Origin of the sequence: Snodgrassella gandavensis (genome assembly GCF_914768025.1) — a bacterium.
Taxonomy (GTDB): domain Bacteria; phylum Pseudomonadota; class Gammaproteobacteria; order Burkholderiales; family Neisseriaceae; genus Snodgrassella; species Snodgrassella gandavensis.
On the sequence record NZ_CAJZCE010000016.1, the window covers coordinates 1 to 47,669 of the forward strand.

Below are 47,669 nucleotides of genomic sequence, written 5' to 3' on the forward strand. Positions count from 1 at the left end.
GGCAAACTTGGGTAGAGACAAAAGGACTGGCTAAAGAAAAGCAGCTAGAGAATTTATTTTACTCATCAGACAGTCATTGTGTTAGAACGAATGCCGATGAGTAGGTAGTGTTTGTCAGATTAAATTTGAGCTAGTACAAACAAACTTCTCTGAACTTCATAAGGCAAAGCTATTACTTGAGTAAGCCATTTAAGTTTATTCAATTTTTTCATCCTATACCCTTTAAAACTCAAATATATTTATAAGTAAGATTAGTTTAAAGTATTAATTTCTTTTTTACTACAAATTTTTATTGGCACAAATTTTTAAAATAGAATTATTTATTAATCAAAAAAATAAAAAAGCCCTGTATTAAACCTGACTTTTAGTTTAACTATACATTCTAGGAAAATACTCGCTGATTCTGTCATTATCGAATAATCTATCTTTTGTAAAATCAACCGTATCAGATACAGCTATTGCTGTCCGCAGTTCTTTTGGAAAATCTTCGATAGACGCATAAATTGTAGGTATTAAATATCTAAAATAATCCCCCATTTTGGTTTCACCATCATAACCAACTACAAAATCATGACCTGGCCTACAACCTTCAACTGCGTAATAGACAAACACACCTTTTTTGGCAGGTAAACCCTCATCAGTAATGACATTTTCACGTTTAGACTCTTCAAATACTTCTCTCTCAATTTCTTTTCTATTTTTATATGCCTTATAGGTAAGACCAGAATATAAATCCAATATAGTTTCGCCATGTTTTTTATATGAATACTGACTAAATTTATCTAGACCTTCGGAAATGTGTTCCATAAAGGGTTCTAATAATAATATTGAACTATAATTTGATAATAGAGCCTTAGGTAAATCCCCCCAGCAGTTATTTACCATTATCGCAATTTTTCCAAATTTATCCATTGCAGGCCAGTTAAATATTGTTCCAAATTCTGGTTGCCAATTTGCATTTAAATCTTCATAACTCATCTAAAGTTTTTCTCCGGCCATGTTTGTTTACAATTTAGACTAGTACTAACTAATCTATTTTCACCATACGTTTTTTTTACCATATACATTTCTTGGTCTCAATGCATTTGTGAATAAACTCTTTCAAATGAACATTCAATATTTTTAGCCTTATTTTTAATTAATGAATTGATCAAATTAAATATTTAAATAAAAACCTCCTTGATTATTCAATCATAAAAAGATATTTTTAAATCAAAACACCATAATACAATTGTTGTCATCGCCCTACCAAAATTTAGTTTATCTCCTAACTTTATTTCATCACTATCATTTGGGTAATTCATTTGGCACCTTGTTATATTCACTTAACAATATCCAGAAAACTAATAATTGAATATTTGAACTAATATCCAATTATGCTTAACCCAACCTTTTTTACTAGTATTTCAATTTCTCTTTTTAATAAAATTTTGTTTTTTGGAATCAAAAATTGGTGTGTTAAATCATATCCAGTAGTAGTAATACAACCTAATAAGGGGTAAATCAATGTACATAGTTTTTTTTCTTTAAGAATATTATTTATTATGTACATATAATGGTTGAATGATGCAATCTTTCTAGGTTTTTCATCTATTATAGCTATTACAGTTCCTTTTGATAATTTAAACAGCATTTTATATATAAACACAAATTTTCTTTTTATTTTATTAAATAAAATTTTCTTTTCTATATCATTTTTAATGTCAGCATAAGAGACTAAATATGCATTAATGTATTCTTCTTCATTCAGAATGTGGTCAAAAATAGAAATACTAAAAATAAAATAATCTTTTATCAAAAAATCAAAATTTTGAAAATCAATTTTTATTAATTTATCAATTGCATTTTTCATTCTCTTAAATATTTCCTTTCGGGAATAAGTATACAAATACTAACATCTTTTTTATTATATAACCGCCTATAACTTCCAGCGTGTCCCTCACCTTTAGTCTTAATTGACGAACTCCTCCCCTAAAATAGCACAGCCTTAAAATAGAAAATTCTCTTATTAATTCACAATAGGATTTATACATAAAAAATGACTGAACATCAAATCGTATCTATTTCAAAAGAAGCTTAAGCCGGCATCCCTGTCAAAGAACTTTGCCGTGAATACGGCATGGGTAATTCAACTTTTTATAAATGGCGAGAAAAATATGATGGTATACAAACCTCGGATATCAAACATTTAAAGAAACTGGAAATTAACAAGCGTTAGCTCAAACAGATATTTGCAGAGTTGAGAGATTTAAAATTTTAGCATCCTGAAGAAATCATAAAAAAACGCTAGCGCCCACCAAGACACGTAACATTTGTGTTCTATTTCCACAATCAAATCATCCTATTACTATTGCAATAAGCTATTCTAATGTTGGTTAAAGCCACTATACTTACTCTTACCAACCTAAATTACAAAAGATTCAATGTGAGAAATAACTTTAATCGTGAGGTGTTAAACATTAATCTTGCAGTCAGCTTACCGGCTGGTAGAATTTCTTGGTATCTAGATAAACTGGCCAAATATCATCGTTATCCACTAAAAATACGGGTGGATAACGAGTTAGAAGTTACCGGAAATACGCCCATCAACTGAGCAAAATCACATGGTATAACTATAGATTACATCAACCTCGGCAACCCATATCAAAATGGCTATATTGAATGAACAACTAATTGTACTTAGCGTACAGAGGGTATTGGATTTATATCTTTTTAATAATCTGGCACAAGCAAGAAAAGCAACCGAAGAATGGCTAATGCTTTATAACACAAAAAGACCTTATAAGGCATCAAATGACATGACACCGATTGAATATAAAACACCAAAATAGACAGCGTAATTTTTTATGTCTGTTCTGTACTAACAATAATGTATTAACAGGCGAAATCTCCCCTCCTGTTCTGGGTCAATAAAATTTCCACATATACTAGCAGACTCCCACCTGCATAATCATAAATGTTTATTTCATCCATCAGCCCGATTGAATCACTCTGAGATACCACCCTGTCTTTGCATCGTATGCACCAAATCAGAATACAACTAATTTATTTGAATAAATATATCTTATACAGTTTTTATCATTGTCATCTGATTAAAAATATTTACTATTAATAGCAACAACCAATTAACCCACTTTTTTTAAAAATTGGGTTAATTTATTCATTTGTAAAATACATATTTTTATCAGTATATATTAAAATCTATATCAGCACTGATACTTGCTATGAATTTCAATACATCGGGTTTTAACCGCATTACAGGATATTCATCATTTTCTAAACGAATAACTACATCAAAAAGCATGTCTATATTTAGCTCAGACCTTATTCGATTTAGAATATCTTCTTTATCTTGTATTAAACCAATTATTTTTTTTAATTGGATATTAATATCGTCTGATTTTTCATAGCCAGTGTCTATAGACCACATTGTTTCTACTGCCGGCCAATTTTTTCCTGCAGGAACAATCCCCTTGATTATTGTACTATTTGGAAGAACATTTAAAAGATCTGTTATAGCACTCGGTTGAAAATGTTCACCATAAATGTCAAAAGCAACTTTCACGGATGTCGTTTCCATATTTAAATACCTTTATAAAATATAACCTGTAGGGATGCCACTTTCTTTACTTTCTTGTTTTCTAAGAATCCACAACTATCCAGTTTTTTATCAATATATATATCATAATGCTTAATCTGTACTCTATCATCTAAAAAAATCTATTCTATTTCATGAGTATAATGACCTCTTTGCTTCAGATATTTATTGGCAATTTTTTCAATATTTAAGGTTATTCTTTCCATTGTCCGGATCATCAGTATCTGGCAGATTGGGAACTTCCCCTATATTTGCATTGTCTATTTCAGCATCTTTAGTCTTGAATTTCTCACTATTCAATATACTATTATCATATTAAGCTAATTTTTGACTAAAAGATTTTTTCAGCTAATACCGATAGGTATAATAAACAAAAGAAAGCAACGGAATCTTCTTCAATCTTCAGTTTTGTCGAGCCACATTACATATTTCCTAGTCCCTTTTTCAATTAGTATAATTTAAAATATTTACTGGATTAAAATTATTCATCTTCATCGAGTTTTCCAAAGACACTTTCTACTTTTTCCCAATATTTTTTATAATAAATCTCATATTTTTCTTTATCATACAATCTTTTATATACATATTCACGCCCATAAATAGCATAAGTAATACCTTCTCCTACTTCTCCATCTATTTCCCATTGTTTAAGGATAAACAATTGAATTTTTTCATCCTCTGATAATTGATTTAACTTTTTAACTAATACTGTTTCCTTTAATCTGGAGATAAGCATGTAACGGTTTATATCTTCATTGCTTAACATATTACAAGATAACTCCCCCCAAAAAGAGTCATCATTCAAAACCTGACGAGCATAACGAGCCAGGCAATAACGATGTGGCCTTTTCCAATCAATTGGTACTTTTAATTTACTAATACACTCATGTGCTTTAGATATCCAAGATTTTTTATCCGTATTAAAAACATTAAAAGAAGTATAAAATTCAAATGTATCCAACCTATAAATAATGATAAATACACCATAATCATCCATACATGCAACATTAGCTGTAAAGTAATCATTTTTAGCCAAACATTCTGGTATTATCATATCATTCATACTTTACTCTATTAATTTAATTATAAAAATAAATGCAAGAAGATGAATTTAATTATACTCACTTTTTAAATGATCTGGGACTGGTTTCTTACTCCCAATTTTTCTCCATGACATTGCCCATATTTCATCCGTTTCTGAATCATAATCACATTCATGATCTTGAGCTGCCTGCATTAAACTTCTCAAAGCGTTTAAAATCATATTGTATCTTTTTCTATACTTTCATCCTTTTCCGTTATATTGAACTTGTAACTTATATATTAGCCCTATGTTAAATGTTCTCAACAATGAAGTTAAGGAATTAAATATAGGGCTATTTCCATGTGCGAAAAAAATCTTGACAAGTCGTTAGAGGCTGTGGGTTCAGGTGTAGGAGGCTTTGATTATCCCTGCTTGGTATTAGCGCGTTATATGGGTATAGGCGGTGAGGCTTATAACTAGCCCCTAAAATAGTACAGCCTCGAAGTAGGAAATTCTCTTTATTAACCCACAGAGGATTCAAACATGAAAAAATGACTGAACATCAGATCGTAGCTATTTTAAAAGAAGCTCGAGCCAGTATCCCCGTCAAAGAACTCTGCCATAAATATGGCATAGGGAATTCAATTTTTTATAAATGGCGGGAAAAATACGGTGGTATGGAAACGTCCGATACCAAACGTTTAAAGGAACTGGAGGCTGAAAACCGCAAGCTTAAGCAGATGTTTGTCGAGCTGAGTTTAAAATCTCAGCTTCAGGAGGAAATTATCAAAAAGCGCTAGTGCCTACCAAGGCTCGTAAAACTTGGACTCTGGAACTACAAGAAAGTCATTCTGTTACTACTGCAATGAGCTGCCTAAGCCGCTGCGCTTAATTATTATCAGCCTAAGTTACAGGATGATTTGGTGCCTATTTCGCTACTAAGTACTAGACTGACAGGCATTGAAGTAGTTACATATTAGGCACAACCAGCCTAATAAAGATGTAGGCCTTCTGGAGCGAATTTTTAATCTATCCCCTCCAGCATAACCATGCAACTTTGCTTTAAGGAGAAAAGATTTAAATTGATGTAAATATAGCTCGTTAATATCCATTGTTATTCACCTTCATTTTATTTACGATGTTCAATCACATTTCCTAATCGCAAGTGAAGTCCATATTTATCTAACAAACCTCGAATAAAATCGTCATTTATTTGGATCTTGTTTTTTTTCAAAGATAGATAGGTGCTTGCCAACGTTTTATCATATGAAACTATTTTTTGTTTTATATAAGGGCTTAAATTTATATGTTCTACATAAACAGATTTAGTACCTGTTTGTGCAACAAGTGAAATAAGAGATTCTAATTCAGAAGGATTTTGAAGAAGATGGGGTAATATTGGTCCAAGAAATGCATAAGTTCTAATATTATGACTATTCAGTTTATGTAATGCATCTAATCTGCTCGTTATAGATGGCGCTTTTATCTCTAGTGCTCGGCTTATACGATCCTGAGATGAAGTAATAGTAAAACCTACTTCAACATTTTTTAAACCTTGCAAAACATCTATATCCCTAAGCACTAAAGCTGACTTTGTGAGTATGCTTATCAAACCAGGGTAATTGGTATTTTTTAATATTTCAAGCATATTCCTAGTTAGTTGATATTTTTTTTCAAGAGGTAAATATGGATCTGTTACTGAGCTAAAAAATATTGTTGAGCTCGAATTTTTATCTAAAAATTTTTTTAATTGTTTATCAAATATCTCTACTGAGTTTTTTTTTATATAAACATAATTCCCCCAGTTTTCGACAGGCTCGCCAATGAATCTCCCCATAAAGCTTGCATAGCAATATAAACAGGAAAAACTACAACCAATATAGGGATTTACAACATAATCAGTGTCTGGTAATTTAGATTTTATAATAATATTTTTGCAGTCTATTTCATAATATTTCATAAAGCTATCCTTCTTTATACTTATTTGGTAGGGTTATATTATGAAAATATAACAATGTAATTTTTGATGCTATAATCGCCGCAATAATCAGCGCAAACCAAAATCCTTTCACCCCAAACTCACCATCGAAAGTCAAGAAATAACCACCACATAATCCTATTCCCCATAGGCAACTACCTAGAATAAGAGTTGGTATAAATGTTTTATTAAAACTTCGCAATACGCCACTAACTATTGTATAAATCGCATCAAAAAAATGATAACAAGCAACAAAGCCAATTAATAAGGATGCGACATCACATACAATTTGATCAGTTGTATAAAATGAAGCAATCTGTTTTCTTAGCAAAAAAAGCAATAAACTATATATAAAAGCAATTAAAACCCCTGATTTGATACATGAAAACCCTACTTTTTTTGCTAATTGATTTTCTTTTACCAAATAACTCCCCACAATTACTGAAGAGGCACTACCTATTGACAAAGGGATTAGATAAGAAATGTAAGACACATTCGCAGCGATTTGATGGCTAGCCATTGTAGTCAATCCCAAATTAGCAACCAATAGACCTATAATAGTAAAGGAGCTATAATCTACTAAGAAAGTGAGGCCAATTGGGCCTCCAGTTTTTAATAAAAAAAGTTGTGTCTTAGTTGAAATTTTGAACGAAATTGACAATGGGATTTTCTTTTTAAAAAAGATACAAATAGCTATTATAAGAACTAACCACGACGCACAAACGGTTCCTAATGCGCATCCATTAACTCCCATAGCTGGTATGGAATAGAATCCTAAAACAAAAAGATAAGTAAGTACACCTTTGATCGCAAGTCCGATAAAATTTGTAAACATAATTATTTTAGGCTTATAAATTCCTGAGGCATAGGCAAAAATAATTTTATAAATTAATAACGCAGGAACACCTATAATTAAAATTGTTAAATATTCATTGACTTTAAAAAATGACTGTTCATCTAGATGACTAATGTTAATCAGTGGCTCTGCGTTTAATAATATAAAACAAACAATAATCGAAAGTATTATTGCTAACCAGAATCCTTGCGCAGTTAAATTTTTTACATTTTCAAACCCTCCGTCACTATATTTTTGAGCGTACAGGGGGGGTAATATTAACAAAATTGCAGAAAATCCAATAAAAATAGTAAAAAAAACATTATCCCCAACGCCCACAATAGCAATGTCAAGAGAAGAGAAATGCCCAACAATTATCAAGTCAATAATGGAATAGCTTGTAACAGCCAATTGGCCTATAAATATAGGCCAAGCCTGATTTAATAGTAGCTTTGGTATATTCATCTTATTTTTGTTCATGGAATTAGTGTATGTCATATACTAGAGCCTTTGCTGGACATAAATCATGGCACATTGAGCAACCATCACAATTTTTATCAAAATTATACGGAATACTTTTAAACGAGTTACAAGTAACCATATTTTCACATATATTACATTTAACGCATTTATCCTCTAATAGCGTATAACAATATTGATTCTTAATCAATTTTAGATAATTAAAATGGAATATCATCATCAATATCATCCACTGGCGCCGGTGTGGGTGCTGGCCGTGGTGCCTGACGGCGTGGTGCCGCCGGTGGTGGGCTGGAAGCAGCAGGTGCAGCATCATAACCGCCCTGACTATAGTTGTTGCCACCCTGTGCATAATCAGCACCGCCACCTGTTTGGTCATAGCCGCCACCAGCACTGGTGCCATCATTACGGCTTCCCAACATTTTCATTTCATTGCCGATGATGTCGTAAGCAGTGCGTTCGATACCATCTTTACCGCTGTATTTACGGCTTTGAATACGACCTTCGATATACACCTGACTACCTTTACGCAGATACTGGCTGGCTATTTCACCCAGTTTGCCAAACAGGGTAATGTTGTGCCATTCGGTACGGGTCTGGCGCTCACCATTGCGGTCACGCCATTGTTCATCAGTAGCGATGGAGAAGTTGGTTACTGCATCGCCGCTAGGCATATATCGCGTTTCAGGGTCTCGACCCAAACGGCCAACCAGGATGACTTTATTAACAGACATGGTGGTTTCCTAATAATGAATACAGGTGGTCTTTCCAGACAACCCGTGTTAAAAAGATTATCTTTGTTACAGAATAGTTATTACGCCCATTGCCAGTGCCGCTGCCACGCACTGATAACAGCATTTGAATAAGTAGTACGGCCCAAACTGCCATTATAACGCGCCAGTGCTCTGGCCATATTACCATTCTCTCGATTTCGATAATAACGCAGGATGGTGCAGCCATAACGTAAGTTAGTGCGAATATCGAATAAGTTATGTTCCGGCCGGCCAATCTGTTTCACCCAGAATGGCATTACCTGCATCAGTCCGCGTGCCCCTACTCCAGAAATAGCATATTGGCGAAAACGGCTTTCTACTTCAATCAGCCCCAGTATCACCTGTGTATCCAGACCAGCACGCATCGCTTCATACTGGATGTTGGTGAGCAAACGCTTACGTGCATAATCATCTGAAACATATGGCGCAAGCCGTGTCGACATGGCATTTAACCAGCGGCTGGCTTCTGCCGGCGATGCAAAAATCAGTCGCGGTGGGTTGGCATTATTGACTGCATTGCGCATGATGGAAGTTACATCATCAGCAAGCGTTTCTTCGCGTTGCGCGCCTGCCAGTGCCATACGTGGCATGGCTACACCGAGCATGGCAGCGCTGCCAGTCAGTAATAACTGGCGTCGCGATACAGTTTTACTTCTGCGCTGCATATGAATTAATTCCGGTTATGTACAGCATATAAACTGGTTTGAAAGTTGATTGTATACAATTGTAATCGATTATTTTAAATCAGGTTAGCAAGATTAAAGATTATGCAATCAATTTGTGGTTTAACAGAATGATTTCAGCACAGAATAATAAATGTCAGACAACTGCTTTTAATGCAAAAAAGCCGATGTTTAACATTGGCTTTTTTGCATAGACAATAATACTGGTTTAATTCAGGGCAATAGGCACGAATGCTTCACGTGCCAGTTCTTCCTGTGCCAGATCGGTTACCACTGTTGAAATTTGTACTCCAAACCAGTCCTTAAAATTATCTAAGCTTAAAGTTGGCCATAAGCTTTCATCCTCGCACCAGTCAGCCAGTTCAGCTGCAAAGATATCCTGATAGCGCTGTTCAATTTCAGCCCACAAATCATCAATATCCTCGTAGGCAGAAGTCAAATAGGCATTGGCATCCTGCTGTAAACTCTCTAATGATAACTGTTCCTGATCAATATCGGGCAGGTTTTGTAACCATGCCCAAAATGGTTCAAGTGGAACAAGCAAAAATACACTGCGGTTAACTTCAAACATGATTGCATTCCTGTTGTAATACGACCTGAATTTCAGTTACTGGTTTAAACTCCAGCAATGCCTGCACTCATGCTTAGTACACACTCCAGTAAGGCTGGCTTGCTGAAGTGGCCGTAGCAGGTAGTGTTGTAGTATTCGTATATTTGGCTGCTACTGGTTCAGTTGTTACAGGCATACTGCCACTGGCAGATGCTGAGTTTTTTTCTCCAGTATCAGTAGGTTTATCTGCCGAAGCTGGTTGTGCACTAGTGTTATCACTATTTGGTGCCACCAAGCTGTCGATATCATCATCCTCATCTTCATCGGCAGGAAATAATGTGCCACCCACCTGCCTGTTACGCAGTTTCATATACACATCACGCATATAGGTATAGCGATCTAGCGCAGCATCATTCAGGCTGTCGGTTACATCCAGCAATGCCTCACGTGTAGCAATACCATTTAAGCCGGCAGTGCTCCAGCGCACAGTATTATCTTTGAAGATAGCATTTTCTATCGGAAACGCATCAGTGATGGTGCTACCAATACTGTCGCGTACAGTTGACGGGCCTAAAATCGGATAAATGAAGTAATTGCTGTTTTTCCAGCCCCATGAGGCAAAAGTATCACCAAGTGTATTTTTGTTATTCGGAATCTGGCCGGCATCAGCAATATTCAGCAAACCACCTAAACCAAAAGTGCTATTGATACCAACGCGTACAAAATCTGTACTGGCCTTTTCAATATCCAGCCGCAACAGATTACTGCCGAAGCTAACTACATCACGCAGATTATTGAAGAAGTTATTTACGCCGGTGCGTACGGGTGAAGGTGTGACTTTACGGTAACCACGAGCTACCGGTGTCATGATATAACGATCCAGATGATCGTTAATATTGAACATTACCCGGTTATATCCTTCGTACGGGTCTTTATAGGTCTGTTCTTCGGCCCAGCCTACCTGACTCAGGCATAATAGCAGTGTAGCTGCCAGCAATTTTTTTTTACTCATTGTAATGATTCCTCTACGCCGTAAAGTGCCATCAGGGTAATCAGCCCTGCTGGTACTCCGGCGATGTGCAACATGAATTTTTGTCTACGCGCCAATCGCTTTGCCGCCACTAATAAGGCCACACATGCTGAATCGGCTTCGGTGACACCACTGACATCCACTTTTTCAATGCCGGCATTCTGGATACAGTCACAAAATCGCTTGTAATCGTTTTCCCCTACTGTACTCATGGTTACCTTATCATGAATCATCAGGGTTTTACCCTGCACGGTGGTTTGCATGGTTATTTATCGTTTTTAGCACGTAAATCAGCTACCAGACCATCAATACCTTTCTGGCTGATGGTTTGATTAAACTGGTTACGGTATACGGTAACCAGACTGGCACCTTCAACGGCGACATTGTAAATGCGGTACATGCTACCAGCCTGATACATGGTGTAATCCATGCGTACTGGTTTGCTGTTAGGTGTGGTGATATCTACACGCACAATGATTTCACGCCCATTTTTATTCACTACCGGATTACTGTAAACGTTTGCTTTGGCATTTCTGAATTTCAACATGGTACCGGAGTAAGTACGAATCAACAGGGTTTTAAATTCCTGAGTCAGCGCCTGCTGCTGTGCTGGGGTGGCTGTACGCCATGGTGCACCTACAGCCAGTGCAGTCATGCGCTCAAAGTCAAAATAGGGAATGGCATAGTTTTCAGCCTGACGGCGCACTTGATCGTCATTTTTTCCATTAGCTGCGCTCAAAATATTCAATACCTGAGTGGCATTATCCTTTAGCTGGCTTACTGCCTGCTGTGGCGAAGCAAAAGCCATGCTGATGCTCATAATACCAATGCTTAATATACCCAGTAACGTAGATTTGTTCAGTTTCATTGTATATTCCTTCAATTAAATATATTGTGTGTTTATCTGCTGCTATTTTTTTACTCACTGGCCGAAGCTGCAGTACTGTCTATTTGTTTGTTATTGCCTTTGGCGTTACCCTCAGCAAAGCTGGTCATAAATTTACCGATCAATTGTTCCAGTACCAAAGCAGAACTGGTAATGGTAATGGTGTCACCATCGGCCAGACTATCCGGATCTCCGCCCTGCTCCAGCCCAATGTACTGATCGCCAAGTAGACCAGAAGTCAGAATCTGCGCAGAAGTATCGCTACTAAACTGGTACTGTTTATCAATTTTTAAAGTTACTTTAGCCCAATAAGTTTTGGGATCGAGGACAATTTTGTCAACCCGCCCTACTACCACTCCGGCAGCTTTGACGGGAGCCTGTGCTTTCAGCCCGCCAATATCGCTGAATGAAGCTGATAAAGTATATGTGGGTTGGGAGGAACCAATACCATTACCACCAGCTACGCGAAAAGATAAAAATAGGATTGCCACTATGCCTATTAAAACGAATAGACCAACCAGCATTTCCAGACTGTTTTTTTTCATATCATTACCCTGTTAATCTGTATCTTATTTGGTAAACATTAGAGCTGTCAGCATAAAATCCACTGCCAGAATAGTCAGAGAGCTGGATACTACAGTACGTGTATTGGCACGCAAAATGCCTTCTGAAGTAGGCTTTGCATAAAAGCCCTGATAAACCGCAATCAGAGTGACTACCACGCCAAACACTAGTGATTTAATCAGGCCGTTTACGACATCATAATGAAAATCCAGATTATTCTGCATTTGTCCCCAGAACACACCGCTGTCCATACCAAAATATTTTACGCCAATCAGATAAGCACCATATACGCCAGCCACATTAAATATAGAGGCCAGTAAAGGCATGGAAAACACACCAGCCCAGAAGCGCGGAGCCACCACCCGTGCCACTGGGTCAATAGCCATGACATTCATTGCTTCCAGCTGCTCAGTGGTTTTCATCAAACCAATCTCGCTGGTCATTGCGCCACCCGCACTGCTGGCAAACAGAATTGCCGCAAGTACAGGCCCCAGTTCCCGCAGCATGGCAGCCGCCACCATATAGCCAAGGATATCGGCCGATTTGAATTTGGCCAACTGCGTATAGGCCTGCAAGCCTAGCACCATACCGACAAACAGCCCAGATACAGCAATAATGATGATCGAGAGAACACCGGAAAAGTACATTTGCCGGATCATCAGGCCCGGGCGACGTAAAACAGTGCCACTGCGCAACAGGGCGGCAAACAGGAATAATGTTGCACGCCCCAGATGCTGGACAAAACTCAGGGTTTTTGCACCCAGTTGCTCAATTGCTTTCATCACGCGATGTTTAAATCCTGTTGTAAGGTGGTGGTTACCGGATAGCGGAATGCTACCGGCCCGTCAGCCTGCCCATGAATAAACTGATTTATCCATGGTGAATCCAGTTCACGCATTTCTTGTGGAGAACCGGAAAAAATAATCTCGCCATGTGCCAGAAATACCACATGGCTGGCAATATCCAAAGATTGCTGAATATCGTGTGTCACCATGACACTTGTGGTTTGCAAAGCGTTGTTGATTTTACTTACCAAGCTGGCTATCACGCCAAGTGAAATCGGATCCAGTCCGGTAAATGGTTCATCATATAATAATAGTGCTGGGTCTAGTGCAATGGTGCGTGCCAGTGCCACTCGGCGTGACATGCCGCCGGAAAGCTCGGATGGCATTAAGCTCTCTACTCCGCGTAAACCCACTGCATTCAGCTTCATGGTTACCAGATCATGAATCATACTTTCTGGTAAATCGGTGTGCTCCCGCATCGGAAAAGCCACATTATCGAAAACAGATAAATCCGTAAACAGGGCGCCAAACTGAAACAGTACACCCATGTTGCGGCGGTGGTGATACAACTCTTCACGACTAAATTTGGCAATATCGCGGCCATTAATCAGTACCTGCCCCTGCTGTGCGGTAATCTGGCCGGTAATCAGGCGCAATAATGTGGTTTTACCACTACCGGAACTACCCATAATAGCAGTGAAGCTACCCTGTTCTAGTTTAAAATTAATGTTTTTCAGAATGGAGCGATCGCCATAAGCGAAGCTCACATCTTTCATTTCAATAAACGGCGTCGCCATATTGAGATTTCCCATGCCGTATAGCAATTTAGATTTTATGATGTCTGCCGGTATTTATCAAATACGTGTGAGCACACTAATTAAGCTTCCAGTGCTGGCTCATACCAAGTGCGGTATTAATTGCCGCAAACAGGCTGCTACTGGTGGCTTTACCTGTAGCAGCAAGATCCAGTGCTGTGCCATGATCCACTGAAGTCCGGATAAAAGGCAATCCCAGGGTAATATTCACCCCTTCACCAAAACTTGCATACTTTAATACTGGTAAACCCTGATCATGATACATGGCCAAAACGGCATCAGCCTGCTTGAGCATAAAAGACTGAAACAGGGTATCTGCCGGGAATGGTCCGGTGATTTTCATGCCTTGCTGCTGTAACTGCTGGATTACCGGCATAATAATGTTATTTTCCTCATGCCCCAGATGGCCGTTTTCACCGGCATGTGGATTGAGTCCGGCAACCAGAATACGTGGCTGTGGCAAGCCAAATTTTTGCTGTAAATCGCGATGCAGAATGATTAATACTTCAGTTAAAAGCTCTTTTGTTAAGGTATCTGCTACGTTTCGTAGCGGTAAATGGGTAGTAGCCAAGGCCACTTTCAGACCACCGCCGGCAAGCATCATCACTACCTGTGGTGTTGCACTTTTGGCCGCCAGATATTCGGTGTGGCCGCTAAAATGGATACCACTGTCGTTGATAACTCCTTTATGCACCGGAGCAGTTACCATGGCCGCAAATTCACCCTGTTGAATACCAATATACGCTCTATCTAGCAACTGCAATACATAAGCGGCATTGTGCACATTTAATATTCCGGCTTGCGCTGCTACCTGAATTGGAATGTGACAAACTTCCAGTGTCCCGGGTACAGATTTACCATCAGGCTGATAAAGCCGGATAGTTATATTTTTACCCAGTAGTGCCGCCCGCTTCTGTAATAGCGGCATATCCCCCAATACCACTATGCGTACCGGTAATGCACAGACAGCCAGATCCAAGCAAATGTCGGGGCCGATGCCTGCTGGTTCACCACTGGTAACAGCAATAACTGGCTGGTTATTCATGTGATACATATCAGTATTCTGTCTGCAGTAACTACTGGAGTGTCAATAAAACACCGTTTACAGCCAGAATGCAAAGAACAGTTGCTAATCTGGCTGCTAAATGTGTGGATTAACCTGCATCCAATTCATCAGTCCAGAGGACGGATATTGATATAGGCCTGATCATGTAGCTGTTTGAGGAAATTCTGTAATAAAATCTCGCGTTTTTCCTGTACCAGTACTGCACGCATACCATTACGCTGACGCTCCTGTGGGCTGTCATTACTTCTCACGTCTACCAGACGAATTACATGCCAGCCAAACTGGGTACGTACCGGCAGGGATATCTGTCCAGGCTGCAATGATTTCACGGCTGCTTCAAATGGCGGTACAGTTTCTCCATCAATAATCCAGCCCAGATCACCACCATTTTGCGCACTGCCATCCTGAGAATATTGCCGTGCTAGCTGCTCAAATGAAGCACCAGAACGTGTCTGCTGGGCAATCTGTTCAATCAGTTTACGCGTAATATCGTTATCGTTTTTCAGCAGAATATGTTGCACATGATAGGAATAGGCAGTCACTGGCGGCGGTAATTGCCGACCTTCCTGCTGTGCCCGGGCAATGGCGTCATCAATTTCCGCATCACTTACCTGACTTTTACCCATTACTTCACTCTGTTCAATTTTCTGTGCCAGCAGGTTTTCAGTCATGGTACGGCGTAACTGATCTTCGTTAATACCTTCTTTAGCAATGCGCTGAATCAACTCATTAACACTCATGTGTCGTTGTGCTGCAAATTGTTCAATTGCTTCATTCACATCAGCATTACTCAGACGGATATTGGCACGTTTGGCTGCCTGCACCAGTAAATCTTTACGTATCAACTGCGCCAGTGCCTGCTGCTGCAAATCAGCAGTGCTGATATTTTGATCTTTTGGCAATTGTGAACGCATCTGGGCTGCAACCAGATCCAGTTCCTGCCGTGTAATCACATCATCGTTGACAATAGCGATAATGTTATCAACTGGTTTGATATCCAGTGCCAGTGCTGAAGGTAAGGCAACGGCCAGCATGGTTGCTGTCAGCCAAGTATGTATGCGTTTCATTAATGTTTTACCTCATAAGTATTACTGTAACCGGGGATTTGCGAACTGAGCTGATTGAGTGGCCCGTTACCTACTCCAGTCAGGTCACGCAGCTGTAATTGAAATAATATGGCGGTTTTGCGTTTTTGGTAGTCATCTGTATAACGCGTACCTACCAGACCAGCACTCCAGCAATGACATGGACTCTGGTATTCAAAACCTACTGTCTGATTCAGGGCAGTGCTGTGAGTAATATCGTAGTTTTGTCTGGCAACCAGATAGTAGTTGCGGGTTAATGGCCACTGTACGCCGACATCGATTGCCCGCATTTTGCCATAAACATCATCATATAAATTTTCGTCACGCCCATATTTATAGCGTACGCTTACGGTTTTACCCGGTTTTGGCGTATAACGGATACCAAAATTATAACTTTCAGATGTTTTCAAATCCTGATTGTAATGCCATTTGGATTCAGCCGTAATGTGATTACTCAGGGCAGCACGGCCGAAAGCAACTATATCTGAACGTTTGCGTTCTTTATTTTTTGGGGTGTTGTCATTCAGTTTAACATTATCATCGCTGAAATAAAAACGCTGGCCAATACCGGCAGCAAAACGCTCTATACCACTAGTGCTGTCGTATACGCGTGATTGTAGTGCTGTAGTCAGAAAATTGGCCGCATTGATTCTGTCCTGACCGGAATAGCGGTTTTCACGGAATAGCTGGTCGTAAGTAAAGCTGTTTTCAGCAGTATCAAACAGCGGCATATCATCCTGATTCCGTTTCGGAATGTAGGTATAAAACAGGCGTGGTTCCAGCGTTTGGATAAACCCTTTATGCAAACGCTGGGTTTTCCACAAGCGCTCAAATGTCACACCTGAGTCTACGCTGAGTATTGGCACAGCCCGATCCATACTGCGGCTATCCTGATTATTCTGTTTGCTCATATCATAATGAGTGGCATGAAAACTCAATTTTGGCCGCACATAACCCCAACTGTTGGCGTAGTCAGCCGTAAAGGCCGGCAATAACACCAGACGAGTGCCGTTGGGGTATTTATACAGCCACTCTTTATGCCCAACTTGTCGACCTTCAAAATGGGTTGCCTCTGCATACACATTAACCGTGTAGTGATTGCCAAAATAACGATTCCAGGTAGCAGACAGATGGGGCAAACGTGAATAGGGCTGATCTTTATAACCACTGGTGGAAGCCAGAGTTTGGTATTTCTGTACCATTAAATTGCCATCAAAAGTACCACCCCATAAATCCTGATGGTAATTCAGCCATGCCTGCCGGTTCAGATTAACGCTGCCACTGTCACCATTCCAAAAATCACGGCGGTAATCATCATCTGAAACCTGATGGTAATCAATGCCTCCTGTTAACCCCTTTGCCAGTTGCTGGGTATGAGTAAAATCGATTTCTGCACGATTTTTGTGACTGCTTTTCTGGTCACTAGGTACCCAATCAGCACTGAGCTGCCCCTGATATTTGGGTTGCAGATAGCGAAAATCACCACCCAACTGTATACCACGGCTGCTGATAAAATGTGGACGAATAGTCGCATCATAGTTGGGCGCCAGATTCAGGTAATAAGGGGTCATTAGTTCAAAACCGTCAGAACCGCCCTTGATAGTAGGTGCCAGAAAGCCGCTTTTACGGCTGCCGTTTAACGGGAAATCAATCCACGGTGTGTAAAACAGTGGTACTCCGCCAAACACCAGTGTTGCATTACGGGCAACACCAACATTTTTGTCGTAATCCAGATCAATACTGCTAGAGCGGATATACCAGCTATCGTCACCCGGATTACAGGTATTGAATTTGGCACTTTGCAGACGGTAGCGATTTTTGCCACCCATCTGTATTTCATCACCAACACCTTGTAAACGCCGGTTGTCCTTTTCCATCTCAAAGCGTCCGGCATCACCCAACCCTGTACTTTTAGCCATGTCATAGGTCACATGCTCACCGGTAACACGTCCCTGACCATTATCCAGTGTGAAGTGATCACCTGCTTTAATAATCTGCGTCTGCTGATCATAATCAGCCCAGTCTGAATTCAGGGTAACATCATTACGCTCTATAATGACATTGCCTTCGGCATGTACCTGAACCTGTGACTGCCCGTTGACATCATCAGCCACTACCCGTGTGACATCGGTACCGGGATTGGCTTCGCCACTGTTTTGCACTGGTTTGACAAAATTTTTCGGCCGCTGTGGTGCTGTACAGACATTGCCCTCACCCATAGACAGGGGAGAGGCAGCAAAAGCAAGCCCGGGTAAGGCACAAAAAACCGTTGTTAGTGCCAGAACCAATGGTTTGGGAGAGAATAAGTAGGACAAAGTATCACCTTAACGGCTTTGCCAGTTAAAATAGCGTTTATTTTAACCTGAAAAATGCCATGCAACGAGAATCTGCATTAAAAAAATGGTTTCATACCTGCTATCCACAACAGGATTTTGCTCTAAGCTTCGCTGCCGCCGATGCTGATTTCCGGCGCTATTTTCGTGCTACTTTTAATGATGGCCACACAATAATCTGCATGGATGCCCCTCCGGATAAAATGAGTATTCAGCCTTATATTAAGGTACAGAAGCTTTTTCAGGCCATCAACGTACCGGAAGTTTATCATGCTGATGAGCAACTGGGATTTATGGCTCTGGAAGACTTTGGCAATACTCCCTATCTGGCAGCACTGGAACAGGATAAACGTACTGAAGTACACAAAATATTGTTGCTGGAAGCGATTGATGAACTGATCAAACTGCAAACAGCCAGTCTTCCTGATCAGCTTCCGCTGTATGATGAAACTGTATTAAAGCGCGAAATGCAACTCTTTCCTGAATGGTATGTTCAGAAAGAGCTTGGTCTGTCTTTAACTGAAAAGCAGCAACAACTGTGGCAGCAAAGCGTTACTGCCATTCTACCTGTTATTCTGGCACAACCACAGGTTTATGTGCATCGCGATTACATTGTACGCAATATAATGCTCACTCATGATCGCCCCGGTATTCTGGACTTTCAGGATGCATTGTATGGCCCGATTACTTATGATTTGGTGTCGTTATTACGTGATGCCTTTATCGAATGGGATGAAGAATTTGTCCTTGATATTGTCATTCGTTATTGGGAAAAAGCACGGGCTGTCGGACTGCCGGTACGTACTGATTTTGATCAATTTTATCGTGATTTTGAATGGATGGGCGTGCAGCGCCATCTGAAAGTAGCCGGTATCTTTGCCCGCTTGTATTACCGCGATGGTAAAGACAAATATCGTGGTGAAATTCATCGTTTTCTGAAATACTTGCGTAAGACCAGCCGCCGTTATCATGAATTGCGCCCATTACTACAATTAATTACTGAGCTGATAGGAGCGGAAGAAGTGCAGACAGGTTACACTTTCTGAACTAATCAATCACATCTGAAAAAATATCCAAGCTGCTTTATCTATAAGCAGCTTTTTTAATCTAATCAACAGGATTTTGAAATAACAGTTTAAGTTTTTGCCAAAATCCCATTGTTGTATAGTAATTTAATCTGTTATTCAAATGCCATTCTCTTTGTCGCATTTGTTCCATTAAACTTTGTAATTTAGACATTTCAGCTTTCATTTTTTCATGTTCTATATTTAACAGATTGAACTGTCTTTCTAATGTTAGCTTCTCTGCATGATGTAATTGTTGTTTATTCTCTAATGCAATTAAATTTTGCTGGTGTGAATTTTGCAGATTATCTATTTCATTTTGATAAAATTTTTTAGATACCGGATCAGATCTTATTTTTCCAAACACTTTATTAGCAAACATCTTTTTCAGTGCGTGATAATATTTTTCAACATCTGCCACGGTAAATTTTATTTCGCCACAAAATTCTGTTCCGAGCTTTAATTTTTCAGAGATACTTACTTCAATAATGGGAATATGATTTTTTTCGAATGAATTTACTTTTTTAGAGTGACAATTATTAGTAAAAACAACTTCAATAGCTACACACCCATGCCATTTATCATATAGCTCACAATCATCAGCAAAATAACCAACAAGGTCTGGATAGTACTTTTCTTCATCCTTGTCAAAATGTTTGAAACGCAGGCAGGGCTCAACTAAAAATTTTGAAAAGGTCAAAAGATAGTTATCATTATCAATGGTGAAATTAATTTCAGACATTTCCATCAATATCAGCATCGCTGTAGAATGATAAATAGATTCTCTTGTCTCTTCATCAATTTGCTCAGATTTGTATTTAAAAAAACCATGTTCGGATGCAGTTAATTCCAGGCGGTTAATTTCATCAAACTCAGTAGAATAAAATTTGAGTTCTTTATATTCGTCTGGATTTCGTGCTTTTAATCTGAGAACATCCCAAATATAAAAAATTTTCAGCTGTTCCGCTTGCTTTTCATAGATAAACTGATGATTTTTATCCTTGGCATATGCCCAGACTTTTCTAGCCATCTATTATTCTCCTCCGTGCAATATATATATTGCTAGCTAAATAATCCTGATAAATAAAAACGTGTTTTTTTAAATTATCAAGGCATATATGCGTCAAATCGCGTGGTTTTGCCTAAATACTGAAACGCTGGTGTTTTTTCTGCCAAAACTACACCATTAGCCGGCCGTTTTACCACAACCCGCTTTTGGGCAAACTTTTGTGCGGCCAGCAGTAAAGCCTGATCATTATGCACATCAGCAGTGCCAAGTAATTCATGGAAATAGGCCATTTCCTTTTTTACTGCTGCTGATTTCTGCTTTTGTGGATACATCGGATCCAGATACACCACATCGGGTAATGGTATCTGCGTTTGCTCCGTTGGCAACAAAACGATACTGCCATAATACAGATTAATCCGCTGTGCTATCGGTGCTGTCTGCTCATCTGCCTGTGCACGCTGCAAACCATCTGCCAGTAAGGCATGAACATAGGGGTTGTGTTCAAACACCACAACGTCTAAACCCAATGATGCCATTACGAACGCATCACGGCCTAAACCACCGGTGGCATCCCAGACAAGCGGCTGATTTTTAGCCTGAACCGCGCGTGCCAATAATTCCCCCCCACCAAACAGACGCCGGTGTCGTGCCGTACCCTGTACAAAATCCACACACACTACACCCTTATGTCCCGCTTTAGCCAGAGCAAGACCTCTGTCTTCATATAAAAGATACAATCCTTGTGTAGGTGGCTGTGGCTGATAATGTAGCTTTTCTGTGGCGAATAAATTCTTTAAATGGATGGGCAGATTCGTTAGGTTTGCTATCTGACCAGTCAAAACCAGTGGTTGCATCATCAGGCAATACCCAACCGTTCCATCCGGTAACGCATGGATCGAAAGCTGATACCCAGCAATTTGGCTGCCTGCGTGCGGTTATAGCGAGTTTGTACCAATGCCTGCTGCAAGATGTGTCGTTCTACATCGTCCAGATAATCCTGTATCTGGGTGTGTCCAAACTGAAAATCCTGAAGCAATGCATGGCTATCTGGCGATAAATTACCGCTACTGTCGGTAGATGCAATATGCTGTGCATCCAGCTGATGACTATGAATCTGTAAATCGTCAACTTCTATGACCTGATTCTTGGATAAGGCAATGGCCCGTTCCAGAATATTTTCCAGTTCGCGGAAATTGCCCGGATAGCTGTATTGCAACAGAGCTTTTTCAGCAGCAGCAGTCAATGTCATGGTTTCATCGTGTAAAATTCGCTGCAACAAAACCTGAATCAACTGCGGCAAATCATCGCGTAATTCACGTAAAGGCGGCATAGTAATGGATACTACATTCAGACGGTAAAATAAGTCCTGTCGAAATTGTCCCGACTCAACCAGAGCATTCAAATCTTTATGTGTTGCACAGATAATGCGCACATCAACCTGCTTTTCTTCCATCTCGCCAATCCGGCGTACGGCTCGTTCCTGAATGGCACGCAGCAATTTAACCTGCATTGATAATGGCAAATCGGCCACTTCATCCAGAAATAATGTACCGCCGTCAGCATGCAGGAAAAAACCTGCTCTATCAGTATCAGCACCGGTAAAGCTGCCTTTTTTATAACCAAAAAATTCACTTTCCATCAGCGCTTCTGGTATGGCTCCGCAGTTTACTGCAACAAACGCCTTATCTCTGCGTGCCGACTGCTCATGAATACTACGTGCTGCCTGTTCTTTACCACTGCCGGATTCTCCTGCAATGTATACTGGTACATTACTTTTAGCCAGTTTACCGATAAGTTGCCGCACTTCTGCGATTAACGGTGAATTACCCAGTAAGCGCTCACGTGCAGATGTTTGTGTTTCGCTGACCTTGACGGAAGCTGGTTCATTTTTCAGTTTCTTATCAGACTGTTTTGGTTCTGTTGCCATTTTACTGCTTGACTCAGTTTCGGCAGCATTATTATTAATTTTAATCACAGACTTAACCAGAGTGCGCAGTTGTGCCAGCGTAATTGGTTTTTGCAAATAGTCGAAAGCACCATTTTTCAGTGCCTCTACAGCCTGTGCGGCATTGCCGTAAGCCGTAATCACTGCAATCGGAATATCCAGATTCTGGGCGGTAATATAATCGACAATTTCCAGACCGGAACCATCCGGCATACGCATATCCGTGAGCACCAATGAAAAAGCATGGTTACGTAAAGCTTTTTTGGCTTCAGCCACGCCCGCAGCAGTTTGTACGGATAAACCCATTTTAATCAGGGTTAATTCCATCAAATCACGAATATCAGCTTCATCGTCTATCACTAATACTGGCTTTTTTAAATCTATGTGACTATTCATTAACCATCCTTGGCAATGTCAGTTCAAATCCATTCAACTGGGGGCGATAATTTAACTGGCCATGATTGGCCTGAGCAAGTTCACGCGCTACATACAGCCCCAGTCCCGTCCCGCTGGCTTCCGTTGTAAAAAATGGTTCAAACAGGTGTAATTGGTTTTCTGCACTTACACCAGCACCATTATCTATTACTGTAATCGAAATTTGCTGCTGCGCCTGTTTATTGATAACAACTCGGATAGCCTGTTTATCCTGCAAACTGTGGCGCCAGGCATTATTCATCAGATTCCATATAATCTGTTGTAAATGTACTGAATCACACCAGACAATCAAATGAGCACTGTTGATTTCCAGCTGAATACAATTTACAGCCTGTGGCTTAATCAGCACAAATTCCTGTACAAATGCAGACCAGAAAACACGTAAATCAATTGCCTGCTTATTTTTTTTATCACGCTTATTCAGCATGCTGATGTCTTCGAGCATTTTATCAATACGGCCGATATTATTATCCACAATATGAAATAGTCTTAGCCGTACTGGGTCGTGCTCTTCTTCCTGTAATAATTCATTGGCCTGACGCACCGCTGACATCGGATTACGGATTTCATGCGCCAGATTGGCTGTTAATTGTCCTAGTGAAGCCAGCTTGATTGCCATAGCCTCCTGATCAACTTCCGTACGTGAACGCATTGACAGCATCAATAAAGGGGTATTGGCCTCCTGTAGCAGCCGTGCATGCACCCGCATCGGCCAGCCATTCAGCGTACAGTTCATTTCAAAAATATTTTTCTGCTCCGTATGCCAGTAGTGCATAACCTGACGAAATAGTGCAGTGCGTGTATCAGCCACCAGCATCGGAAAATAATTCTGCGCTTTACGGTTAATTAACCATACCAGACCACTTTCATCCAGTACTACCACACCTTCCTGTACATAATTGAATGCGCGATCAAGCAAGTGGCGGTAACTATCCAGCATTTGTGATTGCTGATATTGCAGATTTTGCGAACGCGCCAGTGAAGTAGCAACATAGGCAGTTAGACAGGCTACGAAATAAACAGCAGCAATTAGCGTGACGGCTATGGTACATACCCGCATACTGATATTTTCAAAACCATCGCGACTGATCTGTAGCCAAGTCATGATAATGATCAGTAAAGTCACATAGCCGGCATAAATCATCGGATAACGGCCACGGCTGAACAGGCAGGCCGAACCCACAAATGGCAACAGCAAAATACCAAAACCACTGCCCACACCACCACCCATGCTCATCAGCCAGGCAATCATGGTGATGTCTACCACAGCGTTAACATTCGGTAACGTATCCGGCTGATTCTGCCAGCGCGGTACCAGCATAGAAAACAATATCAGAGATCCGTATAGTATTGCCCAGCTATAAAGTTCAATTTTATTGAATATCGGCACCGCCGAACCCAGTTCATCCATGTTCTGGGTCAGCACATAAAACGTCATAATAGAAAACAGCAGGCTCATGCGGGCAATATTGAGCAGGGCAGCAAGTCTGTCCAGATATTGCGGCCAGTCATTTATGCGGTTTTTCATACCAGCTTAATTTCCGTTATTTAAATCACCATATACAGCAACAATATCACCAGTAACGCTTAATTCTTTACCTTTATGTCCACGCTTATTGCTGATATCCTGCACGCGTAAAATTTCCTGATAACGTCCGCCGCGTTTACCCTGTGTTTCCAGCGTAAATTCTGCTGTATCCGTCAGCATCAGATAATGCAGATTGTCATCAGCAGGTAAACTCATGATTTGCAGACCACGGCCTTTGGCCATAATTTTTAGTTCATGCAGCGGGAAAGCCAGCAGACGGTTGGCACTGGAAACAGCAATAAGCTGGGTATGACTAGTAGTGGCCAGACAATCGGCCGGTACTGGCAGTGGTGGCAACAAGGTTTCATTGTCATTGACAGTCATGACCACCTTGCCGTTTTTAGTGCGACTAACCAGATCCTTGAATGCAACCACAAAACCATATCCGCCACTGTTGGCAAGCACATAGTGTTGCTGGGGTAAGGCACTAAGCATAGCCACTATTCTCGCTCCCTTATCCAGCTCAACTAGCGAACCGGCTGGTACACCATCACCACGTCCGCCGGGAATACTGGCTGCATCCACGCTGTAGGCACGCCCGTTTGAGTCGAGTAATATAACCGGCCATACCGTACGCCCTTCCACCGCCTGCAACAGACCATCACCTTCCTTGAAAGTGGTCTGGCTTAAATCTAGATTATGCCCTACCCGCGTTTTCAACCAACCTTTCTGGGACAATACCAATGTTACCGGTTCATCAGCAGTAGTCTGGGTAAGTGTGGCTCGCTCAGCGGGCTGAATAAGAGTGCGCCGCTCATCACCAAAAATTTTGGTATCCGCCTCTATTTCCTTGATCACCAGACGTTTCTTGGCTTTTTCGTCCCCTAATAAGGTGGTTAACTGTTCACGTTCCTGTTGCAGTTTGTTCAGTTCAGTTTCCAGCTTAATCCATTCCAGTCTGGCTAGCTGGCGTAAGCGGATTTCCAGAATATCATCTGCCTGTATTTCGCTTAAACCAAACGTAGACATTAGTTCATGTTTTGGTTCATCTGATTCACGGATAACCCGAATAACTTCATCAATGTGCAGAAAAACCGTCTGCCTGCCTTGCAGTATATGAATGCGTTTTTCCACCTGCTGCAATCGGTATTGCAAGCGTCGGGTGACGGTCAGGATACGAAAATCCAGCCATTCGCGCAGAATCTGATATAGATTTTTTTGTGCCGGTTTATTATTCTGTCCCATCATAACCAGATTAACTGGCACATTGCCTTCGAGGCTAGTTTGTGCCAGCAGAGTATTCATAAACTCTTCCGGTTGTAAACGACTGGATTTAGGTTCAAACACCAAACGCACTGGAGCTTGCCCATCAGACTCATCACGTACCCTTTCCAACAGTGATAGCATCAGAGTGCGCGTATTTTGCTGCTCCTGCGTCAGATTTTTTTTACCGGTTTTGGGCTTCGGATTAGTCTGTTCCTCTATCTCTGCCAGAATTTTCTGCGCAGAAGTACCTGGCGGCAGTTCGGTAACTATAGCACGCCAGTGTCCGCGTGCCAGTTTTTCAATTTCGTAACGTGCACGCACCCGGATACTGCCCTTACCCTGTGCATAAATTGTCTGAATATCTTCCGGTGCGGTTATAATCTGTCCACCGCCGGCAAAGTCCGGACCAGGCAAATATTGCATTAACGCTGCTGTATCCAGAGCTGGCTGTTTCAACAATGCCACAGCAGCAGCACTGACTTCTCGCAAATTATGTGAAGGAATTTCAGTTGCCAATCCCACCGCAATACCGGAAGCACCATTGAGCAATATCATTGGTAATCGTGCTGGCAATACTGTGGGTTCAACAAAGGCGCCATCATAATTGGGAATAAAATCCACTGTGCCCATGTCGATTTCTGACAACAATAATTCAGCTATCGGTGTTAATCGTGCTTCGGTATAACGCATGGCCGCAGCACTATCGCCATCGCGGGAACCAAAATTACCAACCCCGTCAATTAAGGGATAGCGCAAGGTAAAATCCTGAGCCATCCGTACCATAGCATCATAAGCAGAAGCGTCACCATGCGGGTGATATTTACCCAGAATCTCACCCACCACACGTGCTGACTTTACCGGCTTAGCCCCATGTACTAATCCCATGTCTTTCATGACATACAGAATGCGCCGCTGCACCGGTTTCTGACCATCAGCCACATCAGGCAACGCCCGTCCTTTGACCACACTCATGGCATAGGCAAGGTAGGCACGTTCGGCATACTGCCCCAATAACAGATAATCGTCACCACGGTCTGATTGTTGGATTACTTCACTCATATCATTCTGACTTCACTAAATTTTTATCTGAAACAGATTATTCAAGCTATCTATTGTAAGGGATTTCCGTCTTATTCCCAAAACTGCCTGATTCTGGTTTGATCACAGGGTAAAGGCTGGCTATTAGCAGCACATAAGCAAATATTAATACGTTAAAACCACCGATAATCTTCATGCCATACAGACTCTGTGCACAGTCTGATTCTGCACTTAAATAGCGGGCACAGTTTTTTAGCCTTTATGAATAATTTTTTATTTTTAACTATTTGTTGCTTAAAAAAACATTTTTTTCATTTTCAGACAATGAAAAAAAGCTGTCCAGAATTTATTCTGGACAGCTCCGATACCTATGGAATATCAATCAGCCTGTCGACGGATAACTGCCGGAATTTCAAAATCATCCAGCACAGACTGATTGGAAAAATCAGCAGCAGCCAGATTCATGCTTCGCGCACTGCGACCGGAACGCACCACACTGCCAATATCGGGATAGGCATCATCTGTACCAGTAGACTGCACAGTTTGCAACACACGCAGACTGCTTGGTTGCTGATGATGTAAAACTTTCTGTTCCTGCAAGCCGGTAGCAATGATGGTTACTCGGATTTCACCCTCTTCCATGCTTGCATCTTCAGATGTACCATATTTCAAGGCTGCGTCCTCATGCGCATATTCATCAATCATGCACATAATTTCCTTGTATTCAGACATTTTCAGGCAGCCCGGCGCAGTAGTAATATTAACCAGAACACCTTGTGCACCATCCAGAGTCACGTCATCCAGCAGCGGACTGGCAATAGCCTGTTCGGTAGCGATACGGGCACGGTCAACACCATGTGCACTGCCGGAACCCATCATTGCCATGCCCATGATGCTCATCACATTTTTCACATCGGCAAAGTCCAGATTGATAATACCCGGATTGGTGATGACTTCCGCAATCCCTGCTACAGCATTGCGCAATACATTGTCTGCCGCGCGGAAAGCTTCACGCATACTAACGTCTTCACCCAGCGCTGACATCAGCTTATCATTTGGAATCACAATCAGGGAATCAACGGTGTTTTTCAGAATTTCAATCCCGTTATTGGCTACCTGAATGCGTTTACCTTCATATTCAAAAGGACGGGTAACCACAGCAACAGTCAAAATGCCCATTTCTTTGGCTAGCTCAGCTACTACTGGCGCTGCTCCCGTACCCGTACCCCCCCCCATACCGGTGGTGATAAACAGCATATTGGCACCACGGATGGCATCCGAGAGTGCTTCACGGTCTTCCATGGCTGCATTACGGCCAATTTCCGGATCCGCGCCTGCCCCGAGGCCACGGGTCAGATTATTACCCAGTTGAATGCGTTTTGAGGCTTTACTGTTTTGTAAAGACTGGGCGTCAGTATTGGCACTAATAAACTCAATACCGGCAACCGCATTTTCAACCATATTATTAATCGCATTACAGCCACCACCGCCGATACCAATTACCTTGATAACTGCAGCACCGACCACTGTCTCCACAACATCATATACCAATTGCATTCATGTCTCCTGACAAAACCTGCGCATAAACGTCATCGACTTTTGTATAACTATCATTATATAGACATTTATATACAATGCGCAAAAATTCTGTCATTTAATATTTGAGTTAAGTTAAAAATTGTTCTTAAACCAGTCCTGTAATTTTCTTAGCCATGACTCTTTTGGTTCAGTAGCAGCAGCTACCGGCATATCCGTTTTATTTTCATCTTCACAGGCTGCCTGCAACAGACCAATTGCCGTGGCATAACGCGGATTGCGAATCCGTTCCGATACACCGCCCATTTCCTGCGGTACACCGATACGTGCGGGCAGATTAAATACATCCTCCGCCAATTCCACCATACCGGGCAATAATGACGCTCCCCCAGTCAGAACCACACCCGAAGTCAGAACGTCTTCCGGGAAACCAGAACGACGCAATTCATTCAGTGTCAGCTCCAGAATTTCCTCTACGCGTGGACCAATCACACTGGCCAGTGTACGACGCGAAATCTGGCGCGGATTGCGATCACCCACACTAGGTACTTCAATCATGTCATCTAGACCATCCATGGTAGCCAGTGCCACACCATGATTGATTTTAATGTATTCGGCGGCACTATGGGGGGTACGCAACGCCTGAGCCAGATCTTTGGTAATTAAATCACCGGCTACAGGAATGACTGCGGTATGCCTGATAGCACCATTAGTATACACTGCAATATCTGTTGTACCACCACCAATGTCAATCACACACACACCAAGATCTTTTTCATCTTCTGTCAACACCGCCTGACCACTGGCCAACGGCTGTAAAATCATTTTGCTGATTTGCAAACCGCAGCGATTGACACATTTCTGAATATTCTGCATGGCGGTTACCGCACCGGTAATAATGTGGATGCGCGTATCCAGACGCACACCACTCATACCAATTGGTTCGCGCACACCCGGCTGATTATCAATGATAAATTCCTGCACTACAGTATGTAATATATCGTGATCTGGCGGAATATTTACAGCCTTAGCAGTTTCAATTGCACGGTCAATATCAGCATGACTGACTTCACCATCCTTGATTTTCACCACACCCTGTGAATTGAAACTGCGAATATGATTGCCTGCAATACCAGTTGTAACACAGTCTACCTGTATATCAGCCATCATCTGCGCTTCTTCCATGGCCTGTTTGATTGCCTGAGCCGTGGTTTCGATATTGGTCACCATACCCGCTTTCAAGCCACGCGATGGCGCCTGCCCCAAACCAACAATATGGACTTCATTGTCTTCCTGCATCTCACCAATAAGGGCGATTACTTTTGACGTGCCTATATCCAGTGCACTGATGTATTTTTTACCTTTAACCATGGTCATCACTTTAAATTCAAATAATCAATCGGTCGATTCGGATCAATCCACTTGTACTTCATGCTGATCCATCGCTGTGGCTGCATCTGTTGCGTTAACGCCAGCAGGGGCTGAAACAGTTCTATTTTTATATCGTAATGCAAAACCATCCGGATAACGCAAATCCACATAGTCAATATTCCTGGCCTGATTTCGCAAAACCTGTTGCCATGCCCAAACAAAATTAGTCAGACGCTGCTCTACTTTTTCCCGTCCCAGCCGCAGGGTAATACCGTTAGTTAACATCAACTGCCAGGCAGAACGGTCACTTAACTGCAATTTTTGAATATGCAGACCGGTCGGTTGCAACAAACTCTCGAATGTTAACAAATGTACAGTCATGTAGCGAGCAGAACCATTGGTTCCGACCAACAAAGGTAGCTGTTCCTGAGCTGTGGCATTAAATATCTGCCCATCCATATCCACCATTTGCTGTGTATTCCAGCGCGCTACCGGTACACGTTCCTTAATATCCAGCTGCACTGTATCCGGCCATATCCGCTTTACCTGAACTTTGGCTACCCATGGTAGTTTGGCCAGCTCCGCCTGCGCAGCACTTACATTCACCGTAAAAATATTACCCCGCAAATACTGACGGCTGATTTTTTCAATTTCAGCTGACTGCAAATACTTCAACGGCTGTACTACCTGAATCTGCCGCACTGGAAAGTAGGGGGAGTGTACCAGCCATGTTCCGCCGGCGGCCAGCAGACAGGACAACACACACATATATAACCAGCGATAGAGCCGTTTTAAGGCTTGCGCATTATCCCACAGTCGCATGACTTAAAATTTCAACACACAAATCTTCAAAACTCAAGCCAATTTCACGTGCTGCTTTGGGCACCAGACTGTGCGCGGTCATGCCAGGCACAGTATTTACTTCCAGAATATAGATAGTGCCATCAACATCACGCAGGAAATCTACCCGTCCCCAGCCACGTCCACCTAGTGCCTTAAAGGCACGGGCTGTTAAATCACGCATATACTGCTCGTCTGGTAAAGTCAGGTCTGCCGGGCACAAATATTCGGTATCATCACGCTGATACTTGGCTTCATAATCATAAAATTCTGTTGCCGGTACAATGCGTATACTCGGTAATACCTGCTCACCAAGAATCCCGCAGGTATACTCACCACCTTCAATTGCCCGTTCTGCCAGAATTTCACCGTGATACTGTTTTAGCTGCTGATAAACTTGTGCCAGTTCACCAGCCTGCCTGATTTTAATCACACCAACACTACTGCCCTCTGCCGCTGGTTTGACAAACAGTGGCAAACCCAGTTCTTCTTCTACTGCTGCAAAATCACTGTCATCCTGTAATACGATAAACGGTACACAAGGCAAACCAACTCCCTGCCAGACCAGACGGCTGCGAAACTTGTCCATGCCCAGAGCACTGGCCGCCACTCCGCAACCAGTATAAGGAATACCCAAAGCTTCCAGCGCACCCTGCACTACCCCATCTTCACCATAAGAACCATGCAGAATATTAAAGGCTCGGGTAAATCCGGCACTAACCAGCTCAGACAAAGGCCGCTCAGATGGATCAAAAGCATGTGCATCAATACCACGACTTTTCAGTGCCGTCAGAATTGCCGCGCCACTTGCCAGTGAAACCTCGCGTTCACTGGAGAAGCCGCCCATCAGTACGGCGACTTTACCAAAATCATTCATTACCGTAATTAATCCTGTTTTTCTTTTTGCGACTACAGTTTAGATAAAAAAATAGGCTGTCAGCACTATACCGCAGCAGCCATACCCGTAAGCATGGCTGGTACTTTATTAATACTGCCGGCACCCATATTGAGCAAAACATCACCATCTTGCAACACATTTAATAAAGTAGGTGCCATTTCGTCCACGTTTGCCACATAAATCGGTTCAACTTTGCCCAACACTCTAATTGCACGCATTAATGCCTTACTGTCTGCCGCCACAATCGGATCTTCACCTGCAGCATACACTTCAGTTAACACCACGCCATCAGCTTTACTTAATACCTGTACAAAATCCTCAAAAAGGTCTCGCGTACGTGTATAGCGATGAGGCTGGAATGCAACCACCAGACGACGTTCAGGATAGGCACCCCGTGCGGCTGCTATGGTTGCAGACATTTCTACCGGATGATGACCATAATCATCAATTAGCAATGCCTTACCCCCTTCCGGCAATGAAATTTCACCGTATTGTTGAAAGCGGCGTCCGACGCCGGCAAAATTTTCCAATCCAAGCTGTATTGCCGGCACAGATACGCCAACTTCCAGCGCCACACCAATCACCGCCAGCGCATTCAGCACATTATGCTGCCCCGGCATATTAACCGTTACACTAAACGGTTCAATGCCTTTTTTGCGGGTGTGCACATCAAAGTGCATCTGCGCACCACAGGCAACAATATTAGTAGCATACAAATCAGCACTGTCATCAAGCCCATAGGTCACAAAAGGTTTCTGAATCTGCGGTAAAATCTGGCGCACATGTTCGCTGTCAATGCACAGAAAGGCCTTGCCATAAAACGGCATCCGATGTACAAAATCCACAAAAGCCTGATGCAGTTTTTCTACATCGTGGTCATAAGTATCCATGTGATCGGTATCGATATTGGTAACTACCGTAAATAGAGGCGTCAGGTAGAGAAATGACGCATCTGATTCATCCGCTTCAGCAACAATATATTCACCCTTACCCAGTTTGGCATTTGTTCCGGCAGCCGTTAACCGGCCACCGATTACAAAAGTCGGATCCAGTCCGGCAGCAGCCAGTACTGAAGCCGTCAAACTGGTGGTCGTGGTTTTCCCATGAGTACCGGCAATCGCAATACCACGGCCAAAACGCATGACTTCTGCCAGCATCATAGCACGCGGAATCACTGGAATTTTCTGTGCCAGTGCAGCCACAACCTCTGGATTGTCCTTTTTAACTGCCGTTGAAGTGACCACCACATCAGCACCAGTAATGTTTTCTGCACTGTGACCAGAGCAGATATGTACACCGACTGCCTGTAAATGCCGAGTTGCTGCATTATCAGCCAGATCAGAGCCGCTGATATGATAACCTTCATTATGCAAAACTTCGGCAATACCACACATACCAGTACCCCCAATACCCACAAAATGGATATGACGGATACGGTCTTTCATATTTTCTTTCATACTGTATAACTTTTCCTGCTAATCCAGACTTCCGGCTGGATACTCGGCCAAACATCATTCAAGCCGATTCAATCATAATTTAATGAATACTGGCCACGGCTGCCGCTGCCACTTTAGCCGCACTATCCGGCTGTGCCAATGCACGCGCCTTAGCCGCCATCTGCAAACATTGTTCACGCGATAAATCTATCAGTACAGTCATTAACGCCTGTGCATTCAGACTGGTCTGCGGCAATAACATAGCAGCACCATCCTTAACCATAAACTGCGCATTAGCTGTTTGATGATCATCTACAGCATGCGGATAAGGCACCAGAATTGCCCCTACTCCGGCGGCAGTTAACTCGGCAATAGTCAAGGCACCGGCACGACAAATCACCAAATCAGCCTCGCGGTAGGCGGAAACCATATCTGTGATAAATTCAACACATTCAGCTTCTACACCACACTCAGCATAATTATGCTGCAATTGTGCCAGTTTATTGCGTCCAGACTGATGTATCAGCCGCGGGCGCTGTGATACCGGCAATAAAGCCACTGCCTGCGGTACAACCTGATTTAAAATATCCGCGCCCAGACTGCCGCCAACCACCAGAATATTCAGCACTCCCTGCCTGCCGGCAAAGCGTTGTTGTGGCGAAGGCAAAGCGGCAATATCAGCCCGCACCGGATTACCAACCAGCCCGTTCTTATGCGCAAAAACCTGCGGAAACGCATACATCACCTGATTGGCAACATGCGACAACACCTTATTGGATAAACCAGCAATGGCATTCTGTTCATGCACCAGCAGTGGCAAACCACATAATTTGGCTGCTATCCCCCCCGGGAAAGTGACAAAACCACCAAAACCAATTACTGCGTCTACACGATGCTTGCGAATAATCTGCCGTGCTGCTGCAATGGTATTTAGCAACGTAAACGGTAATAACAGCTTGCGCTTGAGCCCATTACCACGAATACCTTTTATGGCCAGCGTTTCCAACGGTATGTTGTACTGTGGAACCAAACGTGTTTCCATCGCGCCAGCACTCCCCAGCCAGACAATATGATGTCCCTGCGCCTGCAATGCCTGAGCCACAGCGAGCGCTGGAAAAATATGTCCGCCCGTTCCGCCAGCCATAACCATAAAGGTTTTTGCACTCATCGTTTTCCCGTCAAGCTAAAAGTGTTCTGTGATTATTCAAACTTTAAAACCACGCATTACCCGCCGATTCTCATAATCGACCCGTAACAGCAAACCCACACAAATTAAAATAATCATAACAGCCGAACCACCATAAGACAGTAAAGGCAGAGTTAAACCTTTAGTTGGCAAAAGACCAATATTCACACCAATATTAAAAAAGCTTTGAATACCCAGCCAGATACCAATGCCTTTTGCCACGAAAGAACCATAAAACAGTTCCAGATCACGCGCCTGCTTACCAATGGAAAAGGCACGAATCACCAGCCAAATATAACAGAACATTAATATCAGAATACCCACAAAACCGAACTCTTCCCCGATAACCGCCAGAATAAAATCCGTATGTGCCTCAGGTAAATAAAAACGTTTTTCTAGGCTGGCGCCCAATCCTACACCAAACCAGCCACCACGCCCGATTGCCATTAACGAATGCGTCAACTGATAACCTTTACCCAGCGGATCTGCCCATGGATCAAGAAAGCCGGCAATACGAGCCATACGGTAAGGTTCGAATAACACCAGCAGAATCATGGCCAGCAAACCAAATCCTACTACAGCCATAAACCAGCGAAATGGCAAACCAGCCAGAAACAGCAGACCAACAGCAATAACGGAAACGACCACAAATGAACCGAAATCCGGTTCCAGCATAATCAACCCAAGCCCAAGCCCTATCGGAATACCGGCAAACCAGACCTTTTTGAATTCTTTTAGTATTTCAGCACGTCGAGTAAAAAAACTCGATAAATATAAAATAATGGCCAGTTTGAAAACCTCTGTAGGCTGAATATTGATCATTCCCACGTTAATCCAGCGTCTGGCACCATTAATTTCCCGCCCCATTACCAGTACCACAATCAGCAGCATAATACTGAATAGCAACACCAGTGGTGTCAACTTCTTCCAGGTACGCAAAGGAATTCGAGCCGCTACACAACCAAATAGACCGCCACTCAATAGAAAAACAGCCTGACGAATCAGGTAATAATAGGTACTGCCACCATCATGCTGTGCATAGGCAATTGAAGCCGAGTACACCATAATCAGGCTGAAACTCGCCATCAATACCACCATCCACAGTAGTGACTGGTCAAAAGTATCGCCGCGCCGCAGCAAATTACGATCCAGCAAACGTGATTCAGTAATCATACTGCGCCGTCCTGCAACTGCTGAACACTGGCAATAAATACTTCACTGCGGTGTGCATAGCCCTTAAACATATCATAACTGGCACAGGCAGGGCTCAGCAGTACAATATCCCCCGGGTGCGCCAGCGTAAAGGCTCGCTGAGTGGCCTGAGGCAAATCATCACAATATTCTACTGGATACGTAGCCTCTGCCAGAGCTGCTCCCAGTTGATAGCTATCTACTCCAATCAGCAAAACAGCACGAGCCTTATCACGCAATGCTCCCCGTAAAGGGGTAAAATCCTGTCCTTTGCCCTGCCCGCCGGCAATCAGCACAATCTGTTTATCCAGCCCGTACAATGCAGCACACGTAGCACCGACATTTGTTCCCTTGGAATCATCAATAAATGTTACACCATTGACTTCAGCTACTTTTTCTACCCGATGCGGCAACCCCTTAAATGCACGTACATGCTGGAGCAATTGTGCCCTTGGCAAACCAATAGCCTCACATAAAGCGAATGCAGCCAGCACATTGGCCACATTATGCGTACCCTGCAAAGACAGTGCATCATAGGCCAGCAATGACTCATTATCCGCACATAGCACATCTTTATTTAGCCAGAAATCAGTAGCCTGCTGTAAAGAAAACCATTTTACCGGACGGCCATGTCGCAGCATAGCACGACAGAATACATCATCAGCATTTAATACCTGAATCGCCTGACCTCGAAAAATCCGGTCTTTACTATGGGCATAATCCAGCAAATCATCATAGCGATCCAGATGGTCTTCTGACACATTCAGCACTGTGGCAGCAGTCGCATTCAGACAGGGCGTGGTTTCCAGCTGAAAGCTTGACAATTCCAGCACCCAGACATCGGCTGCTTTACCTGCGCGCTCCAGATAGGCTTCGAGTACCGGCGTACCAATATTGCCAGCCACTACCGTATCCAGCCCACACTGTGCACATAAAAAACCCACCAGACTGGTAGTAGTAGTTTTACCATTTGAACCAGTAATAGCAATAATTTTACTGCCGCACTCTGAAAGCAAATCAGCCAGAATCGCCACATCACCTAGCACTACACCACCAGCACGTTTAAAGGCAACGATGGCAGCATGACGCTGACTGATTCCGGGGCTTAAGGCCAGAATATCAAACTGATGCTGACCAAGCACAGCAGCCAGTTCACCAGTATGTACATCAACCTGATAGCACTCGGAGACTGACTGCCGTGTTTTTTCGTCTGGCTGTGCATCATAAGCGGCCACATCAGCACCCGCCTGTGTCAAAAATGCCAGCATTGAAACACCCGTACGTCCCAACCCTGCAACCAAAACCTTCTTATTACGCCAATCAATCATGGCTTAGTCCTACACTTATTTTTCAATTACACAATCATGGCCAGATACTGTTTAACTTACTACCATTAACGAATTTTCAGAGAAGACAAACCCACCAGTACCAGAATCATAGTAATAATCCAGAAACGTACGACAACCTGTGTTTCTTTCCAGCCTTTCTGTTCAAAATGATGGTGAATTGGCGCCATCAGGAAAATACGCTTGCGCCGCAATTTGTACGACCCTACCTGTAGCATGACAGACAGTGCTTCAACCACAAATAATCCGCCCATAATCACCAATACAATTTCCTGACGCACAATCACCGCAATTGTACCCAGTGCCGCGCCCAGCGCCAGCGCGCCGACATCGCCCATGAATACCTGCGCCGGATAGGCGTTAAACCACAGAAATCCCAGACAGGAACCACAAATTGCAGCACAGAAAATCATCACTTCATTGGCACCGGGCACATGTGGTAACTGCAAATAATGGGCAAATTCAGCATGGCCACTAACATAGGCGAAAATTGACAGCCCTGCTGCCACCAATACTATTGGAAAAGCAGCCAACCCATCCAAACCATCAGTCAGATTGACTGCATTAGAAGTACCGACAATCACAAAATAAGTCAGAACCACAAAGCCAATACCACCAAGCGGATAAGTAATTTCCTTGAAAAACGGCACAATAAAAGCAGTTGTTGAGCTTAAATGCGCGGCATAAAACAGCACCAGACCGGCGATCAACGCCACAGCAGATTGCCATACCATTTTAAATTTGGCCGAAACCCCATGTGGGTCTTTATAAACTACTTTTTTCCAGTCATCATAAAAACCCAGTGCACCAGTACTCAGCATCACCAGCAATAGCACCCAGATATAAGGATTGGCCAAATTGCCCCATAATAAGGTTGTAACAGTAATAGCCAGTAAAATCAGCGTTCCGCCCATCGTCGGCGTACCGGTTTTTATCAGATGAGTTTTAGGACCATCATCGCGTACGGCCTGCCCCACCTTGAGCTGAGTTAATTTACGAATCATCCACGGCCCGAATGCCAGACTTAGACCCATGGACGTGAGTGCCGCCATCACCGCACGAAAAGTAGTGTATTGAAATAAATGTAAACCATTTATCCAGTAATGAAAAAGTTCCGCTAACCACAACAGCATGGTTGTTTTCCCTTGCCACGGCCAGAGCCATGACGGTTAATCAAATAATCACTGCTGCCAGAATGAAAACAACCATTCATGGCAGCCTGAACCGGATAAAACGGCTATTCGAAGTCGCTTAACCCGGCTTGAAGATAGTAATCTACAGCTTATTCTTGCGTTAATGCCTGTACCACATCTTCCATATGCATGAAACGTGAGCCTTTCACCAGAATGGTAGCCGTTTGCTGATCCCATGCACGTAAATCGTCAATCAGCCGGTTTCTGTCCTGATAAAACGCTTCCGCGGTTCCATAGGCTTCTGCCGCATACTGACTATTGTCACCGATAAAAAATGCAGCCTCAATGCCACGTGCCCTCATATAAGCACCGACTTCGGCATGCAAAGCAGGAGCATTACTACCCAGTTCACCGATGGCACCCATGACCATAATTCGTGGTGCCGGAAACACTGCCAGAACATCAATAGCAGCCTTGAATGCATCCGGATTGGCATTATAAGTGTCATCAATCACAAGAGCACCATGGACACTGCGTTTCCGTTGCAACCGACCTTTGGCGTTTTCAAACGCATTCAGTCCACGCAAGACCGTTAAAGGCAAACCGGCTGCCAGCGCCAATGCACCGGCAGCCACAACATTGTGCACCATATGCAATCCCGGCACAGGCACCTGTAAATTAATTACTCCTTGCGGGCTATGCAAATCAAAACAGATACCTAAAGGCTGCAATACAACATTTTCGGCATGCACATCATCCTGCTCAGTACCAAAGCGGATATAACGTTTACCTTGTAAAGCTGCCATGTAAATATCTAACTGGCTATCATCAGTAGGAACAAAGCCAATTCCGTCCGCATTCAACCCCTGATAAATTTCGCTTTTGGCACGGGCAATATCAGCCACATCCGCAAAGCCACAACCAATATGGGCACGCAGGGCATTATTAACCAGCGCATAGTCCGGGCTGGCCAATCCGGTTAAATAACTCAACTCACCGGCATGATTCATACCCATTTCAATCACCGCATAACGATGGTGAGATCGTAGCTGCAACAGCGTTAATGGTAAGCCAATATGATTGTTAAAATTACCAGCAGTAGCCAGAACAGCATCATTGCCGGCATGGTGGCGCAAAATTGCTGCCAGCATTTCCTTCACTGTAGTTTTACCGGCTGAACCGGTAATACCAAAAACCTGCAACGCCGGATTAACCACCATGCGCCAGGCATGTGCCAACTGTCCTAATGCCTTCTTTGTATCTGCCACAACTAGACAATGCGCCTTATTTTGATAGTCAGCCCGGCTGACAATACACAACCGAGCACCCTGAGCCAGTACCTCATCAATAAAATCATGACCATCAAAGCGTTCGCCCTGAATGGCCACAAACACATCACCCGATTGAACCTGACTGCTGTCAATAACCACCCGTGTTACTGGCTGATTATTGACAGGCAGCACCTGTCCAAAAGTTTGATAAATAAAATCCAGATCTAAATTCGGCATGTTCTACCAATAGTTACATAGACATCAGGTGCGTTGACGTAAAGCTGCCTGTGCCACCTCAAAATCAGAAAAATGCTGCTTGTGACCACCAATATCCTGATAGGTTTCATGGCCTTTACCTGCAATCAGCACAATATCGCCAATTGCTGCATGATTCACAGCATAATTAATCGCGCTACTGCGGTCTGGCTCAACCAGTACCGGTGCAGCAATTGCCGGTAAAATATCGGCAATAATTGCCTGCGGATTCTCCGTACGCGGATTATCACTGGTTACCACCACATAATCTGCGCCAGCGGCCGCAGCCGCTCCCATTAATGGCCGCTTCCCCGCATCACGATCGCCGCCACAACCAAAAACACACCATAAATGTGCGCCGGCAGGTTTGATTTCCTGTAACGTAGCCAATGCCTTTTCCAGCGCATCCGGTGTATGGGCATAATCAACGACCACCAGCGGCTGTTTATCCCCCATCAGACAATCCATACGTCCAGTAGCCGGACGGATATGCGGCCACACAGCAAGTACATCATCAAAAGCAAAACCATTGGCACACAATACACCAACGCAGGCAGCCAAATTCTGGGCATTGAAACGCCCCAGCAAATAGGTATGCACTATGCCTTCGCCCCATGGCGTGCGTAAATGTACCTGCATGCCGCTGGCAGAGGCCTGAAACTGATAAATATGAATATCCGCCTGTGCATGAAAGCCATAAGCCAGTATAGTTAAGTGCGAACGAGCACGGCGTAAATCCTGCCACAACTGGTAGCCGAATTCATCATCAATATTGACAATAGCATGTTGCAGACCGTACCAATAAAACAGCGCAGCTTTACAAGCCCCATAGTGCTGCATACTATGATGATAATCCAAGTGGTCACGAGTCAGATTGGTAAACACCGCACTGGTAAAAGGCACACCAACTACACGGCTTTGAGCCAGACCATGGCTGGATACCTCCATAGCCACTGCTGTCGCATTCTCTTGCACAAACCGGCGCAACCATGTCTGATTGGCAACCGCATCCATGGTCGTATTCATGCTCTCATGCAACTGCTGCCAGTAACCATTACCTACAGTACCCATAATGGCGCATTTTTTTCCCAGAATATCAGCAGCCTGTGCCAGCCATTGTGAAACCGAGGTTTTACCATTGGTTCCGGTTACCCCCCAGATGGGCAGCTTTCTACCCGGATAGTCATAGCAGGCAGCAGCCACCAAACCGGCACGCTGACGCAAATCCACTACCGCCTCATTCGCTACCGTCCACTCTGCCTGCCACCTGAACTGACCATCATCATCCCAGAATACGAATGCTGCTCCATTATCGATAGCTGCCTGAATAAAATCCCGGCCATCAGTATATTCACCCTGACAGGCTACAAATACATCGCCCGGTTGTACCTGTCTACTGTCGACCCGCAAGGTACGACCCGCAATCAGTGCACGTGTTTGAGCACTTAAATGATATTCAGGTAAAGGATTTTTCAGGGAAAACATAATACAGCCGTTTCACACATTTTCATCAGATACAAACAGACAGACAATCTGTGCAAGCACAGATTGTCTAAAGATTAACGCCTCTCAGGATGCAAACCAGTCTTCACCGGCCTTGTAGGCGAAACACCCAATACATTCAGCGTACCCGCCATGACATCATGGAATACCGGACCGGAAACCGGACCACCATAATAACCATTAGTAGTAGGATTCTGGATATTGACGGCCACAATAACACGCGGATTATCCGCTGGTGCAAAACCAATAAATGTAGCCATATGCTTGGAATCAGAATAATGCCCGTCTACCAACATTCGTGCCGTACCAGTTTTGGCCGCAACCTCATATCCCTCAATTGCCCCCTGCAAACCAGTACCACCAGGCTGAGTAACAGCAATCATCATATGCCGTACTTCCCGCGCCGTTTTCGGTTGGATAATGCGTTCACCCTGCGGTGCCTTATCCAGCTTGAGGAAGCTAACCGGCAATAACTTTCCATCATTGGTAAAAATAGTATATGCCCGTGCCAGTTGTAGTAAGCTCATCTGAATACCATAACCGAAAGACATAGTAGCCTGCTCAATCGGACGCCAGTTATGCCAGTCCCGTACCACCCCCGGCGTCTCCCCCGGAAAACCGGAATGCATCCGGTGACCAAAACCGATAGAAGTATACAGGTTGTACATTTCTTCCGGAGTAAACATGGCAGAAATTTTACTTGTGCCAACATTAGACGACTTCTGAATGATGCCACGTACATCCAGATAAGGGTAATTATGCGTATCCCGCACCGTAGCCGGCCCGATTTTATACGGCAAAGTATTAAAGCCGCTGCCCGGCCGGATTTTACCGCTATCCAGTCCCTTGGCAATAGTAAACGGCTTCATCGCACTACCCGGTTCAATCATATCGGTAACAGCTCGGTTACGGCGTGCATCACTTTCAACAGCTGCCGGATTATTGGGGTCATAACCCGGTGAATTGACCAACGCAAGAATTTCACCGGTTTTACCATCCAGTACTACCACCGAACCAGCCGAAGCAGTATGAAACTGCATTGCTTTATTCAAAGACTCATAAGCAATAGACTGAATACGCTGATCTATAGACAGCACCATATTGGCACCATTCTTCGGTGGCTGATTGCGGGGCGAATCCAGACTGTCAACAATATTACCTTTATTGTCACGCAGCACAACCTTGGCTCCGTCAACCCCATGCAGAATACTTTCGCGTGACAGTTCCAGCCCCTCCTGTCCTTTACCATCAATATTGGTAAAACCAATGATATGGGAAAAAATCCGTCCCATCGGGTAATGGCGTTTACTTTCATGCTGAAAGGCCAGACCTTTAATATTCAATGCGGCCACTTTTTCTGCAATCTCTGGCGACAACTGACGTTTCAGATAAATAAAGTCTTTATTGCGACTGAGACGGCTTTTAATCGTTGCTACCGGTACATCAATCAGCGCAGACAACTGTTGCAACTGAGCTTCAGCAGGCATCTGTTCCATAGCCGAAGGTACCGCATATAAAGAATCTGCCGGTGCGCTGATAGCCAGTGCCGCACCATTACGGTCAGAAATTGTGCCTCGGGTAGCAACCAGTGGCAGAGTACGGACAAAGCGCTGATCACCCTGCTCTTTCAAAAATTCATGTTTTTCAGTCTGTAGATAAATACCACGTCCGATTAGCATGGCAAAAGCCATAGCCAGAGTACCCAGCACCAACACTATCCGTCCGTTGGTTGTTACAGGCTTGACCTGTTTCACCTCACGGGGCAGCATGCGCGGCTTATAATCGTTTTTAATTAACATAGTAGTTTGTTCCACTGCCGGATATTGCTGCCTGAAAGCAACATTCCATTATTCTCTGCCCATTCATATCATCATTTAACCGGTCGAGGTACGGCCAGCATCTGCGTTTCGGCCAGTGATGGCGAATGCAGATTCTGCCGAGCTGAAGCATCCTGAATCAACTGATGATTCGATAGCCGTGCCTGCGCCAGCTTTAAACGACTGAAATCTTCATTCAGAAGACTTTCCCCTTTTTGCGCCTTATCCAGTGCGATAAAAAACTGGCGCGAACGATCCTGTACCGTTACCACAGCAAATGCTGAAGCCAGTACCAACAAAAGCAAAATAATGTTGATTTTATTCATAATCAACCAACCATAAATCTTTATCTAACAACTGCGCTCTGCCACACGCAATATCGCTGAACGAGCTCGCGGATTGGCTTCAATTTCGGCAGAAGTGGGCTTTTGTGCCTTGCCTATCAGACGCAGTGGAGGCTGCTCACGCTCAGTTTCCTTAACCACAGCCCAGCGCGGTAAAGGTGCCGGACGACTGTGCTGCTGCATAAAATGTTTAACAATCCTGTCTTCAAGTGAATGAAACGAAATCACCGCCAGCCGGCCACCAGCAACCAAACAATTCATCACCTGAGGAAGCACCCCTGTTATTTCTTCCAGTTCACGGTTAATAAAGATGCGAATAGCCTGGAAGGTACGCGTGGCCGGATCCTGCCCGCGCTCACGAGTACGGACGACTTGTGCCACGAGGCGCGCCAACTGGCCGGTTGTGGTAATCGGCATTTCGTCCCGCTGTGCCACAATTGCCCGTGCAATCTGGCGACTAAACCGCTCTTCACCATAATTTTTAATCACCTCATGTATAGCCTGCTCTTCAGCCACCGCCAACCATTGAGCTGCCGACTGTCCGCGTGTGGTATCCATGCGCATATCCAGTGGCGCATCAAAGCGAAAACTGAAACCGCGGCCAGCTTCATCAATCTGGGGGGATGAAATACCCAGATCAAACAGCGCACCATTTATTTGTCTAATACCCAACTGTTCCAGTGAACGGGTCAGTGCAGAAAAACCTTCATGCACTACCTGCACCCGCCTGTCCTGCTGTGCCAGTTGCTGCGCCACAGCTATCGCCTGCGGATCTTTGTCAAAAACAACCAGCCGACCATCATGCCCCAGCTGCGACAAAATCAGACGTGAATGACCACCACGACCAAAAGTTCCGTCAACATACACACCAGCAGACTGCACCTGTAAACCGGCAACTGCTTCATTCAAAAGAACGGTCACATGACCGCCATTACTAGTCTGTTCACTCATAATTGCAGTTGAGTCTTACCCAATTCTGCTGCCAGCATGTCTTCATCCATATCCAATGCGGCATTATTTTGTTCTTCCCACAGTGCCCTACCCCATACCTCGAGGCGATTGGCACGACCCACTACATAAACCTCACGTTCGAAATTCACCAAACGGCGCAAGTGCGCCGGCAACAACACCCTGCCAGCACTATCCAGCTCCATGGTATCGGCGTTATGCAATAGCAAATTCTGATACGCCTGCAATACCCTGTTACCCGCCACCGGCAGCTGCAACAGCTGCGCTTCCACACTGCGCCATGATGACTCAGGATACAGCAATAAATGCGTGCGCTTTTCCAGTGTAGCCACCAGTACCGGAGTGAAATGACGCGCCAGCAAATCGCGAAACTTGGCTGGAATAGCCAATCGCCCTTTACTGTCTATACTTAACTCGTACGCGCCGCCAAACATGATTCAGCTCCAGTTAACTGTACCGGGATTATCCCCCACTTTGCCACACCTTTACACACTTATTCACACTATAAGGCAAATTTGCACGTAGGGTCAATGTAATTCAGGCAAACTTTACCCGCACAGAAAAGCAGCCAAAAGCATAAAAAAATAACTAATTCAATACATTAATTTACAATTCATGCAAACCGGCTTATTTGTACCATTTGAGATACTTTACCCGGGCAGACACAAGCGAAAATCAACGTTTATAATGACTTCTCCTTTACAATTTTCACCATCTATCCCATGGATAATTTACCCCGCCCTGAACAAGCCGCTCTAGCCAGTTCACAGATATTGACTGCACTCATTCAGCAGAAAATCCAGCAACAGGATAACTGGCTGTGTTTCGCCGACTACATGCAAATGGCACTTTATACCCCTGGTTATGGTTATTACACCGGTGGTGCACAAAAATTTGGCAGGGATGGTGACTTTATTACCGCACCGGGACTAACGCCGCTATTCGGACAAACATTAGCACAGCAGTTAAATGCACTACTGCCGCAAACTGCAGGTAACATTTACGAATTTGGTGCCGGTACTGGCCAACTGGCCGCATCTATCCTGCCAGCACTGCACAGCAGCCAGCTTCAGCACTACTACATTATCGAACTGTCAGCAGAACTGGCACAGCGCCAGCGCGAATACATCCACACCCATGCCCCAGCTCAGGCAAACAAAGTTATCCACTTAACCCAGTTACCGGCACAATTTAATGGCATACTGCTGGGCAACGAAGTTCTGGATGCCATGCCAGTACCGGTTTATCAGCGTCAGGGAAATCAGATAACCGAAATGGGCGTCAGTTGGATGAATGGCCGATTAAACTGGCAAACTCGTCCCGTTAGTAATCCGGCTGTACAACAGCAGGTACTAGAGACTTTCCCAGCAACAGCAGCCCCCTATCAATCCGAACTGCATCCACAACAATATGCCTTCGTCGCCACACTGGCGCAAAAACTGCAACGCGGAGCCATGATCTGGATTGATTATGGCTTTGATGCAGCACAGTATTATCATCCGCAGCGCCAGCAGGGTACTTTAATCGGGCATTACCGCCATCACACCATTCATGACCCCTTTTATTATCCCGGCCTGACTGACCTAACCACCCATATCAACTTCACCCGCATTGCCGACGCAGGGATCGATAATCATCTAGACTTGATTGGCTACACCAATCAGGCAACATTCCTGCTCAATCTGGGCATAACCGAATTACTGGCACAAACCGGCAAACCCGAAGATACCCCCTACATTCAGGCAGCCTCAGCCTGCCATACCCTGCTGAACGCGCATGAAATGGGCGAATTATTTAAAGTTATCGCATTTGGCAAAGATATTGATGTTAATTGGCAAGGATTTATGCATGGGGATTTGTGCCATAAACTATAGGAAGATTAATTACAAATAAACTTTACTGACAAGCATATAAAAAATTATTTCTTATTTTCCATAATATTTACCTGTAGCAAATCATCGCATTGTTTACAGCAATTGAAGAAAATACCGTAATCAAGATAAGTAAAACCCAAATAAACACCCTATCATCAGCAACAAATTTCGCGATTACACCATATAGAGATATAAAAAGCTATTCCTCAACCTTGATAGTATAAATTTTTTTAAACTGACTAGCCGGACAATGCATAGTTACATAAGTAGTTCCTGTAAATTCTATACTAATTGTTCCGTTCACTTTAGGCGTTCCTTTTATGGTGAAATCATTATATGAATTATTCCAATCAAAATAGGATGGAGATAGCTCAAGCCCTGAATTTTCAGGTTTAATATGATAGGAATCACTGCGAACTACACCAACATTAATATTTATTTCAGCATAATAAGGTTTACCAAAAGCGGCATTGGGTAAAGATTCAGATAGCACTTCAAATTTTCCGCTACAAAAACACCCAGTAAGTGAAAGAACTAAAAATAAGTTAACGATTAACATTAAATAATATCGTGATTTTTTCATATGGTTTATTGCGATTAATTGAATTTTTATTAAAAATAAGTGTGTCTTAAACACTTTACCATTTATCTTGTTGCCATATATGTTTTATCTAAGGAATTTTACTTACCACCATAGCTGCGAAGGAGTATTCCATAATTTCACCTAAAGTTTTTGAGGTCCACCATTTTTTTACCTTGCCCCATGAAAATAGTTCAAGCTGAACCTTTTCAGTTATTGCTGTTTGTTCTGTTATTTCCAGACCATTGTGTAATTTTAATTTATCTGTCCAAACTATCCAGTGGTTTTTAGTTGTTAAAATACCCTGATTAGTAATCATTTTTGCTGTTATTAATACAACAACATGTGTTTCAGGGCTAATATAAGAATTTAAACGACATAAATCTTGTAAAGTTAAATGTGGCCCCCGGATCTGAGCAATTAAACTTGTATTGATGCTGTATAAAATTTTAGCACCAGAATTTTCAAACCATGTTTTAAAGAAAAAATACACATCACCGACTTGGCTAAACACTTTATGGTTAATTGCCCGAGCTTTTACAACATCTAAAAAAGCCAGATTGAAGCTGCTTATCCCCTTAGCCTGTAACAATAAACGCCATAAAACAACTAGCTACAGACTCAAACATCTGCTTAAAATTGCAACATCCATCGAAGATAAACTAAGGCACCATTACAAAACCTGTCCAAGCACAATACTACATCTCGATACCAAGCATTTACCCTTATTAAAGACAATGGAAAGCAGCAGACCAGAGAGTATTTATTTGTCTTAATTAACGACTTCTTACCCGCACTTGACACAAATATTTATCCGGCTAAATCTCAATTTGACTCAGCGCCGTTTCTATAGACAATGTATTAGCACCGTGTCTTATATCATTGATAGTATTTGCCCTGTTAATGGCCGTGAATATCAAGGGAAATCCGAACATCAATTTATTTAAATGTTTAATAATAATAGATAAATAAAAGATTCACCCAACCCGCCTGCTCACAGACAAACGGCAAAGCAAAAAATTGCCAAGTACTTTAATGACAATACAGCATAATTAGCATCAGCTATCTTTATCCACAATAAAAAGCCTGCAAATATAATTTGCAGGCTTGTCTATACTACAGTACTTTTGGCTTAACCACAGTTGGCCGCAAGAATATTCGGCGGTGCAAACTGCTTCACCTCATCCGCCGCCCATATCCGGCCTTCGCTGCTGCCACTAGAGAAAGTAGCCATTGCCCCTACCAATTGCTGTACCTGTGCGGCTGTATAGTGCATACCATCCGCAGTATGAATCTGATACTGCCGGTATGACGCATCCGCAAACCAGTTATCCAGCCGTACCTGATCA

48 protein-coding genes are annotated in these 47,669 nt (G+C 43.1%); 6 read left to right on the forward strand and 42 right to left on the reverse strand.

Going from position 1 to position 47,669, the window contains the following annotated elements:
• Positions 1-369: 369 nt before the first annotated feature.
• Together MJ764_RS10045 and MJ764_RS10050 are read right to left on the reverse strand one after the other, a co-directional pair.
• Complete coding sequence (locus MJ764_RS10045; RefSeq protein ID WP_239326650.1) at positions 370-978, reverse strand: hypothetical protein; 609 nt, start codon at positions 976-978, stop codon at positions 370-372.
• A 385-nt stretch (positions 979-1,363) separates the two neighbouring features.
• Positions 1,364-1,852 (reverse strand): hypothetical protein, encoded by a 489-nt coding sequence (locus MJ764_RS10050; protein WP_239326652.1) that lies wholly within the window; start codon positions 1,850-1,852, stop codon positions 1,364-1,366.
• 234 nt (positions 1,853-2,086) lie between these two features.
• Between MJ764_RS10050 and MJ764_RS11670 the strand changes: the two genes are divergently transcribed.
• The 3 genes from MJ764_RS11670 to MJ764_RS11675 all read left to right on the forward strand — a co-directional run bounded on the left by MJ764_RS11670 (position 2,087) and on the right by MJ764_RS11675 (position 2,831).
• Positions 2,087-2,218 (forward strand): transposase, encoded by a 132-nt coding sequence (locus MJ764_RS11670; RefSeq protein ID WP_369127171.1) that lies wholly within the window; start codon positions 2,087-2,089, stop codon positions 2,216-2,218.
• Positions 2,219-2,425: 207 nt separating this feature from the next.
• Positions 2,426-2,593, forward strand: a complete 168-nt coding sequence (locus MJ764_RS10055; RefSeq protein WP_239326654.1) for a hypothetical protein — start codon at positions 2,426-2,428, stop codon at positions 2,591-2,593.
• 55 nt (positions 2,594-2,648) lie between these two features.
• Positions 2,649-2,831, forward strand: a complete 183-nt coding sequence (locus MJ764_RS11675; protein WP_239374599.1) for a transposase — start codon at positions 2,649-2,651, stop codon at positions 2,829-2,831.
• 353 nt (positions 2,832-3,184) lie between these two features.
• On the opposite strand, the gene MJ764_RS10060 is transcribed toward MJ764_RS11675, so the two are convergent.
• From MJ764_RS10060 to MJ764_RS10070, 3 genes are all read right to left on the reverse strand, one after another.
• Entirely contained in the window at positions 3,185-3,580 is a 396-nt protein-coding gene (locus MJ764_RS10060) for a DUF4279 domain-containing protein (protein WP_239326655.1), read from the reverse strand.
• 499 nt (positions 3,581-4,079) lie between these two features.
• The gene (locus MJ764_RS10065) at positions 4,080-4,661 is read right to left on the reverse strand and encodes a hypothetical protein (protein WP_239326657.1); all 582 of its coding nucleotides are present in this window, start codon (positions 4,659-4,661) and stop codon (positions 4,080-4,082) included.
• Between the two features lie 48 nt (positions 4,662-4,709).
• Positions 4,710-4,862 (reverse strand): hypothetical protein, encoded by a 153-nt coding sequence (locus MJ764_RS10070; protein ID WP_239326659.1) that lies wholly within the window; start codon positions 4,860-4,862, stop codon positions 4,710-4,712.
• 311 nt (positions 4,863-5,173) lie between these two features.
• Here MJ764_RS10070 and MJ764_RS10075 point away from each other — a divergent pair, with 311 nt between their 5' ends.
• Complete coding sequence (locus tag MJ764_RS10075; protein WP_420853950.1) at positions 5,174-5,422, forward strand: transposase; 249 nt, start codon at positions 5,174-5,176, stop codon at positions 5,420-5,422.
• 329 nt (positions 5,423-5,751) lie between these two features.
• On the opposite strand, the gene MJ764_RS10080 is transcribed toward MJ764_RS10075, so the two are convergent.
• The 14 genes from MJ764_RS10080 to MJ764_RS10145 form a co-directional block, all read right to left on the reverse strand.
• On the reverse strand, positions 5,752-6,582 hold the full coding sequence (locus tag MJ764_RS10080; RefSeq protein WP_024496421.1) for an SPL family radical SAM protein: 831 nt from the start codon (positions 6,580-6,582) through the stop codon (positions 5,752-5,754).
• Positions 6,583-6,586: 4 nt separating this feature from the next.
• Positions 6,587-7,933: an MATE family efflux transporter gene (locus tag MJ764_RS10085; RefSeq protein WP_024496422.1), complete on the reverse strand. Its 1,347-nt coding sequence runs from the start codon at positions 7,931-7,933 to the stop codon at positions 6,587-6,589.
• Positions 7,934-8,115: 182 nt separating this feature from the next.
• Positions 8,116-8,649 (reverse strand): single-stranded DNA-binding protein, encoded by a 534-nt coding sequence (locus MJ764_RS10090; RefSeq protein ID WP_239326661.1) that lies wholly within the window; start codon positions 8,647-8,649, stop codon positions 8,116-8,118.
• A gap of 80 nt (positions 8,650-8,729) precedes the next feature.
• Positions 8,730-9,353, reverse strand: a complete 624-nt coding sequence (locus tag MJ764_RS10095) for a lytic transglycosylase domain-containing protein (RefSeq protein WP_239326663.1) — start codon at positions 9,351-9,353, stop codon at positions 8,730-8,732.
• 226 nt (positions 9,354-9,579) lie between these two features.
• On the reverse strand, positions 9,580-9,942 hold the full coding sequence (locus MJ764_RS10100; protein ID WP_239326665.1) for a VacJ: 363 nt from the start codon (positions 9,940-9,942) through the stop codon (positions 9,580-9,582).
• Positions 9,943-10,015: 73 nt separating this feature from the next.
• Positions 10,016-10,933, reverse strand: coding sequence for an MlaA family lipoprotein (locus tag MJ764_RS10105; RefSeq protein ID WP_420853951.1), 918 nt, complete (start codon positions 10,931-10,933; stop codon positions 10,016-10,018).
• Complete coding sequence (locus tag MJ764_RS10110) at positions 10,930-11,214, reverse strand: STAS domain-containing protein (protein ID WP_100089420.1); 285 nt, start codon at positions 11,212-11,214, stop codon at positions 10,930-10,932. Before MJ764_RS10110 ends, MJ764_RS10105 begins: the two co-directional genes overlap by 4 nt.
• A 2-nt stretch (positions 11,215-11,216) precedes the next feature.
• Complete coding sequence (locus MJ764_RS10115; protein ID WP_420853952.1) at positions 11,217-11,819, reverse strand: MlaC/ttg2D family ABC transporter substrate-binding protein; 603 nt, start codon at positions 11,817-11,819, stop codon at positions 11,217-11,219.
• 50 nt (positions 11,820-11,869) lie between these two features.
• Entirely contained in the window at positions 11,870-12,382 is a 513-nt protein-coding gene (gene mlaD / locus MJ764_RS10120; protein WP_239326667.1) for an outer membrane lipid asymmetry maintenance protein MlaD, read from the reverse strand.
• Between the two features lie 24 nt (positions 12,383-12,406).
• Positions 12,407-13,183, reverse strand: a complete 777-nt coding sequence (mlaE, locus tag MJ764_RS10125) for a lipid asymmetry maintenance ABC transporter permease subunit MlaE (protein ID WP_239326669.1) — start codon at positions 13,181-13,183, stop codon at positions 12,407-12,409.
• Positions 13,183-13,983, reverse strand: a complete 801-nt coding sequence (locus MJ764_RS10130) for an ABC transporter ATP-binding protein (RefSeq protein ID WP_239326721.1) — start codon at positions 13,981-13,983, stop codon at positions 13,183-13,185. The genes mlaE and MJ764_RS10130 overlap by 1 nt, the downstream gene beginning before the upstream one ends.
• A 76-nt stretch (positions 13,984-14,059) precedes the next feature.
• Entirely contained in the window at positions 14,060-15,046 is a 987-nt protein-coding gene (gene pdxA, locus MJ764_RS10135) for a 4-hydroxythreonine-4-phosphate dehydrogenase PdxA (protein ID WP_239326723.1), read from the reverse strand.
• Positions 15,047-15,174: 128 nt separating this feature from the next.
• Positions 15,175-16,134 (reverse strand): peptidylprolyl isomerase, encoded by a 960-nt coding sequence (locus tag MJ764_RS10140; RefSeq protein ID WP_239326671.1) that lies wholly within the window; start codon positions 16,132-16,134, stop codon positions 15,175-15,177.
• Positions 16,134-18,467, reverse strand: coding sequence for an LPS-assembly protein LptD (locus MJ764_RS10145; protein ID WP_239326673.1), 2,334 nt, complete (start codon positions 18,465-18,467; stop codon positions 16,134-16,136). Before MJ764_RS10145 ends, MJ764_RS10140 begins: the two co-directional genes overlap by 1 nt.
• Before the next feature lie 59 nt (positions 18,468-18,526).
• Here MJ764_RS10145 and amgK point away from each other — a divergent pair, with 59 nt between their 5' ends.
• Entirely contained in the window at positions 18,527-19,531 is a 1,005-nt protein-coding gene (amgK, locus tag MJ764_RS10150) for an N-acetylmuramate/N-acetylglucosamine kinase AmgK (protein WP_239326675.1), read from the forward strand.
• Positions 19,532-19,592: 61 nt separating this feature from the next.
• Here amgK and MJ764_RS10155 read toward each other — a convergent pair whose 3' ends face one another.
• The 20 genes from MJ764_RS10155 to mraZ form a co-directional block, all read right to left on the reverse strand.
• Positions 19,593-20,579 carry a hypothetical protein gene (locus tag MJ764_RS10155; protein ID WP_239326677.1) on the reverse strand — a complete coding sequence of 329 codons (987 nt, stop codon included), beginning with the start codon at positions 20,577-20,579 and terminating at the stop codon, positions 19,593-19,595.
• Positions 20,580-20,656: 77 nt separating this feature from the next.
• A complete protein-coding gene (locus MJ764_RS10160; protein ID WP_239326679.1) occupies positions 20,657-21,415 on the reverse strand; it encodes a class I SAM-dependent methyltransferase in 759 nt (252 codons plus the stop codon).
• Positions 21,415-22,899, reverse strand: a complete 1,485-nt coding sequence (locus MJ764_RS10165; protein WP_239326681.1) for a sigma-54-dependent transcriptional regulator — start codon at positions 22,897-22,899, stop codon at positions 21,415-21,417. The genes MJ764_RS10160 and MJ764_RS10165 overlap by 1 nt, the downstream gene beginning before the upstream one ends.
• Positions 22,892-24,466, reverse strand: coding sequence for an ATP-binding protein (locus MJ764_RS10170; RefSeq protein WP_239326683.1), 1,575 nt, complete (start codon positions 24,464-24,466; stop codon positions 22,892-22,894). The genes MJ764_RS10165 and MJ764_RS10170 overlap by 8 nt, the downstream gene beginning before the upstream one ends.
• A 6-nt stretch (positions 24,467-24,472) precedes the next feature.
• Entirely contained in the window at positions 24,473-26,791 is a 2,319-nt protein-coding gene (gene parC / locus MJ764_RS10175) for a DNA topoisomerase IV subunit A (protein ID WP_239326685.1), read from the reverse strand.
• Positions 26,792-27,148: 357 nt separating this feature from the next.
• Positions 27,149-28,327 carry a cell division protein FtsZ gene (gene ftsZ, locus MJ764_RS10180; RefSeq protein WP_239326687.1) on the reverse strand — a complete coding sequence of 393 codons (1,179 nt, stop codon included), beginning with the start codon at positions 28,325-28,327 and terminating at the stop codon, positions 27,149-27,151.
• A gap of 114 nt (positions 28,328-28,441) precedes the next feature.
• Positions 28,442-29,677: a cell division protein FtsA gene (ftsA, locus tag MJ764_RS10185; RefSeq protein WP_239326689.1), complete on the reverse strand. Its 1,236-nt coding sequence runs from the start codon at positions 29,675-29,677 to the stop codon at positions 28,442-28,444.
• Between the two features lie 42 nt (positions 29,678-29,719).
• Entirely contained in the window at positions 29,720-30,499 is a 780-nt protein-coding gene (locus tag MJ764_RS10190; RefSeq protein ID WP_239326691.1) for a cell division protein FtsQ/DivIB, read from the reverse strand.
• Positions 30,483-31,394: a D-alanine--D-alanine ligase gene (locus MJ764_RS10195; RefSeq protein ID WP_239326693.1), complete on the reverse strand. Its 912-nt coding sequence runs from the start codon at positions 31,392-31,394 to the stop codon at positions 30,483-30,485. The genes MJ764_RS10190 and MJ764_RS10195 overlap by 17 nt, the downstream gene beginning before the upstream one ends.
• Before the next feature lie 65 nt (positions 31,395-31,459).
• Entirely contained in the window at positions 31,460-32,860 is a 1,401-nt protein-coding gene (murC, locus tag MJ764_RS10200; protein WP_239326725.1) for a UDP-N-acetylmuramate--L-alanine ligase, read from the reverse strand.
• Positions 32,861-32,951: 91 nt separating this feature from the next.
• On the reverse strand, positions 32,952-34,019 hold the full coding sequence (gene murG / locus MJ764_RS10205) for an undecaprenyldiphospho-muramoylpentapeptide beta-N-acetylglucosaminyltransferase (protein ID WP_239326695.1): 1,068 nt from the start codon (positions 34,017-34,019) through the stop codon (positions 32,952-32,954).
• 36 nt (positions 34,020-34,055) lie between these two features.
• Complete coding sequence (gene ftsW / locus MJ764_RS10210) at positions 34,056-35,210, reverse strand: putative lipid II flippase FtsW (protein WP_239326697.1); 1,155 nt, start codon at positions 35,208-35,210, stop codon at positions 34,056-34,058.
• On the reverse strand, positions 35,207-36,553 hold the full coding sequence (gene murD / locus MJ764_RS10215; protein ID WP_239326727.1) for a UDP-N-acetylmuramoyl-L-alanine--D-glutamate ligase: 1,347 nt from the start codon (positions 36,551-36,553) through the stop codon (positions 35,207-35,209). The genes ftsW and murD overlap by 4 nt, the downstream gene beginning before the upstream one ends.
• Positions 36,554-36,621: 68 nt before the next feature.
• Positions 36,622-37,707, reverse strand: coding sequence for a phospho-N-acetylmuramoyl-pentapeptide-transferase (gene mraY / locus MJ764_RS10220; protein WP_239326699.1), 1,086 nt, complete (start codon positions 37,705-37,707; stop codon positions 36,622-36,624).
• A 149-nt stretch (positions 37,708-37,856) separates the two neighbouring features.
• Complete coding sequence (locus MJ764_RS10225) at positions 37,857-39,215, reverse strand: UDP-N-acetylmuramoyl-tripeptide--D-alanyl-D-alanine ligase (protein ID WP_239326701.1); 1,359 nt, start codon at positions 39,213-39,215, stop codon at positions 37,857-37,859.
• Between the two features lie 24 nt (positions 39,216-39,239).
• Positions 39,240-40,718 carry a UDP-N-acetylmuramoyl-L-alanyl-D-glutamate--2,6-diaminopimelate ligase gene (locus tag MJ764_RS10230; RefSeq protein WP_239326703.1) on the reverse strand — a complete coding sequence of 493 codons (1,479 nt, stop codon included), beginning with the start codon at positions 40,716-40,718 and terminating at the stop codon, positions 39,240-39,242.
• 74 nt (positions 40,719-40,792) lie between these two features.
• The gene (locus tag MJ764_RS10235) at positions 40,793-42,535 is read right to left on the reverse strand and encodes a peptidoglycan D,D-transpeptidase FtsI family protein (RefSeq protein WP_239326705.1); all 1,743 of its coding nucleotides are present in this window, start codon (positions 42,533-42,535) and stop codon (positions 40,793-40,795) included.
• A gap of 71 nt (positions 42,536-42,606) precedes the next feature.
• On the reverse strand, positions 42,607-42,879 hold the full coding sequence (ftsL, locus tag MJ764_RS10240) for a cell division protein FtsL (protein WP_239326707.1): 273 nt from the start codon (positions 42,877-42,879) through the stop codon (positions 42,607-42,609).
• Between the two features lie 24 nt (positions 42,880-42,903).
• Positions 42,904-43,848 carry a 16S rRNA (cytosine(1402)-N(4))-methyltransferase RsmH gene (rsmH, locus tag MJ764_RS10245; protein ID WP_239326709.1) on the reverse strand — a complete coding sequence of 315 codons (945 nt, stop codon included), beginning with the start codon at positions 43,846-43,848 and terminating at the stop codon, positions 42,904-42,906.
• Positions 43,845-44,300 (reverse strand): division/cell wall cluster transcriptional repressor MraZ, encoded by a 456-nt coding sequence (mraZ, locus tag MJ764_RS10250; RefSeq protein ID WP_239326711.1) that lies wholly within the window; start codon positions 44,298-44,300, stop codon positions 43,845-43,847. The genes rsmH and mraZ overlap by 4 nt, the downstream gene beginning before the upstream one ends.
• A 288-nt stretch (positions 44,301-44,588) precedes the next feature.
• Between mraZ and MJ764_RS10255 the strand changes: the two genes are divergently transcribed.
• Positions 44,589-45,740: a class I SAM-dependent methyltransferase gene (locus MJ764_RS10255; protein WP_239326713.1), complete on the forward strand. Its 1,152-nt coding sequence runs from the start codon at positions 44,589-44,591 to the stop codon at positions 45,738-45,740.
• Between the two features lie 199 nt (positions 45,741-45,939).
• On the opposite strand, the gene MJ764_RS10260 is transcribed toward MJ764_RS10255, so the two are convergent.
• The 3 genes from MJ764_RS10260 to MJ764_RS10270 form a co-directional block, all read right to left on the reverse strand.
• Positions 45,940-46,323 (reverse strand): hypothetical protein, encoded by a 384-nt coding sequence (locus MJ764_RS10260; protein ID WP_143421897.1) that lies wholly within the window; start codon positions 46,321-46,323, stop codon positions 45,940-45,942.
• 88 nt (positions 46,324-46,411) lie between these two features.
• Entirely contained in the window at positions 46,412-46,912 is a 501-nt protein-coding gene (locus tag MJ764_RS10265) for a hypothetical protein (RefSeq protein ID WP_239326715.1), read from the reverse strand.
• A gap of 540 nt (positions 46,913-47,452) precedes the next feature.
• Positions 47,453-47,669 (reverse strand): calcium-binding protein (locus MJ764_RS10270; RefSeq protein ID WP_239326717.1); only part of this gene is annotated, 217 nt, incomplete at its 5' end.

Coding starts and splice junctions, on each gene's coding strand:
- parC (WP_239326685.1), bottom strand. CDS start 26,791: ATGAGTGAAGTAATCCAACAATCAGACCGTGGTGACGATTATCTGTTA.
- mlaD (WP_239326667.1), bottom strand. CDS start 12,382: ATGAAAAAAAACAGTCTGGAAATGCTGGTTGGTCTATTCGTTTTAATA.
- MJ764_RS10170 (WP_239326683.1), bottom strand. CDS start 24,466: ATGAAAAACCGCATAAATGACTGGCCGCAATATCTGGACAGACTTGCT.
- MJ764_RS10155 (WP_239326677.1), bottom strand. CDS start 20,579: ATGGCTAGAAAAGTCTGGGCATATGCCAAGGATAAAAATCATCAGTTT.
- MJ764_RS10140 (WP_239326671.1), bottom strand. CDS start 16,134: ATGAAACGCATACATACTTGGCTGACAGCAACCATGCTGGCCGTTGCC.
- MJ764_RS10080 (WP_024496421.1), bottom strand. CDS start 6,582: ATGAAATATTATGAAATAGACTGCAAAAATATTATTATAAAATCTAAA.
- MJ764_RS10165 (WP_239326681.1), bottom strand. CDS start 22,899: ATGAATAGTCACATAGATTTAAAAAAGCCAGTATTAGTGATAGACGAT.
- MJ764_RS10230 (WP_239326703.1), bottom strand. CDS start 40,718: ATGTTTTCCCTGAAAAATCCTTTACCTGAATATCATTTAAGTGCTCAA.
- MJ764_RS10160 (WP_239326679.1), bottom strand. CDS start 21,415: ATGATGCAACCACTGGTTTTGACTGGTCAGATAGCAAACCTAACGAAT.
- pdxA (WP_239326723.1), bottom strand. CDS start 15,046: ATGAATAACCAGCCAGTTATTGCTGTTACCAGTGGTGAACCAGCAGGC.
- ftsZ (WP_239326687.1), bottom strand. CDS start 28,327: ATGCAATTGGTATATGATGTTGTGGAGACAGTGGTCGGTGCTGCAGTT.
- mlaE (WP_239326669.1), bottom strand. CDS start 13,183: ATGAAAGCAATTGAGCAACTGGGTGCAAAAACCCTGAGTTTTGTCCAG.
- MJ764_RS10195 (WP_239326693.1), bottom strand. CDS start 31,394: ATGAATGATTTTGGTAAAGTCGCCGTACTGATGGGCGGCTTCTCCAGT.
- MJ764_RS10065 (WP_239326657.1), bottom strand. CDS start 4,661: ATGAATGATATGATAATACCAGAATGTTTGGCTAAAAATGATTACTTT.
- ftsW (WP_239326697.1), bottom strand. CDS start 35,210: ATGATTACTGAATCACGTTTGCTGGATCGTAATTTGCTGCGGCGCGGC.
- MJ764_RS10260 (WP_143421897.1), bottom strand. CDS start 46,323: ATGAAAAAATCACGATATTATTTAATGTTAATCGTTAACTTATTTTTA.
- MJ764_RS10045 (WP_239326650.1), bottom strand. CDS start 978: ATGAGTTATGAAGATTTAAATGCAAATTGGCAACCAGAATTTGGAACA.
- MJ764_RS10070 (WP_239326659.1), bottom strand. CDS start 4,862: ATGATTTTAAACGCTTTGAGAAGTTTAATGCAGGCAGCTCAAGATCAT.
- MJ764_RS10115 (WP_420853952.1), bottom strand. CDS start 11,819: ATGAAACTGAACAAATCTACGTTACTGGGTATATTAAGCATTGGTATT.
- MJ764_RS10075 (WP_420853950.1), top strand. CDS start 5,174: ATGACTGAACATCAGATCGTAGCTATTTTAAAAGAAGCTCGAGCCAGT.
- MJ764_RS10095 (WP_239326663.1), bottom strand. CDS start 9,353: ATGCAGCGCAGAAGTAAAACTGTATCGCGACGCCAGTTATTACTGACT.
- MJ764_RS11675 (WP_239374599.1), top strand. CDS start 2,649: ATGGCTATATTGAATGAACAACTAATTGTACTTAGCGTACAGAGGGTA.
- mraY (WP_239326699.1), bottom strand. CDS start 37,707: ATGCTGTTGTGGTTAGCGGAACTTTTTCATTACTGGATAAATGGTTTA.
- murC (WP_239326725.1), bottom strand. CDS start 32,860: ATGAAAGACCGTATCCGTCATATCCATTTTGTGGGTATTGGGGGTACT.
- mraZ (WP_239326711.1), bottom strand. CDS start 44,300: ATGTTTGGCGGCGCGTACGAGTTAAGTATAGACAGTAAAGGGCGATTG.
- murG (WP_239326695.1), bottom strand. CDS start 34,019: ATGAGTGCAAAAACCTTTATGGTTATGGCTGGCGGAACGGGCGGACAT.
- MJ764_RS10105 (WP_420853951.1), bottom strand. CDS start 10,933: ATGAGTAAAAAAAAATTGCTGGCAGCTACACTGCTATTATGCCTGAGT.
- MJ764_RS10060 (WP_239326655.1), bottom strand. CDS start 3,580: ATGGAAACGACATCCGTGAAAGTTGCTTTTGACATTTATGGTGAACAT.
- MJ764_RS10235 (WP_239326705.1), bottom strand. CDS start 42,535: ATGTTAATTAAAAACGATTATAAGCCGCGCATGCTGCCCCGTGAGGTG.
- MJ764_RS10050 (WP_239326652.1), bottom strand. CDS start 1,852: ATGAAAAATGCAATTGATAAATTAATAAAAATTGATTTTCAAAATTTT.
- MJ764_RS10255 (WP_239326713.1), top strand. CDS start 44,589: ATGGATAATTTACCCCGCCCTGAACAAGCCGCTCTAGCCAGTTCACAG.
- MJ764_RS10110 (WP_100089420.1), bottom strand. CDS start 11,214: ATGCAAACCACCGTGCAGGGTAAAACCCTGATGATTCATGATAAGGTA.
- MJ764_RS10090 (WP_239326661.1), bottom strand. CDS start 8,649: ATGTCTGTTAATAAAGTCATCCTGGTTGGCCGTTTGGGTCGAGACCCT.
- ftsL (WP_239326707.1), bottom strand. CDS start 42,879: ATGAATAAAATCAACATTATTTTGCTTTTGTTGGTACTGGCTTCAGCA.
- MJ764_RS10130 (WP_239326721.1), bottom strand. CDS start 13,983: ATGGCGACGCCGTTTATTGAAATGAAAGATGTGAGCTTCGCTTATGGC.
- amgK (WP_239326675.1), top strand. CDS start 18,527: ATGCAACGAGAATCTGCATTAAAAAAATGGTTTCATACCTGCTATCCA.
- MJ764_RS10190 (WP_239326691.1), bottom strand. CDS start 30,499: ATGCGACTGTGGGATAATGCGCAAGCCTTAAAACGGCTCTATCGCTGG.
- ftsA (WP_239326689.1), bottom strand. CDS start 29,677: ATGGTTAAAGGTAAAAAATACATCAGTGCACTGGATATAGGCACGTCA.
- rsmH (WP_239326709.1), bottom strand. CDS start 43,848: ATGAGTGAACAGACTAGTAATGGCGGTCATGTGACCGTTCTTTTGAAT.
- MJ764_RS10225 (WP_239326701.1), bottom strand. CDS start 39,215: ATGCCGAATTTAGATCTGGATTTTATTTATCAAACTTTTGGACAGGTG.
- MJ764_RS10085 (WP_024496422.1), bottom strand. CDS start 7,933: ATGACATACACTAATTCCATGAACAAAAATAAGATGAATATACCAAAG.
- MJ764_RS10100 (WP_239326665.1), bottom strand. CDS start 9,942: ATGTTTGAAGTTAACCGCAGTGTATTTTTGCTTGTTCCACTTGAACCA.